The sequence below is a fragment of the Pseudomonas sp. Irchel s3a10 genome, from assembly GCF_900187525.1.
In the GTDB taxonomy this organism is placed as follows: Bacteria; Pseudomonadota; Gammaproteobacteria; order Pseudomonadales; family Pseudomonadaceae; genus Aquipseudomonas; species Aquipseudomonas koreensis_G.
Window position 1 is genome coordinate 1 of the sequence record NZ_FYDR01000007.1, and the last position, 54899, is coordinate 54899.

65 protein-coding genes (1 of these 65 running past the window's edge) are annotated in these 54899 nt (G+C 59.1%); 44 read left to right on the plus strand and 21 right to left on the minus strand.

What is annotated here, in order from left to right:
- The 31 genes from CKW11_RS20235 to bfr form a co-directional block, all read left to right on the plus strand.
- A partial coding sequence (locus CKW11_RS20235) for an EF-Tu/IF-2/RF-3 family GTPase (RefSeq protein ID WP_095139056.1) occupies positions 1-416 on the plus strand: 416 nt, incomplete at its 5' end.
- 158 nt (positions 417-574) lie between these two features.
- Positions 575-886, plus strand: coding sequence for a 30S ribosomal protein S10 (rpsJ, locus tag CKW11_RS20240; protein ID WP_003186070.1), 312 nt, complete (start codon positions 575-577; stop codon positions 884-886).
- An 80-nt stretch (positions 887-966) separates the two neighbouring features.
- A complete protein-coding gene (gene rplC / locus CKW11_RS20245) occupies positions 967-1602 on the plus strand; it encodes a 50S ribosomal protein L3 (RefSeq protein WP_003228738.1) in 636 nt (211 codons plus the stop codon).
- A 12-nt stretch (positions 1603-1614) separates the two neighbouring features.
- Entirely contained in the window at positions 1615-2217 is a 603-nt protein-coding gene (gene rplD, locus CKW11_RS20250; RefSeq protein ID WP_003228735.1) for a 50S ribosomal protein L4, read from the plus strand.
- Positions 2214-2513, plus strand: coding sequence for a 50S ribosomal protein L23 (gene rplW / locus CKW11_RS20255; protein WP_002555488.1), 300 nt, complete (start codon positions 2214-2216; stop codon positions 2511-2513). The genes rplD and rplW overlap by 4 nt, the downstream gene beginning before the upstream one ends.
- Positions 2514-2527: 14 nt before the next feature.
- Positions 2528-3352 (plus strand): 50S ribosomal protein L2, encoded by an 825-nt coding sequence (gene rplB, locus CKW11_RS20260; RefSeq protein WP_003228734.1) that lies wholly within the window; start codon positions 2528-2530, stop codon positions 3350-3352.
- A gap of 16 nt (positions 3353-3368) precedes the next feature.
- On the plus strand, positions 3369-3644 hold the full coding sequence (rpsS, locus tag CKW11_RS20265) for a 30S ribosomal protein S19 (RefSeq protein WP_003228731.1): 276 nt from the start codon (positions 3369-3371) through the stop codon (positions 3642-3644).
- Between the two features lie 11 nt (positions 3645-3655).
- Positions 3656-3988, plus strand: coding sequence for a 50S ribosomal protein L22 (gene rplV, locus CKW11_RS20270; protein WP_003103908.1), 333 nt, complete (start codon positions 3656-3658; stop codon positions 3986-3988).
- A 13-nt stretch (positions 3989-4001) separates the two neighbouring features.
- On the plus strand, positions 4002-4688 hold the full coding sequence (gene rpsC, locus CKW11_RS20275) for a 30S ribosomal protein S3 (RefSeq protein WP_003176422.1): 687 nt from the start codon (positions 4002-4004) through the stop codon (positions 4686-4688).
- A gap of 12 nt (positions 4689-4700) precedes the next feature.
- Complete coding sequence (gene rplP, locus CKW11_RS20280) at positions 4701-5114, plus strand: 50S ribosomal protein L16 (RefSeq protein ID WP_003228729.1); 414 nt, start codon at positions 4701-4703, stop codon at positions 5112-5114.
- Entirely contained in the window at positions 5114-5305 is a 192-nt protein-coding gene (gene rpmC / locus CKW11_RS20285; RefSeq protein WP_002555481.1) for a 50S ribosomal protein L29, read from the plus strand. Before rplP ends, rpmC begins: the two co-directional genes overlap by 1 nt.
- A 2-nt stretch (positions 5306-5307) precedes the next feature.
- On the plus strand, positions 5308-5574 hold the full coding sequence (gene rpsQ / locus CKW11_RS20290; RefSeq protein WP_003194644.1) for a 30S ribosomal protein S17: 267 nt from the start codon (positions 5308-5310) through the stop codon (positions 5572-5574).
- A gap of 23 nt (positions 5575-5597) precedes the next feature.
- Positions 5598-5966, plus strand: a complete 369-nt coding sequence (gene rplN / locus CKW11_RS20295) for a 50S ribosomal protein L14 (protein ID WP_002555479.1) — start codon at positions 5598-5600, stop codon at positions 5964-5966.
- Between the two features lie 11 nt (positions 5967-5977).
- Positions 5978-6292 carry a 50S ribosomal protein L24 gene (rplX, locus tag CKW11_RS20300; protein WP_003186046.1) on the plus strand — a complete coding sequence of 105 codons (315 nt, stop codon included), beginning with the start codon at positions 5978-5980 and terminating at the stop codon, positions 6290-6292.
- Between the two features lie 20 nt (positions 6293-6312).
- Positions 6313-6852 (plus strand): 50S ribosomal protein L5, encoded by a 540-nt coding sequence (gene rplE, locus CKW11_RS20305; protein ID WP_003210069.1) that lies wholly within the window; start codon positions 6313-6315, stop codon positions 6850-6852.
- A 13-nt stretch (positions 6853-6865) separates the two neighbouring features.
- On the plus strand, positions 6866-7171 hold the full coding sequence (gene rpsN / locus CKW11_RS20310; protein WP_003228726.1) for a 30S ribosomal protein S14: 306 nt from the start codon (positions 6866-6868) through the stop codon (positions 7169-7171).
- Positions 7172-7380: 209 nt separating this feature from the next.
- On the plus strand, positions 7381-7773 hold the full coding sequence (gene rpsH / locus CKW11_RS20315; RefSeq protein WP_007966178.1) for a 30S ribosomal protein S8: 393 nt from the start codon (positions 7381-7383) through the stop codon (positions 7771-7773).
- Between the two features lie 12 nt (positions 7774-7785).
- Positions 7786-8319, plus strand: a complete 534-nt coding sequence (rplF, locus tag CKW11_RS20320; protein ID WP_007966176.1) for a 50S ribosomal protein L6 — start codon at positions 7786-7788, stop codon at positions 8317-8319.
- Between the two features lie 10 nt (positions 8320-8329).
- The gene (rplR, locus tag CKW11_RS20325) at positions 8330-8680 is read left to right on the plus strand and encodes a 50S ribosomal protein L18 (RefSeq protein WP_003186037.1); all 351 of its coding nucleotides are present in this window, start codon (positions 8330-8332) and stop codon (positions 8678-8680) included.
- Between the two features lie 3 nt (positions 8681-8683).
- Positions 8684-9184, plus strand: a complete 501-nt coding sequence (gene rpsE, locus CKW11_RS20330; protein WP_003176409.1) for a 30S ribosomal protein S5 — start codon at positions 8684-8686, stop codon at positions 9182-9184.
- A gap of 2 nt (positions 9185-9186) precedes the next feature.
- Positions 9187-9363: a 50S ribosomal protein L30 gene (gene rpmD, locus CKW11_RS20335; RefSeq protein WP_003176408.1), complete on the plus strand. Its 177-nt coding sequence runs from the start codon at positions 9187-9189 to the stop codon at positions 9361-9363.
- A 3-nt stretch (positions 9364-9366) separates the two neighbouring features.
- Positions 9367-9804 (plus strand): 50S ribosomal protein L15, encoded by a 438-nt coding sequence (gene rplO / locus CKW11_RS20340; RefSeq protein WP_003228720.1) that lies wholly within the window; start codon positions 9367-9369, stop codon positions 9802-9804.
- Positions 9805-11133, plus strand: a complete 1329-nt coding sequence (gene secY, locus CKW11_RS20345) for a preprotein translocase subunit SecY (protein WP_003228718.1) — start codon at positions 9805-9807, stop codon at positions 11131-11133.
- A 27-nt stretch (positions 11134-11160) separates the two neighbouring features.
- Positions 11161-11277 (plus strand): 50S ribosomal protein L36, encoded by a 117-nt coding sequence (rpmJ, locus tag CKW11_RS20350; protein WP_002555468.1) that lies wholly within the window; start codon positions 11161-11163, stop codon positions 11275-11277.
- 130 nt (positions 11278-11407) lie between these two features.
- The gene (gene rpsM / locus CKW11_RS20355; protein WP_008374135.1) at positions 11408-11764 is read left to right on the plus strand and encodes a 30S ribosomal protein S13; all 357 of its coding nucleotides are present in this window, start codon (positions 11408-11410) and stop codon (positions 11762-11764) included.
- A gap of 30 nt (positions 11765-11794) precedes the next feature.
- Positions 11795-12184, plus strand: a complete 390-nt coding sequence (rpsK, locus tag CKW11_RS20360; protein ID WP_002555466.1) for a 30S ribosomal protein S11 — start codon at positions 11795-11797, stop codon at positions 12182-12184.
- A gap of 18 nt (positions 12185-12202) precedes the next feature.
- A complete protein-coding gene (gene rpsD, locus CKW11_RS20365; RefSeq protein WP_003176404.1) occupies positions 12203-12823 on the plus strand; it encodes a 30S ribosomal protein S4 in 621 nt (206 codons plus the stop codon).
- A 22-nt stretch (positions 12824-12845) separates the two neighbouring features.
- The gene (gene rpoA, locus CKW11_RS20370; protein ID WP_003186012.1) at positions 12846-13847 is read left to right on the plus strand and encodes a DNA-directed RNA polymerase subunit alpha; all 1002 of its coding nucleotides are present in this window, start codon (positions 12846-12848) and stop codon (positions 13845-13847) included.
- Between the two features lie 42 nt (positions 13848-13889).
- Positions 13890-14276, plus strand: a complete 387-nt coding sequence (gene rplQ, locus CKW11_RS20375) for a 50S ribosomal protein L17 (RefSeq protein ID WP_003176402.1) — start codon at positions 13890-13892, stop codon at positions 14274-14276.
- 239 nt (positions 14277-14515) lie between these two features.
- On the plus strand, positions 14516-15970 hold the full coding sequence (locus CKW11_RS20380) for a catalase (protein ID WP_095139058.1): 1455 nt from the start codon (positions 14516-14518) through the stop codon (positions 15968-15970).
- Between the two features lie 150 nt (positions 15971-16120).
- Positions 16121-16588: a bacterioferritin gene (gene bfr, locus CKW11_RS20385; RefSeq protein ID WP_016983567.1), complete on the plus strand. Its 468-nt coding sequence runs from the start codon at positions 16121-16123 to the stop codon at positions 16586-16588.
- A 65-nt stretch (positions 16589-16653) separates the two neighbouring features.
- Here bfr and uvrA read toward each other — a convergent pair whose 3' ends face one another.
- Positions 16654-19488 (minus strand): excinuclease ABC subunit UvrA, encoded by a 2835-nt coding sequence (gene uvrA / locus CKW11_RS20390; RefSeq protein ID WP_095139060.1) that lies wholly within the window; start codon positions 19486-19488, stop codon positions 16654-16656.
- A 191-nt stretch (positions 19489-19679) separates the two neighbouring features.
- Here uvrA and CKW11_RS20395 point away from each other — a divergent pair, with 191 nt between their 5' ends.
- A complete protein-coding gene (locus CKW11_RS20395) occupies positions 19680-21077 on the plus strand; it encodes an MFS transporter (protein ID WP_027614250.1) in 1398 nt (465 codons plus the stop codon).
- 9 nt (positions 21078-21086) lie between these two features.
- Entirely contained in the window at positions 21087-21605 is a 519-nt protein-coding gene (locus tag CKW11_RS20400; RefSeq protein ID WP_007966163.1) for a single-stranded DNA-binding protein, read from the plus strand.
- 200 nt (positions 21606-21805) lie between these two features.
- Here the strand turns inward: CKW11_RS20400 and CKW11_RS20410 are convergent, their stop codons facing one another.
- The 6 genes from CKW11_RS20410 to CKW11_RS20435 all read right to left on the minus strand — a co-directional run bounded on the left by CKW11_RS20410 (position 21806) and on the right by CKW11_RS20435 (position 26334).
- Positions 21806-22963 carry a glutathionylspermidine synthase family protein gene (locus tag CKW11_RS20410; protein ID WP_095139062.1) on the minus strand — a complete coding sequence of 386 codons (1158 nt, stop codon included), beginning with the start codon at positions 22961-22963 and terminating at the stop codon, positions 21806-21808.
- Positions 22964-22965: 2 nt separating this feature from the next.
- Positions 22966-23643, minus strand: a complete 678-nt coding sequence (locus CKW11_RS20415; protein ID WP_095139064.1) for a DUF1190 domain-containing protein — start codon at positions 23641-23643, stop codon at positions 22966-22968.
- Positions 23644-23660: 17 nt separating this feature from the next.
- Positions 23661-24086, minus strand: coding sequence for a DUF350 domain-containing protein (locus CKW11_RS20420; protein WP_095139066.1), 426 nt, complete (start codon positions 24084-24086; stop codon positions 23661-23663).
- 15 nt (positions 24087-24101) lie between these two features.
- Complete coding sequence (locus CKW11_RS20425; RefSeq protein ID WP_095139068.1) at positions 24102-24752, minus strand: DUF2491 family protein; 651 nt, start codon at positions 24750-24752, stop codon at positions 24102-24104.
- A 197-nt stretch (positions 24753-24949) separates the two neighbouring features.
- Positions 24950-25648, minus strand: coding sequence for a PspA/IM30 family protein (locus CKW11_RS20430; RefSeq protein WP_007966153.1), 699 nt, complete (start codon positions 25646-25648; stop codon positions 24950-24952).
- 17 nt (positions 25649-25665) lie between these two features.
- Positions 25666-26334, minus strand: a complete 669-nt coding sequence (locus CKW11_RS20435; protein WP_095139070.1) for a YjfI family protein — start codon at positions 26332-26334, stop codon at positions 25666-25668.
- Positions 26335-26906: 572 nt separating this feature from the next.
- Here CKW11_RS20435 and CKW11_RS20440 point away from each other — a divergent pair.
- From CKW11_RS20440 to CKW11_RS20460, 5 genes are all read left to right on the plus strand, one after another.
- A complete protein-coding gene (locus tag CKW11_RS20440) occupies positions 26907-28037 on the plus strand; it encodes a ThiF family adenylyltransferase (RefSeq protein WP_095139071.1) in 1131 nt (376 codons plus the stop codon).
- The gene (locus CKW11_RS20445) at positions 28038-29231 is read left to right on the plus strand and encodes an MFS transporter (RefSeq protein ID WP_095139073.1); all 1194 of its coding nucleotides are present in this window, start codon (positions 28038-28040) and stop codon (positions 29229-29231) included.
- Positions 29232-29321: 90 nt separating this feature from the next.
- Entirely contained in the window at positions 29322-30056 is a 735-nt protein-coding gene (locus CKW11_RS20450) for a TenA family transcriptional regulator (RefSeq protein WP_095139074.1), read from the plus strand.
- 181 nt (positions 30057-30237) lie between these two features.
- Positions 30238-31347: a DUF3182 family protein gene (locus CKW11_RS20455; RefSeq protein ID WP_095139076.1), complete on the plus strand. Its 1110-nt coding sequence runs from the start codon at positions 30238-30240 to the stop codon at positions 31345-31347.
- Entirely contained in the window at positions 31337-32095 is a 759-nt protein-coding gene (locus CKW11_RS20460; RefSeq protein WP_027614239.1) for a S9 family peptidase, read from the plus strand. The genes CKW11_RS20455 and CKW11_RS20460 overlap by 11 nt, the downstream gene beginning before the upstream one ends.
- Before the next feature lie 114 nt (positions 32096-32209).
- Here the strand turns inward: CKW11_RS20460 and CKW11_RS20465 are convergent, their stop codons facing one another.
- The 5 genes from CKW11_RS20465 to CKW11_RS20485 all read right to left on the minus strand — a co-directional run bounded on the left by CKW11_RS20465 (position 32210) and on the right by CKW11_RS20485 (position 37591).
- Positions 32210-33184: a lysylphosphatidylglycerol synthase domain-containing protein gene (locus CKW11_RS20465; RefSeq protein WP_095139078.1), complete on the minus strand. Its 975-nt coding sequence runs from the start codon at positions 33182-33184 to the stop codon at positions 32210-32212.
- Positions 33181-34455: a cardiolipin synthase ClsB gene (gene clsB, locus CKW11_RS20470; RefSeq protein WP_095139080.1), complete on the minus strand. Its 1275-nt coding sequence runs from the start codon at positions 34453-34455 to the stop codon at positions 33181-33183. Before clsB ends, CKW11_RS20465 begins: the two co-directional genes overlap by 4 nt.
- Entirely contained in the window at positions 34452-35249 is a 798-nt protein-coding gene (locus CKW11_RS20475) for an endonuclease/exonuclease/phosphatase family protein (RefSeq protein WP_095139081.1), read from the minus strand. The genes clsB and CKW11_RS20475 overlap by 4 nt, the downstream gene beginning before the upstream one ends.
- Entirely contained in the window at positions 35246-36172 is a 927-nt protein-coding gene (locus CKW11_RS20480; RefSeq protein ID WP_095139083.1) for a DUF72 domain-containing protein, read from the minus strand. Before CKW11_RS20480 ends, CKW11_RS20475 begins: the two co-directional genes overlap by 4 nt.
- A 213-nt stretch (positions 36173-36385) precedes the next feature.
- Positions 36386-37591 carry an MFS transporter gene (locus CKW11_RS20485; RefSeq protein WP_095139085.1) on the minus strand — a complete coding sequence of 402 codons (1206 nt, stop codon included), beginning with the start codon at positions 37589-37591 and terminating at the stop codon, positions 36386-36388.
- A 340-nt stretch (positions 37592-37931) separates the two neighbouring features.
- Here CKW11_RS20485 and CKW11_RS20490 point away from each other — a divergent pair, with 340 nt between their 5' ends.
- The gene (locus CKW11_RS20490; RefSeq protein ID WP_095139087.1) at positions 37932-40025 is read left to right on the plus strand and encodes a mechanosensitive ion channel family protein; all 2094 of its coding nucleotides are present in this window, start codon (positions 37932-37934) and stop codon (positions 40023-40025) included.
- 125 nt (positions 40026-40150) lie between these two features.
- Here CKW11_RS20490 and CKW11_RS20495 read toward each other — a convergent pair whose 3' ends face one another.
- A complete protein-coding gene (locus tag CKW11_RS20495) occupies positions 40151-44437 on the minus strand; it encodes a DEAD/DEAH box helicase (protein WP_095139089.1) in 4287 nt (1428 codons plus the stop codon).
- A gap of 298 nt (positions 44438-44735) precedes the next feature.
- On the opposite strand from CKW11_RS20495, the gene CKW11_RS20500 reads away from it, so the two are divergent.
- Positions 44736-45620 (plus strand): sugar nucleotide-binding protein, encoded by an 885-nt coding sequence (locus tag CKW11_RS20500; protein WP_095139091.1) that lies wholly within the window; start codon positions 44736-44738, stop codon positions 45618-45620.
- Positions 45613-46542, plus strand: coding sequence for an NAD-dependent epimerase/dehydratase family protein (locus CKW11_RS20505; RefSeq protein WP_095139093.1), 930 nt, complete (start codon positions 45613-45615; stop codon positions 46540-46542). The genes CKW11_RS20500 and CKW11_RS20505 overlap by 8 nt, the downstream gene beginning before the upstream one ends.
- Before the next feature lie 251 nt (positions 46543-46793).
- Here CKW11_RS20505 and CKW11_RS20510 read toward each other — a convergent pair whose 3' ends face one another.
- From CKW11_RS20510 to CKW11_RS20530, 5 genes are all read right to left on the minus strand, one after another.
- A complete protein-coding gene (locus CKW11_RS20510) occupies positions 46794-47492 on the minus strand; it encodes an OmpW family protein (protein WP_027612943.1) in 699 nt (232 codons plus the stop codon).
- Between the two features lie 224 nt (positions 47493-47716).
- Positions 47717-48235, minus strand: coding sequence for a DUF3299 domain-containing protein (locus tag CKW11_RS20515; protein ID WP_095139105.1), 519 nt, complete (start codon positions 48233-48235; stop codon positions 47717-47719).
- An 11-nt stretch (positions 48236-48246) separates the two neighbouring features.
- Positions 48247-49512 (minus strand): ABC transporter permease, encoded by a 1266-nt coding sequence (locus CKW11_RS20520; protein ID WP_095139107.1) that lies wholly within the window; start codon positions 49510-49512, stop codon positions 48247-48249.
- Position 49513: 1 nt separating this feature from the next.
- Positions 49514-50224, minus strand: coding sequence for an ABC transporter ATP-binding protein (locus CKW11_RS20525; protein ID WP_007966120.1), 711 nt, complete (start codon positions 50222-50224; stop codon positions 49514-49516).
- Between the two features lie 138 nt (positions 50225-50362).
- Positions 50363-50965 carry a DUF2796 domain-containing protein gene (locus CKW11_RS20530; protein ID WP_095139109.1) on the minus strand — a complete coding sequence of 201 codons (603 nt, stop codon included), beginning with the start codon at positions 50963-50965 and terminating at the stop codon, positions 50363-50365.
- Between the two features lie 135 nt (positions 50966-51100).
- On the opposite strand from CKW11_RS20530, the gene CKW11_RS20535 reads away from it, so the two are divergent.
- A complete protein-coding gene (locus tag CKW11_RS20535; protein ID WP_095139111.1) occupies positions 51101-51460 on the plus strand; it encodes a hypothetical protein in 360 nt (119 codons plus the stop codon).
- Between the two features lie 110 nt (positions 51461-51570).
- Here the strand turns inward: CKW11_RS20535 and trxA are convergent, their stop codons facing one another.
- The 3 genes from trxA to CKW11_RS20550 form a co-directional block, all read right to left on the minus strand.
- Positions 51571-52443: a thioredoxin gene (trxA, locus tag CKW11_RS20540; RefSeq protein WP_095139112.1), complete on the minus strand. Its 873-nt coding sequence runs from the start codon at positions 52441-52443 to the stop codon at positions 51571-51573.
- Between the two features lie 174 nt (positions 52444-52617).
- Positions 52618-53271: a methyltransferase gene (locus tag CKW11_RS20545; RefSeq protein WP_095139114.1), complete on the minus strand. Its 654-nt coding sequence runs from the start codon at positions 53269-53271 to the stop codon at positions 52618-52620.
- Positions 53268-53732: a YbaY family lipoprotein gene (locus CKW11_RS20550; protein ID WP_095139312.1), complete on the minus strand. Its 465-nt coding sequence runs from the start codon at positions 53730-53732 to the stop codon at positions 53268-53270. Before CKW11_RS20550 ends, CKW11_RS20545 begins: the two co-directional genes overlap by 4 nt.
- A gap of 128 nt (positions 53733-53860) precedes the next feature.
- Here CKW11_RS20550 and nrdR point away from each other — a divergent pair, with 128 nt between their 5' ends.
- Both nrdR and ribD read left to right on the plus strand, forming a co-directional pair.
- Complete coding sequence (gene nrdR / locus CKW11_RS20555; RefSeq protein WP_003228656.1) at positions 53861-54325, plus strand: transcriptional regulator NrdR; 465 nt, start codon at positions 53861-53863, stop codon at positions 54323-54325.
- Positions 54322-54899, plus strand: the 5' portion of a protein-coding gene (gene ribD / locus CKW11_RS20560) for a bifunctional diaminohydroxyphosphoribosylaminopyrimidine deaminase/5-amino-6-(5-phosphoribosylamino)uracil reductase RibD (RefSeq protein ID WP_095139115.1). Its footprint extends 556 nt past the window's final position; 578 of the gene's 1134 nt are visible here — the first part of the coding sequence; its start codon is at positions 54322-54324; its stop codon lies off the right edge, out of view. The genes nrdR and ribD overlap by 4 nt, the downstream gene beginning before the upstream one ends.

The window sequence follows — 54899 nt, forward strand, 5'->3', positions numbered from 1 at the left end:
CCGGTGTTGAGATGTTCCGCAAGCTGCTCGACGAAGGTCGTGCTGGCGAGAACTGCGGCGTTCTGCTGCGTGGTACCAAGCGTGACGACGTTGAGCGTGGTCAGGTTCTGGTTAAGCCAGGTTCGGTTAAGCCGCACACCAAGTTCACCGCAGAAGTTTACGTTCTGAGCAAGGAAGAAGGCGGTCGTCACACTCCGTTCTTCAAAGGCTACCGTCCACAGTTCTACTTCCGTACTACTGACGTGACTGGTAACTGCGAGCTGCCAGAAGGCGTTGAAATGGTAATGCCAGGTGACAACATTCAGATGACTGTTACCCTGATCAAAACCATCGCGATGGAAGACGGTCTGCGTTTCGCTATCCGTGAAGGCGGTCGTACCGTCGGCGCTGGCGTCGTAGCCAAAATCATCGAGTAATTCTCTTTTATAGAGTCTGCTTGATGAAGTGAAAAAGCCCCCGCTCAGCGGGGGCTTTTTTATTGGGTTGACACCTATCTGGGGCGTCTATAGAATTGCGCCTCCTTTTAACGGGCGTATTGCGCCCGGTGGGAATAGCAGCCGGAGTCTGAAATCCAATGCAAAATCAGCAAATCCGTATCAGGTTGAAGGCTTTCGACCATCGCCTGATCGACCAATCAACCCAGGAAATCGTGGAAACCGCGAAACGTACTGGTGCTCAAGTGCGTGGTCCAATTCCACTGCCTACCCGTAAAGAGCGGTTCACCGTTCTGGTTTCCCCGCACGTCAACAAAGACGCGCGTGACCAGTACGAAATCCGCACTCATAAGCGCGTTCTGGACATCGTCCAGCCAACGGATAAAACCGTTGATGCTCTTATGAAGCTTGATCTTGCGGCCGGTGTGGAAGTGCAGATCAGCCTCGGCTAAGACTCGGTCTTGGTCGTGTAACGCTCTGAAATGGGCGGCCATAGCGGGTGAAAGCCCCGTACACTCATGAGGTTTACAACATGACTATTGGTGTAGTCGGTCGTAAATGCGGTATGACCCGTATTTTCACCGAAGAAGGTGTCTCCATTCCGGTCACGGTCATTGAGATCGAGCCGAATCGCGTCACCCAGTTCAAAACTGAAGAGACCGATGGCTATCGTGCAGTGCAAGTCACTGTCGGCGAGCGTCGTGCTTCGCGTGTAACAGCAGCTCAAGCTGGTCACTTCGCCAAGGCGAACGTAGCCGCTGGTCGCACCACCATGGAATTCCGTCTTGAAGAAGGCGAGTACCAGGCTGGCGATCTGATCAACGCTGAAATCTTCGCCGCTGGTCAACTGGTTGATGTAACCGGTCAGTCCAAGGGTAAAGGCTTCCAGGGTACGATCAAGCGTTGGAATTTCCGCGGGCAAGATAACACCCACGGTAACTCCGTATCCCACCGCGTCCCAGGCTCTATCGGCCAGTGCCAGACTCCTGGTCGTGTATTCAAGGGCAAAAAAATGTCCGGTCATATGGGCGCTGAGCGCGTGACCGTGCAGTCCCTGGAAGTAGTGCGCGTGGACGCTGAACGCAATCTGTTGTTGGTCAAGGGCGCTGTTCCTGGCGCTACTGGCGGCAACCTGGTTGTACGTCCAGCAGCCAAGGCTCGCGGTTAAGGGGAAGCTGACATGCAATTAAATGTAAATGACGCTCAAGCGATCGAAGTTTCCGAACTGACATTTGGCGGCGAGTTCAACGAGACGCTGGTTCACCAAGCAGTCGTGGCCTACATGGCCGGCGGCCGTCAAGGTAGCAAGCAGCAAAAGACCCGTTCCGACGTTCGTGGTGGCGGCAAGCGCCCATGGCGTCAGAAAGGTACTGGCCGTGCTCGTGCCGGTACTATCCGTAGCCCAATCTGGCGTGGCGGCGGTACCACTTTCGCAGCTCGTCCACAGGATCACTCCCAGAAGCTGAACAAGAAGATGTATCGCGCAGCAATGCGTTCCATCCTTGCTGAGCTGGTGCGTACTGATCGTCTGGTCGTGGTTCAGGATTTCGCTGTTGAAACTCCGAAAACCAAAGATCTGCTGGGCAAGCTGAACAACATGAGCCTGACCGATGTTCTCATCGTGTCGGACGCTGTTGATCAGAACCTGTACCTGGCTGCTCGTAACCTGCCACACGTAGATGTACGTGACGTGCAAGGTTCCGATCCAGTTAGTCTGATCGCATACGACAAGGTGTTGATCACCGTGTCGGCCGTGAAGAAATTCGAGGAGCTGCTGGGATGAACCAGGAACGCGTATTTAAAGTTCTGCTTGGCCCGCACGTTTCCGAGAAGGCTACGGTTCTGGCAGACAAGAAAGGCCAGTTCGTTTTCAAGGTTGCTACTGATGCAACCAAGCTGGAAATCAAGAAGGCCGTCGAAAGCCTGTTCAGCGTGAAAGTAGAGCGCGTCACTACCCTGAACGTTCTGGGTAAGAGCAAGCGCACTGCTCGCGGTCTGGGCAAGCGTAATGACTGGAAGAAGGCAGTTATCTCCCTTCAGCCAGGCCAAGATCTCGATTTCAGCAGCAGTGCTGAGTAAGGAAGGGGTGCATCATGGCAATCGTTAAATGCAAACCGACTTCCCCTGGCCGCCGTTTTGTGGTCAAGGTGGTCAACCAGGAGCTGCATAAAGGCGCTCCTCACGCACCGCTGCTCGAGAAAAAATCGAAGACTGGTGGTCGTAACAACAATGGCCGTATTACCACTCGTCACATCGGTGGTGGTCATAAGCAGCATTACCGTATGGTCGATTTCCGTCGCAACGACAAAGATGGCATCGTCGCCACTGTCGAGCGTATCGAATACGATCCAAACCGTACTGCTCACATCGCACTGCTCTGCTACGCAGACGGCGAGCGTCGCTACATCATCGCCCCTAAAGGCGTGAGTGCTGGCGACCAGCTGATCGCAGGCGCTCTGGCTCCAATCAAGCCAGGCAACGCTCTGCAACTGCGCAACATTCCAGTCGGTTCTACCGTACACGGCATCGAACTGAAGCCAGGTAAAGGCGCACAGATCGCTCGTTCTGCTGGTGCTTCGGCTCAGCTGATCGCTCGTGAAGGCGTGTACGTTACCCTGCGTCTGCGTTCCGGTGAAATGCGTAAAGTCCTGGCTGAATGCCGTGCGACCCTGGGCGAAGTCTCGAACTCCGAGCATAGCCTGCGTTCGCTGGGTAAAGCTGGTGCCAAACGCTGGCGTGGCGTTCGCCCAACCGTTCGTGGTGTTGCCATGAACCCGGTTGACCACCCACATGGTGGTGGTGAAGGTCGTACCTCTGGTGGTCGTCATCCGGTATCGCCATGGGGCTTCCCGACTAAGGGCGCGAAGACTCGTGGTAATAAGCGTACCGACAAAATGATCGTCCGTCGTCGCAAGTAAATAGAGGGATACGACAGTGCCACGTTCTCTGAAAAAAGGTCCTTTTATTGATCTTCACCTACTGAAGAAGATCGAAGTGGCGGCGGAAAAGAACGATCGCAAACCAATTAAGACTTGGTCGCGTCGTTCGATGATCCTGCCACAAATGGTCGGTCTGACCATCGCAGTACACAACGGCCGTCAGCACGTCCCAGTTCTCGTGAACGAAGACATGGTTGGCCATAAACTGGGCGAGTTCGCCGGTACCCGCACTTATCGTGGGCACGTGGCTGACAAGAAAGCCAAGCGTTAAGGGGTAAGGAAATGGAAGTAGCCGCTAAGTTGTCGGGCGCTCGAATCTCCGCCCAGAAAGCCCGCTTGGTCGCCGACCAGATCCGCGGGAAGAAGGTGGGCGAAGCGCTCAACCTGTTGGCTTTCAGCAGTAAGAAAGCCGCCGAGATCATGAAGAAAGTGCTGGAGTCGGCCGTAGCCAACGCCGAGCATAACGAAGGCGCAGACGTTGATGACCTGAAGGTCAGCACCGTTTTCGTCAACGAAGGGCGTTCGCTGAAGCGCATCATGCCACGTGCCAAAGGCCGTGCTGATCGCATCGTCAAGCGGTCTTGCCATATCACTGTCAAGGTTGCTGACAAGTAACGGAGTCGAAGAGATGGGTCAGAAAGTACATCCCATTGGCATTCGCCTGGGAATCGTCAAGGAGCACACCTCCGTCTGGTACGCAGACGGTCGGACTTATGCGGACTACTTGTTCGCAGATCTGAAAGTGCGTGAGTATCTCCAAGACAAACTAAAAAGCGCGTCCGTAAGCCGTATCGATATCCATCGTCCGGCCCAAACTGCACGCATCACCATCCACACCGCTCGTCCAGGTATCGTTATCGGGAAGAAAGGTGAAGATGTTGAGAAGCTGCGTCAGGACCTGACCAAGCAAATGGGTGTGCCTGTGCACATCAATATCGAAGAGATCCGCAAGCCGGAGCTCGACGGTATGCTGGTTGCGCAGAGCGTAGCTCAGCAGCTGGAGCGTCGTGTAATGTTCCGTCGCGCGATGAAGCGCGCAGTACAGAACGCCATGCGCATTGGTGCCAAAGGCATCAAAATCCAAGTGAGCGGTCGTCTCGGCGGTGCTGAAATCGCACGTACTGAATGGTATCGCGAAGGACGTGTGCCACTGCACACCCTGCGTGCCGACATCGACTATGCCAACTACGAAGCTCACACCACTTACGGTGTGATCGGTGTAAAGGTTTGGATCTTCAAAGGCGAAGTAATTGGTGGTCGCCAAGAAGAGCTGAAGCCACAAGCACCAGCGCCTCGTAAAAAAGCTGCTAAGTAAGGGGTACGCCAAATGTTGCAACCAAAGCGTACGAAGTTCCGCAAGCAGATGACCGGCCACAACCGTGGTCTGGCACTGCGCGGTAGCAAAGTCAGCTTCGGCGAGTTCGCGCTGAAGTCTGTTGCTCGTGGTCGTCTCACCGCTCGTCAGATCGAGTCAGCACGTCGTGCTCTGACCCGTCACGTAAAACGTGGCGGCAAGATCTGGATCCGTGTATTCCCGGACAAGCCGATCTCCAAAAAGCCTCTCGAGGTTCGTATGGGTAAAGGTAAGGGTAACGTGGAGTACTGGGTTGCCCAGATTCAGCCAGGCAAAGTCCTGTATGAAATCGAGGGTGTTTCTGAAGAGCTGGCGCGTGAGGCTTTCGCCCTGGCTGCTGCAAAGCTGCCGCTCGCCACCTCCTTTGTTAAACGGACGGTGATGTGATGAAAGCGAATGAACTTCGTGAAAAATCCGCACAGCAGCTGAACGAGCAACTGCTCGGCTTGCTGCGCGACCAGTTCAATCTGCGCATGCAGAAAGCAACTGGCCAGTTGGGGCAGTCTCATCTGCTCTCGCAAGTTAAGCGTGACATCGCTCGCGTGAAGACTGTGCTCAACCAGCAGGCAGGTAAGTGATCATGGCTGAAGCCGAAAAAACTGTCCGTACGCTGACTGGCCGTGTTGTCAGCGACAAGATGGACAAAACCATCACCGTTCTGATCGAGCGTCGCGTTAAGCACCCGATCTACGGTAAATACGTTAAGCGTTCGACTAAGCTGCACGCGCACGACGAAACCAATCAGTGCCACATCGGCGACAAAGTCACTATTCGTGAAACTCGTCCGATGGCCAAGACCAAGTCTTGGGCGCTGGTTGATGTTCTCGAACGCGCTGTGGAAGTCTAAGGGCTAGGGGTCGGAGAAATTATATGATTCAGACTCAATCCATGCTCGATGTGGCCGATAACAGCGGCGCTCGCCGCGTTATGTGCATCAAGGTGCTGGGTGGCTCCCATCGTCGTTACGCTGGTATCGGTGACATCATCAAAGTTACCGTGAAGGAAGCAATTCCTCGCGGTAAAGTGAAAAAAGGCCAAGTGATGACTGCTGTTGTAGTCCGCACTCGTCACGGCGTACGTCGTGCTGATGGCTCCATTATCCGCTTTGATGGCAACGCTGCTGTTCTTCTGAACAACAAGCAAGAGCCGATCGGCACCCGTATCTTTGGGCCAGTGACCCGTGAACTTCGTACTGAGAAGTTCATGAAGATCGTCTCGCTCGCCCCAGAAGTGCTGTAAGGAGATCCGACATGCAAAAGATTCGTCGTGACGACGAGATCATCGTGATCGCCGGCAAAGACAAAGGTAAGCGCGGTAAGGTGCTGAAGGTTCTTGCTGACAACCGTCTGGTTGTTGGTGGTCTGAACCTGGTCAAGCGTCATACCAAGCCTAACCCGATGTCGGGCGTACAGGGCGGTATCGTCGAGAAAGAAGCGCCACTGCACGCTTCCAACGTCGCCATCTTCAACGGCGAAACCAACAAGGCTGACCGCGTTGGTTTCAAAGTAGAAGACGGTAAGAAAATTCGTGTCTTCAAGTCGACCCAAAAAGCGGTTGATGCTTGAACACTGCTAGGTAGAAGACCATGGCACGACTAAAAGAGATTTACCGGAAGGAAATCGCTCCGAAACTTAAGGAAGAACTTAAGCTTTCGAACGTGATGGAAGTTCCGCGCGTTACCAAAATCACCCTGAACATGGGTCTGGGCGAAGCGATCGGCGACAAAAAAGTCATCGAGCACGCTGTTGCTGACCTGGAAAAGATCACCGGCCAAAAAGTCGTTGTGACCTACGCTCGTAAATCCATCGCTGGCTTTAAAGTCCGTGAAGGATGGCCGATCGGCGTCAAAGTGACTCTGCGCCGTGAGCGTATGTACGAGTTCCTGGATCGTCTGCTGTCGATCTCCCTGCCTCGGGTTCGCGACTTCCGCGGCCTGAATGCCAAGTCCTTTGATGGTCGTGGCAACTACAGCATGGGCGTGAAAGAGCAGATCATTTTCCCGGAAATCGACTACGACAAGATCGATGCTCTCCGCGGTCTGGACATTACCCTGACCACCACTGCCAAGAACGATGATGAAGGCCGCGCTCTGCTGCGTGCTTTCAAATTCCCGTTCCGCAACTGATTGGAGTAGGAAAATGGCCAAGAAGAGCATGAAAAACCGTGAGCTGAAGCGTCAGCTTACTGTTGCCAAGTACGCCACCAAGCGTGCAGCGCTGAAAGCTATCATCGTTGATCTGAACGCAAGTCCAGAAGCGCGTTGGGAAGCTACCGTAGCTCTGCAGAAGCAACCACGTGACGCAAGCGCTTCGCGCATGCGTAACCGTTGCCGCCTGACTGGTCGTCCGCACGGCGTTTACCGCAAGTTCGGCCTGGGCCGTAACAAACTGCGTGAAGCGGCAATGCGTGGTGACGTTCCAGGTCTGGTTAAAGCCAGCTGGTAATCGCTGTCAAAGCCTTGATGGTCGGGGTCGCAAGAACCTGACCATCGGTGGCCTTGAATCTGAATCAAGCCCCTTTTGGGGCTTGATTCATTTCTGGGGTGTGTCTAGAATGACCGGCTCGCCTGAGCCCGTGTTTTTCATGCCCGGAGTTTCTCGGCGACATGTAGTAGCCGCAAGGCTAATTTTTCTGTATTAGGAGCGTCTAGCCCATGAGTATGCAGGACCCGTTAGCGGACATGCTAACTCGAATCCGTAATGCCCAGATGGCTGAAAAGTCTGTCGTAAGCATGCCGTCTTCCACGTTGAAGGTGGCTGTAGCAAAAGTCCTGAAGGACGAAGGTTACATCGCGGATTTTCAGATCACCACCGACGCTAAGCCGTCGTTGTCCATCTCGCTGAAATACTTCGAAGGCCGTCCGGTCATCGAGGAAGTGAAGCGCGTTAGTCGTCCAGGCCTGCGTCAGTACAAGTCCGTTGAAGATCTGCCGAAAGTTCGTGGCGGTCTTGGCGTGTCTATCGTCTCCACCAACAAAGGTGTGATGACGGATCGTGCTGCGCGCGCTGCCGGTGTCGGCGGCGAAGTTCTTTGCACTGTGTTCTAAGGGGGGATAAGCATGTCTCGCGTCGCTAAGAACCCCGTTAAGCTGCCAGCCGGTGTCGAAGTAAAATTCGCAGGCCAACAGCTTTCGGTGAAGGGTGCCAAGGGTACTCTTGAACTGAACATCCATTCGTCCGTTGAGATCGTTGAGGAAGCTGGTGAGCTGCGTTTCGCTGCTCGCAATGGCGATCAACAGACTCGCGCAATGGCCGGTACCACGCGTGCGTTGGTAAACAACATGGTCCAAGGCGTAAGCCAAGGCTTCGAGCGTAAGCTCCAGCTGGTCGGTGTTGGTTACAAGGCGCAAGCAAAAGGTCAGGTGCTGAACCTGGCTCTTGGCTTCTCGCACCCAGTGGATTACGAACTGCCGCAAGGCATCACCGCTGAGACTCCTAGCCAGACCGATATCCTGATCAAGGGCATCGATAAACAGCTGGTAGGTCAAGTGGCCGCTGAGATCCGCGACTTCCGTCCACCAGAGCCGTACAAAGGCAAAGGTGTGCGCTACGCGGACGAAGTCGTCCGTCGTAAAGAAGCCAAGAAGAAGTAGGGCATAGCAAATGACCGACAAAAAAGTTACTCGACTGCGTCGCGCTCGCAAAGCACGCCTGAAAATGCACGAACTCGAAGTCGTGCGTCTCTGCGTGTTCCGCTCGTCGCAGCACATCTACGCCCAGGTCATCTCGGCCGACGGCAACAAAGTCCTGGCAAGCGCCTCGACTTTGGATAAAGAACTGCGTGATGGCGCCACTGGCAACATCGACGCGGCCACAAAGGTTGGCCAGCTGGTCGCTACGCGTGCTAAGGCCGCTGGCGTCTCGCAAGTGGCTTTCGACCGCTCTGGCTTCAAGTACCATGGCCGCGTTAAAGCGCTGGCTGATGCTGCTCGTGAAGCTGGGCTGGAGTTCTAAGTTATGTCAAATAACGACCAAAAGCGCGACGAAGGCTACATTGAGAAGCTGGTTCAAGTTAACCGCGTAGCCAAAACCGTTAAAGGCGGCCGTATCTTCACTTTCACCGCGTTGACCGTGGTTGGTGATGGTAAAGGGCGTGTTGGCTTCGGCCGTGGCAAGTCGCGTGAAGTGCCTGCTGCGATCCAGAAGGCAATGGAAGCTGCTCGCCGCAACATGATTCAAGTTGACCTGAACGGCACTACCCTGCAGTACGCAATGAAGTCCGCTCACGGCGCTTCGAAGGTGTACATGCAGCCTGCTTCTGAAGGTACCGGTATCATCGCTGGCGGCGCTATGCGTGCTGTCCTCGAAGTTGCTGGCGTTCAGAACGTTCTGGCCAAGTGCTACGGCTCGACTAACCCGGTAAACGTGGTTCACGCCACTTTCAAAGGTCTGAAAGCCATGCAATCTCCTGAGTCCATCGCTGCCAAGCGTGGCCTGACTGTCAAGGAGATCTTCTGATCATGGCTACCGTTAAAGTTACGCTGATCAAAAGCATGACCGGCCGCATCCCTAACCACAAACTGTGTGTTAAGGGTCTGGGTCTGCGTCGCATCGGTCACACTGTAGAAGTCCAGGATACTCCCGAGAATCGCGGGATGATCAACAAGGCTTACTACATGCTGCGTGTCGAGGGTTAATCGATGAAACTCAATGATCTGAGTCCAGCGCCGGGTTCCCGTCGCGAAAAGCATCGTCCGGGCCGTGGTATCGGTAGCGGTTTGGGTAAGACTGGTGGCCGTGGTCACAAAGGTCAAACCTCCCGCTCCGGTGGCACTATTGCTCCAGGCTTTGAAGGCGGTCAACAGCCGCTGCATCGTCGCCTGCCGAAGTTCGGTTTCGTTTCCCTGAAAGCCATGGACCGCGCAGAAGTGCGTCTGTCCGAGCTGGCTAAAGTGGAAGGCGACATCGTCACCGTGCAGTCCCTGAAAGATGCCAACGTGATCAACGTCAACGTACAGCGTGTGAAAATCATGCTGTCCGGTGAAGTGACTCGCGCTGTCACTATCGGCAAGGGAATCGGCGCCACCAAAGGTGCGCGTGCGGCTATCGAAGCAGCTGGCGGCAAGTTCGAGGAATAAATGGCTAAGCAAGGTGCTCTCTCTGCGCTCGGCAAAGGCGGTATGTCTGAACTCTGGGCTCGTCTGCGTTTTCTGTTCCTGGCGATTATCGTCTACCGAATAGGCGCACACATCCCGGTTCCAGGTATCAACCCGGACCGACTCGCAGACCTGTTTCGACAGAATGAGGGGACCATTCTTAGCTTGTTCAACATGTTCTCCGGCGGGGCGCTGGAACGGATGAGCATCTTTGCATTGGGGATCATGCCGTACATTTCGGCATCGATCATCATGCAACTGATGACCGCCGTCAGCCCGCAGCTGGAGCAGTTGAAGAAGGAAGGTGAAGCTGGCCGTCGCAAGATCAGCCAGTACACCCGCTACGGCACCGTCGTCCTCGCTCTCGTTCAGGCTATTGGCATGTCCATTGGTCTGGCGGGGCAGGGCGTTGCGTTCACTGGTGACTTTGGCTTCCATTTCGTCGCGGTATCCACTTTTGTGGCTGGCGCGATGTTCATGATGTGGCTGGGTGAGCAGATTACTGAGCGTGGTGTAGGCAACGGTATCTCGATGTTGATTTTTTCGGGTATCGTCGCCGGTCTTCCGAGAGCAATCGGGCAGTCTTTCGAGTCTGCGCGTCAGGGTGATATCAATATTTTCGCCTTGGTTGCCATCGGTTTGCTGGCAGTAGCGATTATCGGTTTCGTGGTGTTCATTGAGCGTGGCCAGCGTCGTATCGCTGTTCACTACGCCAAGCGTCAGCAGGGCCGCAAGGTTTTTGCTGCGCAGACAAGCCACTTGCCGCTGAAGGTGAACATGGCCGGTGTTATTCCGGCTATTTTCGCGAGCAGCATTTTGCTGTTCCCGGCTTCGTTGGGTGCCTGGTTTGGTCAGTCTGAAGGTATGGGCTGGTTGCAGGACATCTCGCAGTCGATCGCTCCTGGTCAGCCGTTGAATATTCTGCTGTTTAGTGCAGGGATTATTTTCTTCTGCTTCTTCTATACGGCGTTGATGTTCAATCCGAAAGACGTAGCGGAAAACCTGAAGAAGTCCGGTGCCTTTATTCCGGGCATCCGTCCAGGTGAGCAGTCTGCACGCTATATTGATGGCGTTTTGACTCGCTTGACCATGTTCGGTGCTCTTTACATGACGGCCGTGTGCCTGTTGCCCCAGTTCCTGGTGGTTGCAGCCAACGTTCCGTTCTACCTTGGCGGGACCTCGTTGCTGATCGTGGTCGTGGTTGTGATGGACTTCATGTCCCAAGTACAATCGCACCTCGTTTCGCACCAGTACGAATCCCTGATGAAGAAAGCCAACCTGAAGGGTTACGGCAGCGGCATGTTGCGCTGAGTACCCATAAGGTTCGAGGAGTTGGTGATGAAAGTTCGTGCATCGGTGAAAAAGCTGTGCCGTAACTGCAAGATTATTCGCCGCGAAGGTGTTGTTCGAGTAATTTGCAGCGCGGAACCGCGTCACAAACAGCGCCAAGGCTGAGTGTGATTGTGCTTCAAGCCCGGCAGCTAGTGCGCTGCCGGGTTGATTATTTGTTATTACAGCGATATTATCTCGCGCCCTATTTCTTGGCTTCCGGGGCGTAGGTAGCTGTCAATTGGAGTCCCACTGAATGGCCCGTATTGCAGGCGTTAACATTCCAGATAACAAGCATACTGTTATCTCGCTGACCTACATCTATGGTGTCGGTCGCACTACTGCGCAGAAAATCTGTGCAGACACTGGGGTAAACCCAGCAGCAAAGATCAAAGATCTGAGCGACGAGCAAATTGAACAGCTGCGTGGCGAAGTGGCGAAGTTCACCACTGAAGGTGACCTGCGTCGCGAAATCAACATGAAAATCAAGCGCTTGATGGACCTCGGTTGCTATCGCGGTCTGCGTCATCGTCGCGGTCTTCCAGTGCGCGGTCAGCGTACCAAGACCAACGCGCGTACCCGTAAAGGTCCGCGTAAGCCGATCCGCAAGTAATCGCCCCAGCGAATCGACAGGAATTTAATCATGGCAAAACCTGCTGCTCGTCCTCGTAAAAAAGTTAAAAAGACAGTGGTTGATGGCATCGCCCACATCCATGCTTCTTTTAACAACACCATCGTGACCATTACCGACCGTCAAGGTAACGCTCTTTCCTGGGCTACCTCCGGTGGTTCGGGTTTCCGCGGTTCCCGCAAGTCCACCCCGTTCGCTGCTCAAGTAGCTGCTGAGCGTGCTGGTCAAGCTGCGCTGGAATACGGCCTGAAAAACCTCGACGTTAACGTCAAGGGTCCAGGTCCAGGTCGTGAATCCGCAGTCCGCGCTTTGAACGGCTGTGGCTACAAGATCGCCAGCATCACCGACGTGACGCCAATCCCGCACAACGGGTGCCGTCCGCCGAAGAAGCGCCGCGTGTAATCCAGGAGATTGTAAAGAATGGCTCGTTACATTGGTCCAAAATGCAAACTCGCTCGTCGCGAAGGCACCGATCTCTTCCTGAAGAGCGGCGTGCGCGCGATCGAATCGAAGTGCAACATTGAAGCAGCACCTGGTATCCACGGCCAACGCCGCGGTCGCCAGTCCGATTACGGCACCCAACTGCGTGAAAAGCAGAAGGTCCGTCGTATCTACGGCGTTCTCGAGCGTCAGTTCAGCGGCTACTACAAAGAAGCTGCTGGCAAGAAAGGTGCAACCGGTGAAAACCTGCTGCAACTGCTCGAATGCCGTCTGGACAACGTTGTATACCGTATGGGCTTTGGTTCGACTCGTGCCGAATCCCGTCAGCTGGTATCGCACAAGTCGATCAGCGTTAACGGTCAGACCGTAAACGTTCCGTCGTATCAGGTTCGTGCTGGTGACGTGGTCGCAGTTCGCGAGAAAGCAAAAAACCAACTTCGCATTGTCCAAGCTCTCGATCTGTGTGCCCAACGTGGCCGCGTAGAATGGGTAGAAGTAGACACTGAGAAGAAGTCGGGCGTTTTCAAGAACGTTCCTGCTCGCAGTGATCTGTCCGCCGACATCAACGAAAGCCTGATTGTCGAGCTCTACTCCAAGTAAGGGCTAGAAAATAGGTGCATCCATGCAGATTTCGGTAAATGAGTTCCTGACACCCCGCCACATTGATGTGCAGGTTGTCAGTCCAACCCGCGCCAAGATCACTCTCGAGCCTCTCGAGCGTGGTTTTGGCCACACCCTGGGCAACGCGCTGCGCCGCATCCTGTTGTCCTCAATGCCCGGCTGCGCAGTAGTCGAGGCCGAGATTGACGGTGTGCTCCACGAGTACAGCGCCATCGAAGGTGTACAGGAAGACGTAATTGAAATCCTGTTGAACCTTAAAGGTCTGGCCATCAAGCTGCACGGTCGTGACGAAGTTACGCTGACCTTGTCGAAGAAGGGTTCGGGGGTGGTTACCGCTGCCGATATTCAGCTGGATCATGATGTCGAGATCGTTAACCCCGATCACGTAATCGCTAACCTGGCGTCTAACGGCGCCCTGAACATGAAGCTCACCGTAGCTCGTGGTCGTGGTTATGAACCAGCCGACTCGCGTCAGAGCGATGAAGACGAAAGCCGCAGCATTGGTCGCTTGCAGCTCGACTCTTCGTTCAGCCCGGTTCGCCGTATCGCATACGTGGTGGAAAACGCCCGTGTCGAGCAGCGTACCAACCTGGACAAGCTGGTTATTGATCTGGAAACCAACGGTACCCTGGATCCTGAAGAGGCTATCCGCCGCGCTGCAACCATCCTGCAACAGCAGTTGGCTGCGTTCGTCGACCTCAAAGGTGACAGTGAGCCAGTGGTTGTCGAGCAGGAAGACGAGATCGATCCGATCCTGCTTCGCCCGGTTGACGATCTGGAACTGACTGTACGTTCGGCTAACTGCCTTAAGGCGGAAAACATCTACTACATCGGCGACCTGATTCAGCGTACCGAAGTAGAGCTGTTGAAGACTCCGAACCTGGGCAAGAAATCCTTGACTGAAATCAAGGACGTTCTGGCCTCCCGCGGTCTGTCCCTCGGCATGCGCCTCGACAACTGGCCGCCTGCAAGTCTTAAGAAGGACGACAAGGCGACTGCCTGATCGTCGTAATCACCGAACGTAGTGTTTGGTAAGGAATGAACCATGCGTCATCGTAAAAGTGGGCGTCACCTGAGCCGCACCAGCTCGCACCGCAAGGCCATGTTCCAGAACATGGCGGTGTCGTTGTTCGAGCACGAGCTGATCAAGACTACTCTGCCAAAAGCCAAAGAACTGCGCCGCGTTGCCGAGCCGCTGATCACTCTGGCCAAGACAGACAGCCTGGCTAACCGCCGTCTGGCTTTCGACCGTACTCGTTCGAAAGCTATCGTTGGTAAGCTCTTCAACGACCTGGGCAAGCGTTACGCTACCCGTGAGGGTGGCTACCTGCGCATCCTCAAGTGCGGTTTCCGCGCTGGCGACAACGCGCCTATGGCGTACGTCGAGTTGGTTGATCGTGCTACTGCTGGCGAAGCTGTATCCGCCGAGTAAGACGTCAGTCTGAAACGAAAAACCGGGCCTAGTGCCCGGTTTTTTGTGCCCGCAAGAAATGCGCTGTTCGTACAAGCTTCTGACATTGTTCTGTTGTCACTATGTGCCGGGAAGCATAATTAGTAATTATCTATCGGTGACTACAAGTTAATGAATTTGTAGATGTAACATCGATGATCAATACTTCCCAGCAAGCCGATTAGCCGGCAGTTTCAAGACTGACAGAGGAAGAAGACCGTATGAGCCAGATCAAAACGCTTACGACCGCCAGTGGCGCACCTGTCGCCGATAACCAGAATTCTCGCTCCGCCGGTCCTCGTGGGCCGCTGTTGCTCGACGATTTTCATCTGATCGAGAAGCTTGCCCATTTCAACCGTGAAAACATTCCTGAGCGCCGTGTGCACGCCAAAGGCTCGGGTGCTTACGGTACGTTCACCGTGACCCGCGATATCACCGAGTACACCAGCGCCAAACTGTTTGAGGCCGTCGGCAAACAAACCCCGACGTTCCTGCGCTTCTCCACTGTAGGCGGCGAACGTGGCTCGGCTGACACCGAACGTGATCCACGTGGTTTCGCTCTGAAGTTCTACACCGAGGAAGGCAACTGGGACATCGTTGGTAACAACACTCCTGTGTTCTTCATCCGTGATCCGCTGAAGTTTCCCGACTTTATCCACACCCAGAAACGTCTGCCGCAGAGCAACCTGAAAAGCGCCCAGATGATGTGGGACTTCTGGTCGCATTCGCCGGAAGCACTGCACCAGGTGACCATTCTGTTTTCGGATCGCGGCATTCCCGATGGCTACCGACACATGCACGGCTTCGGCAGCCACACCTACAGTCTGATCAATGCCAAAGGTGAGCGTCACTGGGTGAAGTGGCACTACAAAACCAAGCAGGGCATCAAGAACCTGGCACCGTCCGATGCTGCGCGCCTGGCGGGTACCGATCCGGATTACGCCCAGCGCGACCTGTTCGAGGCGATTGAGCGTGGCGACTTCCCGAAATGGCGTGTGTGCATTCAGATCATGACCGAGGCGCAAGCCGCAGCGCATTACGAAAATCCGTTCGATGTGACCAAGACCTGGTCGCAGAAGGAGTTCCCGCTGATCGAGGTCGGTGAGCTGGAGTTGAACCGCAACCCGCTGAACTACTTTGCTGAAGTTGAGCAAGCGGCGTTCGGTCCGAGCAACATGGTGCCTGGTGTTGGTCTGTCGCCGGATCGCATGCTGCAAGGCCGGGTTTTCGCCTATGCGGATGCGCACCGCTACCGTGTTGGCACCAACCACCAGCAATTGCCGGTGAACGCTCCACGCAGCCCGGTGAACACTTACCAGCGCGACGGTTCGATGGCTTTCGGCAGCAATGGTGGTGCAGCACCTAACTACGAACCGAACAGCTACATCGAATCGCCGAAGCAAGCGCCGCACTACGCCGAGCCTGCGCTGGCCTTGAGCGGTGCTGCTGACCGTTACGATCATCGCGAAGACACCGATTACTACAGCCACGCCGGTGCGCTGTTCCGTCTGATGAGCGATGAGCAGAAAGCCTTGCTGGTCAGCAATATCGCTGGCGCCATGAGCGGTGTTTCACCTGATGTGGTTGATCGTCAGTTGCAGCATTTCTACAAGGCCGATCCGGCGTATGGAGAAGCAATCGCAAAGCTGCTCGACGTACAGCTTAACGAAGTCTAAACGAGAAGCAGAACCGCCCTCATTAGGGCGGTTTTTGCGTTATTTAGGCCGCTTTTCTCAGAATATCTTCGCTTTTATTGCGCGAAACGGGGTGACCTTCTGGTCAGCTTGGTTCAAACTACAGACTTTCAAGCAGGGAGATGTAGGGCGATGCAAGGCCACCCAGACGTAATCGATTACCTCAACACGTTGCTGACCGGCGAACTGGCCGCGCGTGACCAATATTTTGTTCACTCGCGGATGTATGAGGACTGGGGTTTCACCAAGCTCTACGAACGAATCAACCACGAGATGGAAGAAGAAGCCGGCCACGCCGATGCACTGATGCGTCGGATCCTTATGCTTGAAGGCACTCCGCGTATGCGTCCGGATGATCTGGATGTCGGCACCACCGTGCCGGAGATGCTCGAAGCCGATCTGCGTCTCGAGTACAAAGTCCGCGCCGCACTGTGCAAAGGCATTGAGCTGTGCGAGCAGCACAAGGATTACGTCAGCCGCGAGATCCTGCGGGTTCAGCTCAACGATACCGAAGAAGATCACACCTACTGGCTAGAGAAGCAGTTAGGCCTGATCAAGCTGATCGGTCTCGAAAACTACCTGCAGTCCCACGCGTCCTGATTGCAGAAGATATAAAAAAGCCCCTGTCACTGATGAAGTGACAGGGGCTTTTTCATGCCCGGCGATTAAGCACGATCGCGAATCAGCAACGGCTTGAGGTAGTGACCGGTGTGAGACTGCTTCATCTCGGCTACTTCCTCCGGGGTACCGGTGGCGATGATCTGCCCACCCTTGGAGCCGCCCTCCGGCCCCAGATCCACCAGCCAGTCGGCAGTCTTGATCACGTCCAGATTGTGCTCAATCACCACCACCGTGTTGCCGTGGTCGCGCAGGCGATGCAGCACGTCGAGCAGTTGCTGAATATCCGCGAAGTGCAGGCCGGTGGTCGGCTCATCGAGGATATACAGAGTTTTGCCGGTGTCGCGCTTAGACAGCTCGCGTGACAGTTTGACCCGCTGCGCTTCACCACCGGACAGCGTGGTTGCCGATTGCCCGAGCTTGATATACGAGAGGCCCACATCCATTAACGTTTGCAGCTTGCGCGCCAGCGCCGGTACCGCGTCGAAGAATTCCCGGGCTTCCTCAATGGTCATCTCGAGGGTTTCATGGATGCTCTTGCCCTTGTATTTGATCTCAAGGGTTTCGCGGTTGTAGCGCTTGCTCTTGCACACATCGCACGGCACGTAGATGTCCGGCAGGAAGTGCATTTCGACCTTGATCAGACCGTCGCCCTGACACGCCTCACAGCGCCCGCCCTTGACGTTGAACGAAAAGCGCCCCGGGCCGTAACCACGGGAGCGCGACTCAGGCACGCCGGCAAACAGTTCGCGGATCGGTGTGAACAGCCCGGTGTAGGTCGCCGGGTTGGAGCGCGGCGTACGGCCGATCGGGCTCTGGTCGATATCGACAACCTTGTCGAGATGCTCCAGGCCCTTGATGCTGTCATGTGCGGCCGCTTCCAGCGTGGTCGCACCATTGAGTGCAGTAGCGCTCAACGGGAACAGCGTGTTGTTGATCAGCGTCGATTTGCCCGAGCCGGAAACACCAGTCACGCAGGTCAGCAGGCCGATCGGGATTTCCAGATCGACGTTGCGCAGGTTGTTGCCGCGCGCACCTTTGAGCGACAGCGTCAGCTTCTTGTTGCGTGGTGTGCGTTTGGCCGGCACTTCGATCTTCACCCGGCCCGACAGGTATTTGCCGGTCAGTGAGTCCGGGTGCGCCATGACTTCGGCCGGCGTACCTTCAGCCACGATCTGCCCGCCGTGCACCCCGGCGCCCGGCCCGATATCCACCACATAGTCGGCCAGACGGATCGCGTCTTCGTCGTGCTCGACCACGATCACAGTGTTGCCGATGTCGCGCAGGTGCTTGAGGGTGCCGAGCAAACGGTCGTTATCGCGCTGATGCAGTCCAATGGACGGCTCGTCGAGGATGTACAGCACCCCGACCAGGCCGGCGCCGATCTGGCTCGCCAGACGAATGCGCTGTGCTTCGCCACCGGACAGGGTGTCGGCGCTGCGATCCAGCGACAGATAGTCGAGGCCGACGTTGACCAGGAATTGCAGACGCTCGCGGATTTCCTTGAGGATCTTGTCGGCGATTTCGCCACGCCGCCCGGTCATCTTCAGTTCGCCGAAGTACACGCAGGCATCGCCGATCGGCAGGTTGGTCACCGCCGGCAGGGTTTTCTCGCCAACCCACACGTGCCGCGCCTCACGACGCAGACGAGTGCCGCGGCAATCCGGGCAAGCCTGGGTGCTGAGGAACTTGGCCAGCTCTTCGCGCACGCTGGCCGATTCGGTTTCGCGGTAGCGACGCTCAAGGTTCGGCACGATGCCTTCGAACGGGTGCGAACGTTTGACGATATCGCCGCGGTCGTTGAGGTACTTGAAGTCGACATTCTGTGAGCCGCTGCCGTGCAGGATCTGCTTCTGCTGTTCGGCGGTCAGTTCGTTGAATGGCTTCTCCAGGCTGAACTTGTAGTGCGACGCCAGTGAGCCGAGCATCTGGAAGTAATAGACGTTGCGCCGGTCCCAGCCGCGAATCGCGCCTTCGGCCAGGGTCAGTTCACCATTGACCAGACGCTTGATGTCGAAGAACTGCTTCACACCCAGACCATCACAAGTCGGGCAGGCACCGGCCGGGTTGTTGAAGGAGAACAGCTTGGGTTCCAGCTCGCTGATCGCGTGGCCGCAGATCGGGCAGGCGAAGCGCGCGGAGAAGATCATCTCTTCACCCGGCTCATCATCCATCGGCGCGACCAGGGCAATGCCGTCCGCCAGTTTCAACGCGGTCTCGAAAGATTCGGCCAGACGTTGCTGCAGATCGGCGCGAACCTTGAAGCGGTCGACGATGACATCGATCGAATGCTTCTTCTGTTTATCCAGTTTCGGCAGTTCATCGAGTTCGCAGATCCGCCCGTTGACCCGGGCGCGGACGAAGCCTTGGGCGCGCAGCTCTTCGAACACTGACAAGTGCTCGCCTTTGCGCTCGCGGATCACCGGCGCCAGCAGCATCAGTTTGCTGCCCTCCGGTTGCGCCAGCACCAGGTCGACCATCTGGCTGACGGTCTGCGCTTCCAGCGGGATGTCGTGATCCGGGCAGCGCGGCGTACCGACGCGTGCATAAAGCAGACGCAGGTAGTCGTAGATTTCGGTGATGGTGCCGACCGTGGAGCGCGGGTTGTGCGAGGTCGACTTCTGTTCGATGGAGATCGCCGGCGACAAGCCTTCAATGGTGTCGACGTCGGGCTTTTCCATCATCGACAGGAACTGTCGGGCGTAGGCCGACAGGGATTCGACATAGCGGCGCTGACCTTCGGCGTACAACGTGTCGAAGGCCAGGGACGACTTGCCGGATCCGGACAGGCCGGTGATGACGATCAGTTTGTCCCGTGGCAGGGTCAGGTCGATGTTCTTCAGGTTGTGGGTACGGGCCCCACGTATCAGGATCTTGTCCAAAGTGGCCTCGCTCGGCGGGCGTCGAAAACGTAGGAGTATACGGGCAAATACTGGATGGATGCACACTATCAAACGAAGGGTTTTTTACCTTGCATGAAGAGAGTTTCATCTATACGCGTCATAGCGTCGCGATATACCCCGTCTTTCGATGGGACTGGTAGAATCGCCGCCGGTTCACACGAGGTTTTTCCATGCACGATCCCCACAGCGAACGCATGAGTGGCAGCGAGACCCGCGCAGCGAGCGGTCTGGCCCTGGTGTTCGCCTTCCGTATGCTTGGCATGTTCATGGTGTTGCCGGTACTGGCGACCTACGGCATGGACCTGGCGGGAGCGACCCCGGCCCTGATCGGGCTGGCGATTGGCGCTTACGGCCTGACCCAGGCGATTTTCCAGATTCCGTTCGGGATCATTTCCGACCGTATCGGCCGGCGGCCGGTGATTTTCCTCGGGCTGGTGGTCTTCGCCCTTGGCAGTGTGCTGGCGGCTCAGGCCGATTCGATCTGGGGCGTGATTGCCGGACGCATCCTGCAGGGCGCCGGGGCGATTTCCGCTGCGGTCATGGCACTGCTTTCCGACCTGACCCGTGAACAACACCGTACCAAAGCCATGGCCATGATCGGCATGACCATCGGTCTGTCGTTCGCCGTGGCCATGGTGGTCGGGCCGTTGCTGACCCGCGCGTTTGGCCTGTCCGGGCTGTTCCTCGCCACTGGCGGTATGGCCCTGTTCGGGATCGTCATCGTGATGTTCATGGTGCCGAAATCCACCGGGCCGTTGAGCCATCGAGAATCCGGCGTGGCGCGTCAGGCCCTGATGCCGACACTCAAACACCCGGATCTGCTGCGCCTGGATCTGGGCATTTTCGTGCTGCACGCGATGCTGATGTCGAGCTTCGTCGCCCTGCCGTTGGCCCTTGTGGAAAAGGCCGGTTTGCCCAAGGAGCAGCACTGGTGGGTTTACCTGACCGCACTGCTGATTTCGTTCTTCGCCATGATCCCGTTCATCATCTACGGCGAGAAGAAACGCAAAATGAAACGAATTTTGCTCGGCGCCGTCCTGACGCTGATGCTCACTGAGCTATTCTTCTGGCAGTTCGGTGACAGCTTGCGGGCTCTGGTGATCGGTACGGTGGTGTTCTTCACCGCGTTCAATCTGCTGGAAGCTTCGTTGCCGTCGCTGATCAGCAAGGTTTCACCGGCAGGCGGGAAGGGCACGGCGATGGGCGTGTATTCCACCAGCCAGTTCCTCGGTTCGGCACTTGGCGGGATACTCGGCGGCTGGCTGTTTCAGCATGGCGGTCTGTCGGTTGTGTTCCTTGGATGTGCGGGTCTGGCTGCCATCTGGCTGGCCTTTGCTGTTACCATGCGCGAACCTCCCTACGTGACGAGCCTGCGCTTGCCGTTGTCGCCCGAGGCGATCCGCGAAGCGGGTCTGGTCGAGCGCCTCAAGGCCCTCGTAGGGGTAACAGATGCAGTGATAGTTGCTGATGAAGCGGCTGTTTACATCAAACTGGACAAAGAATTAGTGGATCGCGACACCCTCGAACGCCTGGTGAACAACCCGGCCGGGGCTGCTTGCGAAGCCTAGGAGAACGTTATGGCCCGTGGGGTTAACAAAGTCATATTGGTCGGCACTTGCGGCCAGGATCCCGAAGTTCGCTACCTGCCTAACGGTAACGCCGTGACCAACCTGAGTCTGGCAACCAGCGAACAGTGGACCGACAAGCAAACCGGTCAGAAGGTCGAGAAGACTGAATGGCACCGTGTTTCGATGTTCGGCAAGGTTGCCGAAATCGCCGGCGAATACCTGCGTAAGGGTTCGCAGGTGTACATCGAAGGCAAGCTGCAGACCCGCGAGTGGGAAAAAGACGGTATCAAGCGTTACACCACCGAAATCGTGGTCGACATGCAAGGCACCATGCAACTGCTCGGCGGCCGTCCTCAACAGGGCGATCAACAAGGCGGTGGCAATAACTACCAGCAGCAGGCGCCACGTCAACAGGCTCCGCGTCCGCAACAGTCGGCTCCGCAACAGCGTCCGGCCCCGGCTCCACAGCAGGCTGCACCGCAACCGGCTCCGGATTTCGACAGCTTCGATGACGACATTCCGTTCTGATTCGTTGCTGCATCCGCGCTGAATAAAAAAGGCCCGTCGTTCAAAACGACGGGCCTTTTTTGTGGCGCAAGGTCCGCGATTACCACTGATCTCCTGTGGGAGCGGGCTTGCTCGCGAAGGCGTCGGGTCAGTCAAAGCATTTGTTGAATGGCAGTCCGCTTTCGCGAGCAAGCCCGCTCCCACAAATGCGGGTGTGTGGTTCAGTCGAGGATCAGGTGCGGCAGAAACCGGCTCGAATCCTTGGTGATCAGACTGTTGTCTTCCCGCACGCCGATCCCTGCGGCCTGATCACCAATCACCCACGAGCCGACCAGCGTGTAGCTGTCGTCGAACTTCGGCAATGGCGCAAATTCCTGCAGGATGAACGGCGCATCGGTATAGGGCCCGTCCTCTTTGACGATCAGACCTTCTGCCGTTTGCAGCTCGATATTCGCGCCTTCGCGGGAAAAGTACGGTTTGCGTACCCAGCCCTTGGGCACTGCACTTGCCGGGTTCGGATCAAGATGCGCTGCCAGCAGATTCGGATGGCCCTTGTGCAATTCCCACAGCAGCGGCAGCGCGCCTTTGTTCGACAGGATCGACTTCCACGCCGGTTCGAAAAACTGCGTATCGCTTTCGGCAATCGCTGCGCCGAACGGCTCGTGGAAAACAAATTCCCAGGCATGCAGCTTGAACAGGTGCGGGATCCAGCGATCCTGCAGATCGACGAAGCGACCTTCGGCGGTCAAGCCGATGTCTTCGATGTCGATGTGCCTAGATTCGATCCCGACCTTTTCCGCGATCAGGCGCAGGTAGTCGGTGGTGCCCTTGTCTTCGACCGAGTCTTTCATCGAAGCAAAGTAGAACGGCCGCTTGAGCTGCAACTCGGCAAACGCCTGGTGCAGCTTGGTATCGATGCTGTTGAACTGGTCGGCATGGCGCGGCAGCATCCCGCGCTCGATGCACTGCTCCAGCCAACCCCACTGAAACGCCGCCGCCTCATAGAGGCTGGTCGGCGTGTCGTAGTTGAGCTCCAGCAGCTTGGCCGGGCCGTTGCCGTTGTAGGAAAAGTCCATACGCCCATACAGATGCGGATGACCTTCCAGCCAGGACGTGCGGATCATGTCGTAGTACGGCGCCGGGATGCTCAGGCGATCCAGCAGCTCTTCGCTGTGCACCACGCGGTCGACCAGGTCCATGCACATCTCGTGCAGTTCGGTGGTCGGATCCTCCAGATCATTTTCAATCTGCGCGAGCGTGAACTGGTAGTAGGCGCTTTCGTCCCAGTACGGCTCGTCGTCGATGGTGTGGAACAGAAAGCCGAGGCTTTCGGCAGTCTGTTTCCAGTCGGGGCGCTCGGCGCAGTGGATCTTCTTCATGGTCAGCTGCTCGAACTGCCCCAGCCGCCCCAACCGCTGCGCGCGGAAGACTGGCTGCCGAAGCCGCCGCGGGACGTCGACGAAGCGACGTTGACCGGTTTGCTCCGGGTGCTGTCGTAGCGGGTGTCGGTGCGGGTAGCCGGTGCCGATTCGATTTTGCGGTACTGCGTCGAGGTGTTGTAGGTCTGGCGCGTATCGCGATCGCGATAGACTGTGCGATTGGCGTTGTTGCTCATCGCATTGCCGATCAGCCAGCCCGTCAGCCAACCGTTGCCGCCGCCGGACGAGTGAGATGTACTTTGTGCGTTCTGCGCGGCGGAGGCTTCACCGGCAGGCATCTGCGCATTGGCAAGCGCATTCAGGTCCTGTGGCGCCTCGCCGTTCTGCGGCACCTTGAAACCGCCGAGCTTCGGCACGAAGCGGCCATCGGAGTTTTTCTGGCACCAGTCGGCGGCAAAGTCGGCGTCGCACTTGGCCTTGTCATCGTAGGCCGGGGCAATGCGTCGGTGTTCGGTCAATGCCGCGACATAGGCGTTGGAGCAGACATCGGCGGCCACCTCGGCGCCGACGCACTCCTCGACAGATTGGAAGCGTTGCTGCTCCTGCGCGGTAACCTCGCCGGAAATCGCCAGCGCCACCGAAGCGGCGAGGGACAGTTGAACGTACTTGCTGCGTTTCATCGAAGGCTTCCTGCCGATCAGTTGGACGGGGTCATGCACGCGGCGTTGAGCATGCCGACGCTGATGGCCACTGCGGCCACGTAGATTCCCGAGGCGATTTCACCGTTGGCGATACGCTGCGACGTGCCCTTGAGCACCAGGCTTGTGGCGAGGAATGCCAGCAATTGCACCACGGCAGCAATCACCGCCCACAGCACGAAATCGAGGACGTTGACCGAAAACGCGATGACATTGCTGGCCGGAATCGCGAAGCCGATGATCGCGCCCGCCAGAGCGATGGCGGCAGCGATGTTGCCGGAGCGAATCAGCTCGAACTCTTTGTGTGGCGTGATACGGGTGTAGACGAACTGGAACAGCATGAACAGCAGCACGGCGCCGATCAGGTAGACGACGAAACCGACCAGTGCGGTCTTGTTCAGGGAAACGGCCAGCACTTCCAGCATGGAAAACTTCCTTATTTAAATGGTGCTCAAATCAGTCGTGTACAGCGAAATGCCCAGCGAGGTGCTCAGGCTGACGGTGCCTTCCTCGTCCTGTTCGACGGAGAACAGCAGCAATTCGCGGCGATCGGTCAGGCCGGTCTCGCGCGCGTAAAGCATGGAGTGGTGTTCGATGGTGTAGCTCTCGTCCGGGTTGACCACGTGTTCGGTCATCGGAACGAGTTCGGTCTGGCCCTGCTCGGTGCCCCATTCGCGGCTGTACTGGACGCCGTCGTGGGTGTAGATCGGCAGGCCGATCGGGCTTGCGGGGCCGGCGAGGCGCTGCAGCTCGGCGTCACTGTTGACGGTCACGTAGCTGAGGTAGTTGAACAGGGTGACCGACTCGATCTGGTCGTCACCGGTGACGTGGATCTGCAGCCAGAAGTCTTCGTTATTGAGGTAGTAGCGATGCAGCTTGTTGGATTGGCCGAGGTCGATCCAGCCGGCGCTCCAGATTGCCTCTGCAGCCGGAACCTGTACCGAGGTGCTGCCATCAAGCAGCAAGGCCAGGGTCGAATCGAATCGCACGCCTTTGCCTTGTGCCATCCCGAGTGGGCCACTGGCAACGGTTGGCGTTGGCGCAGCGGTCTGCCAGTTGCTGGTGCCCAGCAAGTCTTTGAACCATCCCATGGGTACATTCCTTGAGGCGGGTGGAGGTGTTCGTCGTAAAAAACGCCGCCAGTGTACCGGGCCGGGCGACGAACGACACGCCGTAAACCATGTGGGAGCGGGCTTGCTCGCGAAGGCGGAGTGTCAGGCAGCTAAAGTAATGACTGACAAATCGCTTTCGCGAGCAAGCCCGCTCCCCCAGGTTTTTGTGCAAACGCTTACTGAGCGGACTTCTGCTTCAGACGCTCGAGAATCGCATTGGCGCTGCCTTCGTTAGGCGTGATGCCGGCGTCGCGCAGTTTGCGTTCCAGGTCATTGCCGGTCGAAGCGTCAGCCAGTTCATCGGCGGCACTCAGCTCGGCAGCGCGTTGCTGCTGCTTGGCCTGCAGACGATTCAGCGTGCCGACAGCGGTTTCCAGCTTGCCGTTGGCACCGCCGCTGGCGATGGACGCGCTGACCTGCGCCTTTTGCACGCTTTCACGGGCCTTGGCCATGTCCACTTGCTGGCGCAGGCTCTTGATCCGCGACTCGGCCTTGCTGATGTCCTTGCGCATGTTTTCGGCGTAGGTGCCGAACTCGTCGCTCTGGGCTTTCTCGGCGGTCAGGTCGTTGGTCAGGGTCGAAATCGCTTCGGCCACTTCCATGGCCAGGTCTTCGCGGCCGGCGTTCAGTGCGGAAACCGCCTTGGCTTCCAGATCCTTGATCTTGGCGTCGTACTCGCTCACGCGATCGGCGGCCAGCTTGTGCTTGGCCATGATGGTGACCAGCTCACGGCGGGCATTCGACAGCGCGGTGTCGGCGTCGCGGATTTCCTGATCGAGGATGCGCAGGGCCTGTTGGTCGACGATCGCTTCGCCGACTTCATTGGCGCCGCCGCGCAGAGCGGTGAACAACTTGCTCCAGATGGACTGAGTCATTGGATATTCCCTGTTGATTACTTGAAGAAGTGTTCGAAGGCTTCGCTCGCGCGCTGCACGTTGTCGACCAGGGTTTTCACCTCGGTGACGACGTTGGTCAGGCTCGAGTCGGCGCTGAGGGCGCCAAACATGTTGTAAACGGTCTGGCCGTTGGGCATCGACTCGATGCCGATCGACGACAGCGGGAACATTTCCCGGCTGCGCAGCACGGCGTCGTTGAAGGCGTGCACGTCAGTGATCGAATCGATATCCACCAGCACGGTGTCAACGATGATCTGCTGACCAGCCAAGGCGATGTGAATCGGCAGACCGCCGAATTCGTTCATTTCCAGCTTGATGCTGGGTTCGGAGCTCTGGATCAGAGACAGCGTGATCTCCTGCGAAGCCACCTCGTCCAGTGCCTTGAGGGCGTTGAAGAGGCTATCGATGTTCCAGTTGTTGCCTGCGCTCATGTAATTCTCCGACATGAATGAGCCAGCCAGAATCGGTTGGCGTAGCTGTTGCTCCATCTGCTTGAGCAAGCTTCGGTTTTCCGGAAGTACCCAAGTTTCGTGTTTCACATAACCGGCGGCAGCCAGGCCCGCGCGCATCTGCTTCATGTAGAAGCTCGACGGTTTTTTCGCGGACGGTTTCGAGCGCTCTCCCTGTGGGCTCTCTGATGCAACGGTGGGGGAGCGACTTTTCATGGCAATGACTCCGTTATGAACATCTCACGCGTGAGCCACACTACAACCAATTCAAAATGCCATCAATGGCTCACGCGTGAGATTTTTTCAGCCTGTCGAATTCGCTGAGAGGTGGTGGTTGCGAGCGTTGATCTTGGGTGAAGAGGGGATTCCGATCAATTACTGATGTTTATTGTCTGGAAGGCGAATCTATTTTCAATTCTCCCGATATGATTTTTTGCTGTTTAAATATTGAAGATAATTCCTACGCTGTTTTTGTATGTTTCCGTAAGAGGTAATTGCGACACTTGGCAAGAGTGTAGGAAGTGTGTTTGGTGTGAGTAATATTAAGAAACAAGCTCGGTTCGCAACCACTGAAAACATATTCTAGTTTTGGGGTGTGCACACCTTCATCCCGGTGGAAAAACAGCTTGGACCACCGGCCCTTCAACTTTTGAGGAAAACATTATGACTTTCGAAAAAGCATCTTCCGCTGGCGATTCTCAGATCGGCTGATCTGATCAGTAAGAACCGGGGCCTTCGCGGCCCTGGTTCTTTTACTAACTTGTTTTAATAGCGATCGAGGCTCGAATATGAAACTTTGTCTTAAACCGACGATTATTCCGTTCAAACTTGATGGTCAGGTAGTTCTGCGTTTTAACGGTCAATACGCAAAAGTCCCCGACCTACACGGTGCTGTCTGGGAGTTCATCAAGGCACTTGATGGCCGTACACCCTATGAGGAGTTGATTACCCAGGTGGCAGACCGTTATCCCGGGGTGGGTCAGGACGAAATCCGTAGCGTTGCGCAAGATCTGATCAAATACCGGCTGGTCGAAAGTCCGGATGCCTTTGAAACGACTTCACTTTCGGATCATGATCGCATCAGATTTTCCCGCAACATCGACTTTTTCGGGTCGATGGCGGCTGTGGGCGAGAACAAGTTCACCCCCCAGGAAAAACTGCGCGCGGCCAGGGTCTGCGTACTGGGCTGCGGTGGTCTGGGCACCCATATCCTGTTCGACCTGGTGGCGCTGGGCGTCCACCACTTGACGATCCTCGATTTTGACACGATCGAGATGAGCAATTTGAACCGGCAGATCCTTTACAAGGAAACCGACGTTGGCATGCCGAAGGTTGCAACGGCCAGGCGCAGGTTGCTTGAATTCAACAGTCACCTCGACATTACTGCTCACGAAACCCGCCTGCAGTCGGCGCAAGACGTCGCCGGCATCGTACGCGGTCACGATATTGTGATTTGTGTCGCCGATAAACCCGCGAACTACATGGCCGACTGGCTGAATGAGGCCTGTGTTGAACAGGGCGTACCCTTCATTTCAGGCGGGCTTGATGTACGCCGCTCGGTGTTTTATTCGGTGGTGCCTGGCTCCTCGGGCTGCGGTGCTTGCTGGCTGACGTCGGCGCGGAACAAGAGCAGCCTGGTGAACAGCGTTTCGACCATGGCCAAACAGCACGACATCACTTATGAGCATCCCGGCCCGGCTCTTGTGACTTTGGTGGCCGTCACCGCTGGGATGATGGTCAGCGAAACGGTCAAGATCATCACCGGCTGCCAACCGCCACAATTGACCAACAAGCTCAAGGAATTCACATTCGACGACCTGGACGTCAGCGTTGCTGAAGTCTGGCAACAGAATCCGGACTGCACGGTGTGTGGACATCTCGCGAACGCGCAACGGTCGCGTCAGGCGGAGATCGTCTAGATGTTCAAACTCCTGGCGTCCTATGCCATCACGTCCATCTGTTCATGGGCCATCGCGTTTCTGATCCCGCTTTATGTTTATGAGCAGACAGGCTCCCCAGTCTGGACGTCGCTGGCTTTTTTCGCCGCGATGGCGCCCTACATACTGGTCACGCCCTTCGCCGGTGTATGGAGTGATCGCTACAGCAAACGGCGTTTTCTGATCGGTGGTGATCTGATCAACATCGTCACCGGCTGCCTTATATATGCTGCCGTGAATACGCTGTCCGGGAACAGCTTGAGTATCACCCTGTTACTGCTGAGCTTTCTGTTGGCAAGCGTCGGCGCCACCCACCACCCGGTCTTCCAGAGTATTGCGCCCGCACTGATCGAAGGGCCCAAGCTCCACCGGTTCAATGCAATCGTCAATGCCAGTGACAACATCATTCGCATCGTTGCACCAATCGGCGTTGCAGCCTTGCTGGCCTTCAGTACCAAGGAGCAGTTGCTGATTGGCAGCATTGTCGGATTTGCGCTATCCCTGCCGCTTTGCTTCTTGCTGAAAGAGCAGGGTAAGCCTGCGCCTGCCACCACGCGGGTATTCACGGAAATCAAAGCCGGACTGCTCTATGTCATCCAGCAGCGAGAACTGTGTTCGTTTGTCATGCTGTTCTTTTTCTGCAATTTCGGTTTTGCCTTGATCGGTGCCAGCCTTGTTTATGTCTACACCACGCTACTGGCCGTGCCATTGAGTGATGTCGGCTATTACTACGGGCTCATTGGTGCAGGTGCCGTCGCCGGGTCAGCCGTGGGTGCGTTTCTGGTGAAGAGATATCCGGCCGGCATTCTTATCCGTCGAAGCTGTTTGCTGGCCGGAGTGTTTACGCTGATGGGGGCGATGGCCAACGATCCGTGGTCACTTTCGGCACTGTGGGCGCTTTCTACCGGTTGCCAATCCGTGGTGGTCATCGCTTTTTTCACCTATCGCCAGCAAGTGGTTCCGCAAACCATTCTTGGGCGAACGGTAGGAGTTACACGGCTCATTGCCTACCTCGCGATTCCGCCGGCGAGCCTGCTGAGTGGATGGCTGTTACTGCATTTCTCAAGCAGCGCTGTGATTCTTGCGTCAGGCGGTCTGTGCATCATTTTCGCCTCTCTATGTGCTTACTTTCTGGCCAGGTTTGAGCGCCCGGTCATTTACAGCGACGCACAATGAATACGGTTTTGTAAGTTTTTCGGTCTTTCGGAATAACTGGAAAGTTTCGATCGGCTGGATGGCTGATAAAGAATTAAAAGGAATTTAAAGTTGGATGAAGACAAAGAGTTGAATGGCGGCGATAGGGCGAAGGTCATTAAATTCATAACCGGAGGCACATTATGGGACGAATGGCTGGACGCTGATGCGTTAGATGAATTGGTTAATCATGAACTGTTGCTGGCAATGCAAGACGGTCATGTTTCGCTGCAGGGGATGCGTTACTTTCTGATCCAGCATCATTACTACTCGCGAAACTTTACCCGCTTTCTGTGTGCGATCATCAATCGCCTCGAATCCCTTGACGACATCAAATTGCTGATGGAAAACATGCAGGAGGAAATGGGCATTGATGGTGACAACAAGCTCACACATGCCGAGCTGTTTCAAAGGTCGCTACGGATCCTGGGCACCCATCCCTTGGCTGAATTGCCTTTACCTCAGACCGTGGATTTCACTCAATGCATCATGCAGCTTTGCCGCAGTGAAAATCCTGTCGAGGGCCTCGCGGCGCTCTGCCTGGGAGCCGAAGCCATTGTGCCGCTGATTTACCGACCGATTCTGCTGGCGCTGGAGGGACTGAACATCAGTGAGGAAGGCCTGGAGTTCTTTCGCTTGCACATCGAAGAGGATGAGGATCATGCGATTACCATGTTGGGAATTCTGCAGCGACTGACTCACCAGATTCCTGAGACCAAGCGGCTTGCGATTCAAACCGGGCGTCAGGCTATGCTCAAACGTTGTGTCATGTTCGATGCCATCTGGAAGGAAGTCAGTCAGCGGTAGCTGGCGACCCGTTTCGTGCAAATTGCCGCGGATTCGCTGGCAGTCGTGCAGATTGAAACAGGCCTGATGCCACCACCCTATGCTCAAGCGATTGATTCATCGGGTATTTCTGGCCCCAGGCGATTGGCCTGATCTCTGCACTTCTCTCATTACATTCATCAAGTGGCTTGAAGGGGGGCGCATGACCCCGATGTCGAGCAGGAAAGTGGTCGTCGCCCATTCGGTTCGTGCCGGGGCGCCGCAACATGAAGTGCAGACCAACGAGGCGCTGGCCCGCTGGCTGGCGCAAATTCTGGGGCTCAGCTTCGGCGGGAGTTTTGATCCGCAGAAGCATCGCGGTCGCGATTTGTATTGGCTGCCGACCCAGACCATTGTCGGCGCGGCCAGCGCGCGCAATCTGGGTATCAAGGGCCCCGGCGATTTGTGGGGCGGGTACGTCGAACACGATTTCATTTGCACCAAAGCCATCAGTCACGGTTTGCGCAGTCATTTGGCTCACGCGCCACAGGGCTGGGCGCCGCAATTCTCCGAGCGCGTGCGCGATGTGGTGCTCGACGGCTTGACGGTGTTTGCCGTGGAAGATGCGCGGCCCGCCGCCGAGCATCTGCTGTACGGCGGGCCGATCCGCCTGAAGCCGATTCACGCCTGCGCCGGTCGTGGCCAAGAAGTAATCAACAGCCTCGACGCGTTCGATGAAGTGCTCGCCCGTGCGGAGGCTGCCGAGCTGTTTCGCGATGGCGTGGTGCTCGAACAGGACTTGAGCAAGGTCTTCACCCACAGCGTCGGCCAGTCATTCATCGGCGACAAAGTGCTGAGCTACTGCGGTGATCAATACTTGACCAAGGATGCCCATGGCGAAGATGTCTATGGCGGTTCGAATCTGCTGGTAGTGCAGGGCGGCTACGAAAATCTGCTGGCGCTGGATTTGCCGGACGATGTGCGACTGGCCATCCAGCAGGCACAGATCTTCGATCGGGCGGCAGACGAGGCATACCCGGGTTTCTACGCCTCACGTCGCAACTACGACATTGCCCAAGGGCTGGACAGCAATGGCAAACCCCGCAGCGGGGTGCTCGAACAATCCTGGCGCATGGGCGGTGCCAGCAGCGCTGAATTGGCCGCGTTGCAGAGCTTTGTCAATGATCCGCAGATGCCGGCGATCCGAGTGTCGACCGTAGAAACCTATAGCGATCAAAGCCTGCCGGCGGACGCCATCGAAATCTATCGCGGGCCAGCGGAGAACAGTGAATTCCTTCTCAAATACGTAACGGTCAAATCCTATGACGGCTAGAAGCGAAAGCATTCAGATCGACATTGATGACGAACAGATGAGCGGGACGTTTCTCAGTCCAAAATCGAAAGTCCCCGGCGTGTTGTTTGTGCACGGTTGGGGCGGTAGCCAAGAACGTGATCTTGAACGCGCCAAGGGCATCGCCGGTCTCGGTTGTGTATGCCTGACCTTCGACCTGCGCGGCCACACCGGCGGCACCGGCATTCCGCTGACCCGGGTCACGCGCGAAGACAACCTGCGTGACCTGCTCGCAGCCTACGACCGCCTGCTGGCGCATCCGGCGCTCGATACCTCGGCGATTGCGGTGGTTGGCACCAGCTACGGCGGTTACCTCGCTTCGATCCTCACCTCGTTGCGTCCGGTGCGCTGGCTGGCGCTGCGGGTACCGGCGCTGTATCGCGACGAGCAATGGCACACGCCCAAGCGTGAACTGGACAAGGCTGACCTGCGCGACTATCGGGCGACGTTGGTCCGTGCAGACAGCAACCGTGCGCTGCACGCCTGTTCGCAGTTCACCGGGGATGTGTTGCTGGTGGAATCGGAAACCGATGACTACGTGCCCCACGCGACGATCATGAGTTACCGCGCCGCCTGTCAGCAGACGCATTCGCTGACGCACCGGATCATCGACGGCGCCGACCATGCCTTGAGCGAGCCGGTTTCGCAGCAGGCTTACACCTCGATTCTGGTGGACTGGATTACCGAGATGGTGGTCGGGGAGCGGTTGAGCATTATTCAGTCCACATGAGTTGTGGTGTCTCTTCGGACGCCTTCGCGAGCAAGCCCGCTCCCACATTTGGAATGCTTTCTACCTGTGGGAGCGGGCTTGCTCGCGAAGGGGCCATCAGCCATAACCAAAAACTCAGGAGGGCGTCTTCTCGATTCGCAACGCCTTGGCCTTGGCCTCGACCAGCAGATACATCACCACCGTAATCAACAACGGCAGCAGAAAATAAATCGCCCGATACGCCAGTAACCCCGCCACCAGACTGCCCCGCGAAGCCTCGTGCTGCAGCAGCGCGACGAACACCGCTTCCAGCACCCCGAGCCCCGCCGGAATGTGGGTGATGACCCCGGCAATCGCGCTGATCAGCAGCACGCCGAGCACCAGCGGGTAATCCAGTTTGCTCGGCAGCAGAGTGAAAATCACCGCCGCCATCAACGACCAGTTCAGCGCACCGAGCAGCAATTGCAGGGCGGCCATGCGCAGGGATGGCAGGTTGATTTCCACCCCGCGAATCGACCACTCGCGGCGCTTGGAAAACTGGCAAGCGGCGAGGTAACCGGCACTCACCAGCAACAGCAACACACCGATTCCCTGCAATGCGCCACTGCTGATTTTCCAGCCCGGCGGCATGCTCACCAGGCCGCTGCTGAACACCACGCCGGCAATCGTCATGTAGCCGAACCAGTTGGTGGCCAGGCTCAGGCCGAGAATCTTGGCGATGTTGCTTTTGCTCACCCCCAGGCGCGAATACAGCCGATAGCGCATGGCAATCCCGCCGACCCAGGCGCTGAGATTGAGGTTGAACGCATAGCTGATGATCCCCACCGGAAGGATCTGTTTCCAGGTCAGGTCCTGGCGAATGTAGGTGCGGCCGATCAGGTCGAAACTGGCGTACGTGAGAAAGCTCAACAAGGTCAGGCTGGCGGCGATGATCAGGGTGCGCACCTTGAAGTCGGCCAGGGTTTGCAGGACTTCCGCCCATTCGATACGAGTGGCGAACATCGTCAGCAACACGATCAACGCAAGGAAAAACAGCAGCGTCAGCGGACGTTTCCAGCGACTCCATCGAGAGTGAGTCGCTGGCGCCGAGTGTGCGTGGGAGTGGCTCATGACGTGCGCCCTCGAAACGGCTTGAGCCGCGGTTTATGCGCCGGCAGCCAACCGGCCATCGCCGGAAAATGCCGCAGGAAGTGGAACACCAGAAACCCTACGGTCATGTGCCAGATCCGTCCACGCGGCGAAAGGCTGGCGTCCATCGCCTTGCAGTGGTTCTGGCTCAGGTCTTCGAGGCGCTGGAACAGATGCTGATTGAACGCGCGATCACGGATCAGCACGTTGGCTTCCAGATTCAGTGACAGGCTCAACGGGTCAAGATTGCTCGAGCCGACGGTGCTCCATTCCTCATCCACCAATGCGACTTTACCGTGCAGCGGGCGCTGGCAATATTCGTGGATCTGCACGCCGGCCTTGAGCAGGTAGTCGTAGGTCATGCGCGCGGCCAGTTTCGCCACCAGCATGTCCGGCTGGCCTTGCAGGATCAGTCGCACCTCGACGCCACGGCGCGCGGCATTGCGGATCTCGCGCAGCAGGCGGTAGCCGGGGAAGAAGTAGGCGTTGGCGATTACCACCCGGTGTTTGGCCCGGCGCAATGCGTGCAAGTACACGTCCTCGATATCGGTGTGGTGCTGATCGTTGTCACGAAACACCAGACGCACCTGACCGTCGTGGTCGCTGAAAGCCATGTCTGCCCGGCGCTGGCGCCGACGCTGCCACCAGAAGCGTGCGCGCCCCGGGCGACCACTTTGCAGCAGGGCGAAGTGATGAATGTCAGCGACCGCCGGCCCTTGAACCTGCACCGCGTAATCCTGTTTTGCTTCAGGGCCGAAATCGGCCAGGTGATCGCCGGAGAAATTGATCCCGCCAATGAACGCGATCAGTCCGTCGACCACCACGATCTTGCGGTGCAGACGGCGGAACCAGTTGGTGCGAAAACCCAAGTGTTTGGGCGCCGGGTCAAATATCTGCAGGTGCACGCCGGCGTCGCTCAGTGCCGCGAGATAAGCGGTGGTCAACTCACCACAACCAAAACCGTCAAGGCTGACGGTGGTGCGCACGCCACGCCGAGCGGCGTCGATCAAAATCTGCTGCAACTCTGCGCCGACCTTGTCTTCGAAAACGATGAAGGTCTCCAGCAGAATTTCACTCTTCGCCGCACGCATGGCGTCGAACACCCGGGGGAAATACTCCTCGCCGTTTTCCAGTAACTCGACGCGGTTATTACCTTGCCAGCCGTACTCGACATCGACATGCCCGGGCTCGCGTACCGGCGGGTTGATGCTGATCGGTTCCACGGCGGATTTCTCCAGCGGTGCGCTGCTCATAGTTCGATCTCCACCGATAACGGGACGTGGTCGGAAAGGTGTGACCAGGGTCGGTTGGCCAGGACTTTCGGTTGGCTGGCCTTGAGGTTGCGTACATAAATACGATCGAGCCGCAGCGTCGGCAGACGCGCCGGAAAGCTGCGCGCCGGTTTGCCGTGATGCTCGGCGAACACCTCGCGCAGGCCGCAGGGTTCAAGCAACGCGTCGGCGCGCTGGCGCCAGTCGTTGAAGTCACCGGCGACGATCACCGGCGCGTTATCCGGCAGCTCCGCCAAACGCTCGCCGAGCAGTTTCAATTGCGCATTGCGATGGCTTTCGCGCAGGCCCAGATGTACGCAGATCGCATGCACTTCGACGCCATCGCCCGGCATGCGCAGCACGCAATGCAGCAGGCCACGGTTCTCGTGGCCGCTGATCGAAACGTCGAGGTTGTCGTGGCGGATGATCTGGAATTTCGACAGCAACGCGTTGCCGTGATCGCCCTCCGGGTACACCGCGTTGCGTCCGTAGGCGAATTGCGGCCACAGGCTGTCGGCGAGGAACTCGTACTGCGGCATCGTCGGCCAGTTGCTGTAGCGCTTGGGATGATGTTCGTGGGTGCCGTGAACTTCCTGCAGGAACACCACGTCGGCGGCCACGCTGCGCACCGCTTCGCGCAACTCCGGGAGGATGAAACGTCGATTGAGGGCGGTGAAGCCTTTGTGCGTGTTGACCGTCAGTACGGTGAAACGGCGCACCGACACTTCAACGCTGGTCTGCTCGTCGGTGAACCCGACCGGCTCTGGAATACTCATGCCAGCACCCCTTCGGCAGCCGGTTCGCCGGGGGTGGTGGCGAGCGTTTTATCCAGCTCGAATCGGTGAAGCAAACTGCGCGCGTCGTAGGGCGCGCGGACTTTGATGTCGTTGTCGAAGTAGCAGAACACTTCGCGGGATTTACGTGCCCGAGGCTTGAGGCGCGGCGCGATCAGGTGCGCATCGCCGGGTTGCCGGCCGTGATGCCAGGCGTCTATGCGTTCGGCCCAGTTGTTCAACGCGGCGTCGGTGTAACCGCTGGCATAAAGCTCCTCGGCACCGTGCAGGCGCAGGTAGACAAATTCACTGGTGAGGTCTTCACGGTACGGCCATTTGCCGGCGGTGTCGGCGATCACCAGAGCGGTGTTGTAGCGTTTCAACAGCCGCACAAAGTCGGGATCGATGAAGGTGTCATTGCGCACTTCCACGGCATGGCGCAGCGGTTTTTTGCGCCAGGCTTTGAGGCTGGCGTGGCCGTGCAGATGCGAGTCGTGCTGGCGGGCGAGGGCGGCGGCCGCTTCAGTGTCGTGGGGTAATTGAGCGAGAAAGTGCTCGAAACGCTCGGGGTTGAATTTGAAGTTCGGCGGAAACTGCCAGAGGATTGGCCCGAGCTTTCCCTTGAGCTCCAACACCCCGGAGGCGAAGAAATTCGCCAGCGGCTTTTCGATCTCGCGCAAGCGCCGGACGTGGGTGATGAAGCGTGGCGCCTTGACGCTGAACACGAAGTCGTCGGGCGTTTCGCTGTACCACTGGGCATAACGTTCGGGCCGTTGCAGGGCGTAGAACGATCCATTGATTTCGATACTGTTGACCGCCCGCGAAGCGAACTGCAATTCGCGTTTCTGCGCCAGTCCTTTCGGGTAGAAATCCCCGCGCCACGGAGCGTAGCGCCAGCCGGAAATACCGATGTGAATCGTTGCCATGCCGCCCTCCCGTTGTCAGTCCTCGTACAGCCTGTGTCTGTTGATGACTGTGGGTGGTTCGGGAAAGTTTCGGTGGCGTTACGGACGGTACATCCCTGAGAGCAACACAAAGCTAATGTGGGAGGGGGCTTGCTCCCGAAGGCGGTCGTTCAGTCAACATCAATGGCGACTGATACACCGACTTCGGGAGCAAGCCCCCTCCCACAGGGTTACTCAGTGGCCCGTGAATACTCGGCCTTGAGCCGGTTCGGCATAGGCCGGACCGAGGCGATCCAGTCGCCCGCTCCACGCGGTCAGCGCCAGCGCCAGCAACACCACCAACCCACCGATCCACGCCGTGTGAATCAGGCCCAGATGTTCGACGATCAACCCGCCGCCCCACGCACCACCGGCAATCCCGAGGTTGAACGCAGCAATGTTCAGCCCCGATGCCACATCCACCGCCTGTGGCGTGTGATGTTCAGCCTGGCGCACCACATACACCTGCAACCCCGGCACGTTGCCGAACGCCACCGCGCCCCACACCAGTACCGTGGCCAGCGCCAGCCATGGATTGGCGGCGGTGAAGGTCAGCACGAACAACACGGCCGCGAGCAGGGCGAAGATGATTTTCAGGGCGCTGATCGGCCCGCGTTTGTCCGCCAGTTTGCCGCCCCAGATGTTGCCGACCGCCACCGACACGCCGTACACCAGCAACACCAGGCTGACGGTGCCGGCGCTGAAACCGGAGAGGTCCTGCAGGATCGGCGCGAGGAAGGTGAAGGCAATGAACGAGCCGCCGTAACCGATTGCGGTCATCGCGTACACCAGCAGCAGACGCGGTTGTTTCAGCACTTGCAGTTGCTGCAGCAAGGACGCCGGTTTGCTGTGGGCGATGTTGTTCGGCACATACAGCAGGCTGCCGATGAAGGCGATCACACCCAGCGCCGAGACGGCGAGGAAGGTTTCGCGCCAGCCGAAATGCTGACCGATGAACGTGCCCAGCGGCACGCCTGTGACCAAGGCCACGGTGAGGCCGGTGAACATGATCGCGATCGCGCTGGCGGCTTTTTCCTTGGGCACCAGACTGGTGGCGATGGTCGAGCCGATGGAGAAGAACACCCCATGTGCCAGACCGGTGACGATCCGCGCCAGCACCAGCGATTCATAACTCGGCGCCATCCAGGCCAACAGGTTGCCCAGGGTGAACAGCACCATCAGCGACAGCAGCAACAGTTTGCGCGGGACTTTGCCGGTGAGGGCGGTCAGCACCGGCGCGCCAATGGCAACGCCCAGTGCATACAGACTGACCAGCAGCCCGGCGGACGGCAGGCTGACGCCGAGATCGGCGCCGATGGTGGGCAACAGGCCAACGATGACGAACTCGGTCGTCCCGATGGCGAATGCGCTGAGGGTCAGCGCGAGCAAGGCGATGGGCATGACTGCACTCCGGTAGAGGTTGAATGGAGCGCAGTGTCGGGGTTTGGGTTTTGCGGAAAAATACAGGGTTGGGCATTTGATATTTGCTGCTGACGCAAATATCCACGGAGTGCTGTGAATTCTGTGGTGAGGGGATTTATCCCCGATGGGTTGCGAAGCAACCCCAAACGGTTCCAAAGGGAATGAAAGCAGATGTCTACGACTGCTGCGCAGCCGATCGGGGATGAATCCCCTCACCACAAGGAATGCGGTGAGCACTCGGGTTATTCAGGCAAAAACCGAACTTGTCCGCCATTCACCGATCAGTTCCTTACAGGTTCAGCCAACGGAGAACGGAGTTTTGATCAAGTTCAGGATCGCCATTGTGCTGGGAGCGCTGCTGTTTCTCGGCACCAGCGAACTCGAAGCCGCCACGCTGCCGGGCGTTCCGGCCGCTGCTGAAGAGGCGGCCAAACCCGAGCCCATCGTGCAGGGCGGTCTGCTCGGTGCAATCAGTTCGAGTATCGACGATGTACAAGACAAACTCGATCTCAACGAGCATCTGGTCGACGCCTGGCGTCTGCGTGCCGACCGTGCGGCGGACGAAGTCGACAAACTGGTCAACCAGCCGTCGAACCGATCCGGCTGGAGCGTCGCCGGAGATTTCCTGATGCTGTCCGGCGTGTGGCTTGGCGCCTTCGCGTTGCTTACGGTGCTCGGCAGCCTGCTGGCCAAGCGGCTGAGTCAGGGCCGTTGGCTGCGTACACGCCAACGCAGTCAGGATCTGGCGGGTTACCTGCTGCCGTACACCGTGCCGGCGCTGATCTGCCTGCCGCTGACGCTGTACGTCAGCCACTTTCTGCAAGCCTCGGTGGGTCGGGCGCTGGCGTTGTGTCTGGCGTATGCCACCAGCAGCGGGATTTTCTCCACCTCGATGCTGTTGTGCGTGGTGGTGATGTTCAACGTCGGCCACAAACGACCGGCCGCTCGGATCATCCGCGACTACTGCCCGAAACCGCTGTTCCTGATCGGCTTTCTCGCCGCCCTCAGTGATGCGTTGACCAGCCCACAGATCGCCCGTCAGTTGGGCGGCAATATCACCAGCAGCGTCGCGGTGTTTACCGGGCTGATCGCCTCGATCATCTTCGGTCTGCTGGTGATTCGCCTGCGTCGGCCAGTGGCGCATCTGATTCGTAACCGACCGCTGGCGCAACGTCTGAAACAGCCGTCGCTGCAGGAGTCGCTGCGGATTTTTTCCGGGCTCTGGTACTGGCCGATCGTGCTGATGGTGCTGGTTTCGGCGGTCAATCTGATCGGCATCGGCGAGGACAATCAAAAGGCCCTGCGCTGTGCGCTGTTCACCACGGTGCTGCTGATCGGCACGGTGTTCCTCAGCACCATCCTCCAGCACCTGTTCAAGTCGCGAAAGGCCGAAGCGATCCAGCGCAGCAGCGCCTACAAGGAACGCTTTCTCAGCCTGTTGCACGCGTTGCTGCGGATTGTCATTGCGATTGCCTTCATCGATATTCTCGGGCGGATCTGGGGCGTTTCACTGCTCGATTTCGCCCAGAGCAGCACGATCGGCCGGGCGATCAGCAACGCGTTGAGCAGCATCGGTCTGATCTTCCTCGTCACGTGGCTGTTGTGGGTGGTGCTCGACACGGCGATTCAGGAAGCGTTGAAGCCACCGGTCAGCAAACGCTCGTCGCGCCAGCCCAGCACCCGGGTGAAAACCATCCTGCCGCTGCTGCGCAACGCGATCAAAATCATCCTGGTGGTGATCTGCGCGATCACCACCATGGCCAACCTCGGCATCAACGTTGCGCCACTCTTGGCCGGTGCCGGGGTGGTCGGTCTCGCGATCGGTTTCGGTTCGCAGCAACTGGTGCAGGACGTGATCACCGGTTTGTTCATCATCATCGAAGACACCCTGTCGATCGGCGACTGGGTGGTGCTCGACTCCGGGCACGCCGGCACCGTAGAAGGCCTGACCATACGCACCCTGCGTCTGCGTGACGGCAAAGGGTTTGTGCATTCGGTGCCGTTCGGCCAGATCAAGGCAGTGACCAATCAATCACGCCAGTTTGCCTACGCGTTTTTCTCGGTGCAGTTCACCTACGACACCGATGTCGACAAGGCCATCGAGCTGATCCGCGAGACTGGCGATTCGATCCGCGAAGACCCGTTCCTCAAGTACAACCTGCAAGGGCCGCTGGATGTGTTCGGGGTGGACCGGATGGACTTGAACGGCGTGGTGCTGACCGCGCAATTCCGGACCGTGTCGGGCGGGCAATATGCGGTGAGCCGGGCGTTCAACCAGCGTTTGAAAAAGCTTGTGGATAACAGTCCCGAGGTGCATTTCGCGCAGACTTATCCACAGCAGGTTTTGTTGCCCAAGCGGCAGGGTGAGGGGGAGTTGGTGGCGAGCGAGGTGCCGCATAAGTCGAGTACTTGATTGCCGATTTTGCAGCGGGATTGCCGGCCTCTTCGCGAGCAAGCCCGCTCCCACATTGAATGTGTGAACGCCGCAGATCCCCTGTGGGAGCGAGCTTGCTCGCGAAAGGGCCGGAACTGTCGATATCAATGCCGGATCAGCTTGCTACGCACCTGCTCCATGGCCACCTGATCCAGCTCAGTCCAGAAAACCTGCTTGCCAGCAATCTCGGCAGCAACCGGCACCCCATCGCGATATACCAGCCGATTACTCGCCAACGCCGGCACTTTTGCCCCTGGCAACAACGTTCCGGCCAGATTCAGCGGATCCACCCCGCACACCGCGATCAAATTGCCGTCATGCGCCCGCCGCCGAACCTCCCGCAACAAAGGAATCGCCTCCGGCAAGGCAAACTGTTCCCCCGCCAGACCACTGACAAACCGTCCGCCGCGAATCTCGCCACGGGCCTCCAGCCGATGAAATGTGCGCAGCAATTCGCGCCAGCTCGGCAGCCAATCCGCCTCGCGCTCCAGCAGACGCCAGAACACCACGCCGTAGCGGCGCAGCAACGTCATCGCAATGTGTTCCAGCGTCTCGCTGTTGTCCACAGCCGCCCCGCGCCGCAACAATGCCCAGCGCCCGGCATCGTCCATGCCGCCGATAAACGCTCCACGTCCGCGACGACTGCTGCGTTGCTGGCGCTTGCTCGCCGGGGTAATCAGGGCGCGCAAACCGGCGAAGCTGTCAGCGTTCACCAGGCCAGCGCCAACCAGTTCCTGCAAGGCGATTTCCAGCTCGGTGCGCAGCAGGTGCGCCTCGTGAATCAACTCATCGAAAAACAGCGCGCCCTGCTGACTCAGCGCCTCATGGACCTTTTGCGTTTTTGGCGACAGTTCACAGACCGGCGTCTGTTCGGCCAGCGCACTCCACAACCCGACCTGACTGCGCGGCAACAGCACAATCGGCGTACTGCGCAACGCTGTGCCGCTGACTTTCTGCCGGGCACTGAGCCGCGTCCACACCAGTTTGCCGTTGCGGCACAGGTCATCCAGCCAGCTCGGCGAGTAGTCTTTCAGGCGCGCCGGGAGAATGTCGCTGTCCCACGCCGAAGCCGCTGCCGGGTAACCTTCGAACTGGCCGACAATTGCCGGCAACACCGCGCTGCCCTGACCGCGCGTAGCGGGGGACAGGTGCTGCCAGTCGAACAGAAAACGCATGAAATCCTGCAACGCCACCGGCTCGATTTCCCGGCGCAGACGTTTGACCGTATAGCGATGAATGCGCGCCAGCAGATGCCGCTCGCACCATTCCTCAACAGCTAGACCCGGGGTGAAATGACCGCGCAACACATAGCCTTCGCGCTCCAGTTGCGCGAGGGCTTGTGCGACTTGTGCAGTGGGCAAGGCCAGCGGTTCGACAATCGCCGGTAGCGGCAGCGGGCCGAACGCACCGAGCCGTGCTCGGATCACTTCGACCAACGCTTGCTCGAACGTCCACGACTCGTTGAAACCGGGCAAGGCTTGCTGCTGCGGTTGCAGCGTGGCATGTGGATAAAGCGCCACCAGGCACGTCAAGCGTTCACGTGGCAACCACAACGAATGTTGAGGATTAATCATCAGGCGGCAGGCGCGACCGCTCGCAGTCAGCGCGTCAAGCCATTCGCGCCAGTGTTCGCCAGCCTGAACTTCAAGGTCGCTGATGCACGCCAGGCTCATCAGCGCCTCGTGCATTTCATCGACGTTGGCCGGCGTCGGCCACGCTTCCTCGCGCACCGCGTTGATGGCGTCGGCGTCCAGCGCTCCGAGATCGTCGGTGGACTGCGGATCGCTCCAGCGCCGGTTGAGCACCGCTTGGGTGCGGCGTTCCTCCAACGGTGCATCGTCGAGAAAGGCGTACGGCCGCGCGCTGAGAATTTCTGCCGCCAGCGGTGACGGAGCCGGCAGATCGCGGCTGATCAACCGCACCTCGCCGCGCTCCATGCGCCGCAGCAGGTTGAGCCAGCCGTCGCTGTCCATGGCCTCGTGCAGGCAGTCGTCGAGGGTTTGTTCCACCAGCGGATGTTCAGGGACTTCCCGCTCGCCGGCGAGGTTTTCCAGGCAGGCAATCTGATCGGGGAACACGCTGGCAATCAGGTCTTCGCTTTTCATCCGCTGCAACTGCGGCGCAACTTTGCGCCCGCCGGTAAAACGCGGCAACGCCAGCGCCACCCCGGCATTCCAGCGCCAGCGCACGCCGAACAACGGCGCGTCGAGAATTGCCTGAATCAGGATGTGCTCGGCGCTGTTGCTGTGCAGGTACCGCCAGACATCATCCAGTTCGAAACTGTGGCTGGTGGACAGCGACAACACGATCGCATCCTCACTGGCGGCAGCCTGCAGTTCGAAGTTGAAGGTGCGGCAGAAACGCTTGCGCAGGGCCAGGCCCCAGGCGCGGTTGATGCGGCTGCCGAACGGTGAATGGATGATCAACTGGGTGCCGCCGGACTCGTCGAAAAACCGTTCCATCAACAGCGTGTCCTGCGAGGGCAGGGCGCCGAGGGTCAGGCGAGCGCGGGCGAGATAGTCCACCAGTTGTTCGGCGCTGGCGCGGTTCAGGCCGAGGGTTGCGGTCAGCCAGTCGAGCGCCGGTTGCAGATCGCCGGGGCTGGCTGCGAGCAGTTCGTCGAGGGTCGCTTGCAGGCGCGCCACCGCCGCAGACAATTCATCGCTGCGCCCCGGGGCTTCGCCGAGCCAGAACGGAATGGTCGGCGGCTGGCCTTGTGCATCTTCGACCCGCACCTTGCCGGTTTCCACCCGCAGGATTCGGTAGGAGGTGTTGCCGAGCTGGAACACATCACCCGCGATGCTCTCCACGGCAAAGTCTTCGTTGACGCTGCCGATGCTTAGACCCTGCGGTTCCAGCAGCACGCTGTAGTCGGCGTTGTCGGGGATGGTGCCGCCGCTGGTCACGGCGGTCAGTTGCGCGCCGCGACGGCCGCGCAGAGTGCGGCTGACGGCGTCGCGGTGCAGGTAAGCGCTGCGGATGCCCTGACGACCGTTATAGCCTTCAGCGAGCATCGCCAGCAGCGCCTGATAGTGTTTTTCGTCGAGATCGCGGTAGGGCGAGGCTTTGCGGAACAGTGCCAGCAGCGCATCTTCCGCCCATTCCCGGCAACTGACTTCGGCGATGATCTGCTGCGCCAGTACATCCAGCGGCGCTTGGGGAATGTGCAGGGTGTCGAGTTCGCCACGGCGCACGCAGTCGAGCAGGGCGGTGCATTCGATCAGGTCGTCGCGAGTAGTGGCGAACAAGCGGCCCTTGGGCGTACCGCCGACCTGGTGCCCGGAGCGCCCGACTCTTTGCAGAAACCCGGCAATCGAACGCGGCGAGGCGATCTGACAGACCAGATCGACTTCACCGATATCGATGCCCAATTCCAGTGAGGCCGTGGCGATCAGCACTTGCAGTTCGCCGCGCTTGAGCCGCTGTTCGGCGTCGAGGCGGAATTCCTTGGCCAGACTGCCGTGGTGCGCGGCCACTGCGTGCTTGCCGAGGCGCTCGCTGAGGTGGCGGCTAAGGCGTTCGGCCAGGCGTCGGGTATTGACGAAAATCAGCGTGGTGCGGTGCTCGCGGGCCAGTTCGGCGAGGCGGTCGTAGACCAGTTCCCAGACATCGTTGGCCATCACTGCCGACAACGGCACCGGAGGCACTTCGATGCCCAGATCCCGTGGCCGGGCGTGGCCGATGTCGATGATCTCGCACGGGCGATCAGTGCCGACCAGAAACCGCGCCACGGCGTCGATCGGCTTTTGTGTGGCGGACAAGCCGATGCGGGTCAAGGGTCCGGCACACAGCGCCTGCAGGCGTTCGAGGCTCAGCGCCAGGTGACTGCCGCGTTTGCCGGCAGCGATGGCGTGGATCTCGTCGATGATCACCGTGCGTGTGTTGCCGAGCATTTTGCGCCCGGACTCGGAGCCGAGCAGCACGTACAGCGATTCCGGGGTGGTCACCAGAATGTGCGGCGCACTTTTGCGCATGGCAGCACGGTCTTTTTGCGGGGTGTCGCCGGTGCGCACTGCCGTGGTGATCTGCAATTCGGGCAGGCCCATCTGGCGCAGCTGCTCGGTGATTCCGGCCAGCGGAGTTTGCAGGTTGATGCGGATGTCGTTGGACAGCGCCTTGAGCGGCGAAACGTAAACCACCAGGGTTTCGTCGGGCAGGCCTGCGGGGTTTTCCAGGCCACGGTGGACGAGGTCGTCAAGCACGGCGAGGAATGCGGTGAGGGTTTTGCCGGAGCCGGTGGGCGCGGCGATCAGCGTCGAGCGGCGCTGGCGGATCAACGGCCATGCGCGGGCCTGGGCGGCGGTGACCGTCGGGAAGGTGCTGCTGAACCAGGCGCTGACGGCGGGGTGAAAGCCTGCCAGGGCGGCGTCCTTGGGGATGGGCAGATTCATGGCTCAAGTTATGCGGGTGGGGGCGGCAAGATGCAAGTACCGCTCGGGATCTCCAGTGGTTGACAGGGCTTCATCGCGAGCAGGCTCACTCCTACAGGGGAATGCGGTCAACTGTAGGAGTGAGCCTGCTCGCGATGGAGCCCGTTGATTCAGCACAATTCCCGGCGATCTATACTTTACGGGTGACGGTTGCGCACTAAACCCGCAAAATGCAACGATTCCGGCAATTATCGACGACGGGTGTCACAAGCACCGTCGCTAAAGCCATCGTTCCAATCAGACTGGGCCTGCTGACTCTATGCGAATGCGCCTTATGTTACTGGGCGGCGGAAATGCCCTTGGGCAGGCGCTGATTCGCCTCGGTGCGGAGGAAGACATCGGTTTCCTCGCCCCCCGCCCGCCAGAAGACGGCTGGGATGCCGCGAGCCTGACGCAACTGCTCGACGATACCCGTCCGGATGCGTTGATCAACCTCGCCTACTATTTCGACTGGTTCCAGGCCGAGACCGTCAGCGAAACCCGACTGGCCGGGCAAGAACGCGCCATCGAGCGGTTGGCCGAGCTGTGCCAGCACCACAACATCATCCTCGTGCAGCCTTCCAGCTATCGGGTGTTCGACGGTTCGCGGGCGACCGCCTACAGCGAAAAGGACGAGCCGGTGCCGCTGGGACTGCGCGGGCAGGCGCTGTGGCGCATCGAACAAAGTGTCCGCGCCACTTGCCCGCAACACGTGTTGTTGCGCTTCGGCTGGCTGCTCGATGACAGCCCTGAAGGCACCCTCGGGCGCTTCCTCGCCCGCGCCGAACAACCGGACGAATTGCTCATGGCCGATGACCGCCGGGGCAATCCGACTCCGGTCGATGACGCGGCACGGGTGATCATTTCGGTGCTCAAGCAGCTCGATTGCGCGGCGCCGCTGTGGGGCACTTACCATTACGCCGGCCACGAGGCGACCACGCCGCTGGCGCTCGGTCAGGCGATTCTGACCGAGGCGCGCGGCCTGCATCAGTTGGCAATCGAAGCACCGACCGCTCAGGCCCACGCCGCGCGGCCGGACGCCGCCGAGGAACCACAACACACGGTGCTCGCCTGCAAGAAAATTCTGCACACTTTCGGGATCAAGCCCCGCGCCTGGCGCGCCGCACTCCCGGCTTTACTGGATAGGTTTTATCGTCATGGCTGAAGGCCCTGTTTTAATCACCGGCGGCGCCGGTTTCATCGGCTCGCACCTGACGGATGCGTTGCTCACTACGGGCCACTCGGTGCGGATTCTCGATGATCTGTCGACCGGCAAACGTGCCAACCTGCCGCTGGACAACCCGCAGGTCGAACTGATCGTCGGTGACGTCGCCGATGCCGCGCTGGTCGCGCAGGCCATGCACGGCTGCAGCGCCGTCGCCCACCTGGCCGCGGTGGCCTCGGTGCAGGCGTCGGTGGACGATCCGGTGAAGACGCATCAAAGCAATTTCATCGGCACCCTGAATGTCTGCGAAGCCATGCGCCAGGCCGGGGTCAAGCGTGTGCTCTACGCGTCGAGCGCAGCGGTGTACGGCAACAACGGTGAAGGCGAGTCGATCGACGAAGACACACCAAAAGCCCCGCTGACCCCGTATGCCTCGGACAAACTGGCCGGCGAGCACTACTTCGATTTCTACCGTCGCCAGCATGGCCTGGAGCCGGTGATCTTCCGCTTCTTCAACATCTTCGGCCCACGCCAGGATCCGTCCTCGCCGTACTCCGGGGTCATCAGCATTTTCAGCGAGCGGGCGCAGAAAGGCCTGCCGATCACCGTGTTCGGCGATGGCGAGCAAACCCGAGATTTCCTCTATGTCGAGGATCTGGTCGATGTGCTGGTGCAGGCAATCGACAAGCCAGAAGTGGAGGTCGGCGCGATGAACGTCGGCTGGAACCAGGCGATGAACCTCAAGCAGATGCTGCAAGCGCTGGAGGAAGTGGTCGGCGAGCTGCCGCCGGTCAGCTACGGCCCGGCGCGCTCCGGCGACATCCGTCATTCGCGGGCGAACAACGCGCGTTTGCTGCAACGCTTCAAGCTGCCAGAGCCGACGCCGATGCGCGTGGGGCTGGCGCGGTTGCTGGGACGCTAAATCGAAAAAACAAAAAAGGCGCCTTTGCAGGCGCCTTTTTTGTGGGCGGGGTATCGCTTTGACGCTCGGTGCAATCCCTGTGGCGAGGGAGCTTGCTCCCGCTCGACTGCGCAGCAGTCGCAAATTCAGTCAACGCGGTTTTTCTGAAGCACCGCTTTTGCCTTGTTCAGGGCTGCTTCGCAGCCCAGCGGGAGCAAGCTCCCTCGCCACATTAGCCCGCATTCACCACCACGCGAATGTTCGAATGTTGCTTAGAACTTGTAGCCCAGACCCACCATGTACACAAACGGATCGACATCAACATTCACCTTGGCACGAGTGCCCGGTGCCACCGCGTTGTTCTCGACGGTGGCGCGGGTGTCGATGTCGATGTAGCGCACCTGGGCGTTGAGCATGATGTTGTCGGTCAGCATGTAGTCAGCACCGACCTGCCAGGCCAGGCCCCAGGAGTTTTTCGCCTTGAAGTTGCTGAAGCCGTTGGACTGGGCTTCGCTGCCGACGTGCTCGTCGTAGATCCAGGTGTAGTTGATGCCGCCGCCGATGTAGGGCTGGAACGGCGATTTCGCATCCAGCGGGTAGTACACGACGCTGAGGGTGGGCGGTAGGTGTTTCAGGGTGCCGAGTTTGCCGTTGGCGGCTGGCAGCGCGGTGCCTTTGATTTTCACGTCATGTTCGAACGGCGAGGCCGCCAGCAACTCGATCCCGATGTTGTTGGTCAGCATGTAGGCGAAGTTCAGACCCAATTGGGTGTCGCTGCTCATGGTCGCCTTGCCGCCCAGGTTGGTGCCGCTCAACGGACCCTGATCGACCTTGACATTGGAGCTGTCGGCCTTCGGGTTGACGGTGATCGCACCGGCGCGAACGATGATGTCGCCGGCTTCGTGGGCGTGGGCGAGCGGGGCTGCGAGCGCGAGGGCAAACAGCGAGGCGCTGAGCAAGGACTTGTTCATGGGGGCTCCAAGAGGACGTTAAAAGTTTCTGATGTCCTATGGTATGAAGCCAACTGATACGGTCTTTTGACTCAGCTCAATGAAACAGTGATGCCGCGGTTTTTTGTGGAACCCTGGCCGGCCCCTTCGCGAGCAAGCCCGCTCCCACTTTGGAACGCGGTCACCTGTGGGAGCGGGCTTGCTCGCGAAGAGGACGGATCAAACAATACAAAAACTACCTGGGTTCACTCCGGCAGCTCATACACATAAATCTTGTCCGCCGCCATCTGATACCCGGCATCGGCCAGTTCGCTGCTGGACGCCTTGACCTGCAACGGTCCCTCGACCCAGTACGGCTGATACAGCTCGTCGAGCTTCACGCCCAGCTCGCTTTTCACATGCACGATCTGGTTCGACGGCGGTGGCGGCACGTGGATACAGGCGCCGAAGTACGGCACCAGCAGGAAGTCGGTGGTGCGTCCCTCTTCGTTGACCTCCAGCGGCACGATGTAGCCCGGCAGGCGGATGTTCTGCCCGTCGAGACTCTGCACTACCGGTGCATTGGGCATGTCCTGTTTGGCGGCTGGCGCCGACTCGGCGGACAGCGCATCACTCATCTTCGACAAATCGTGCAACGGCGTCATGTTCGGCACTTCCGGCGCGGCGTCCGGCGGGATCATCTCCGACCAGGTCAGGTCTTTCGGCGCCGCTGCCCACACAGGCAGGGCAACCAGCAACAGCAGCGCGAGCACGGCGCGGGGCATGGTGAATATCCTCATAAACGGATCGACAGGCCATCGGCCAGGGATTGGCGATACGCGCGCCAGGCCGGCACGCTGCCCATCAGCAGCGCGGCCGCCAGAATGCCACCGAGCAGCGTCCATTCATACTCGCTCGGCCACGCCAGCGGCAGATACAAACCGTAATTGGCCTGCACATAGCCCTGCGCGGCGGCGATGCCGATGTACAGCAACGCCACCCCCGCGATCACTCCGGTCAGCGCCAGGGCGAAGGCCTCCAGCACCAGCAGACTCGCGATGTGCCACGGCCGCGCACCGACCGAACGCAGAATCGCCATTTCGCGGCGACGCTCGTTAAGGCTGGTAAGAATCGCCGTGAGCATGCCGATCAACCCGGTCAGCACCACGAACAGCGAGACCACGAACAGCGCCTTTTCAGCGGTGCTCATCAGGCTCCACAACTCCTGCAAGGCCACGCCCGGCAGGATCGCCAGCATCGGCTCACCGCGGTATTCGTTGATCTCGCGTTGCAGGGCGAAGGTGGAAATCTTGCTGTTGAGGCCAAGCATGAACGCGGTGATCGCCTGTGGCGTCAGATCCATGTTGCGCGCTTGATCTGCCGTGATCCGACCGTTGCCGCGCGCCGGCACGCCGTTGTGCCAGTCGATGTGAATCGCCTCCATGCCGCCGAGGCTGATGTGCAACGTGCGATCCACCGGCGTGCCGGTGCGCTTGAGAATGCCGACCACGGTGAACGGTTTGTCATCGTGCTTGACCAGACTGATCGCCGCCACGCCGTGGGCCAGCACCAGTTGGTCGCCGAGCTTGTAATGCAGCGCTTCGGCGACTTCGGCGCCGAGCACCACTTCGAACGGATCGGTGGCAAACGCCCGGCCGTCAGCCAGTTGCAGATGCTGCTGGCGCCCGTACTGGTAATGTTCGAAATAGGCTTCAGTGGTGCCCATCACCCGGTAGCCGCGATGGGAGTCGCCGAGGGACATCGGGATCGCCCACTTCACTTTCGGGTTACTGGCGAAATGTTCGAAGCTGTCCCAGCGGATGTTGTTGGTGGCGTTGCCAATGCGGAACACCGAGTACAGCAGCAGGTTCACCGAACCGGAGCGGGCGCCGACGATCAGGTCGGTGCCGCTGATGGTGCTGGCGAAACTGGCCTTGGCCTCGGTGCGCACGCGCTCGACGGCGAGCAACAGGCACACCGACAGAGCGATGGCGAACGCGGTGAGCAGGGCGGTATAGCGGCGGTTGGCCAGACTGGCCATGGCCAGACGAAACAGATACATCTCAGACCTCGGCAGACGTGGCGGCGCGATTCAGCTCGGCCAGGGACAGGTGACGGTCGAACAGCGGCGCCAGGCTCTGGTCGTGACTGACGAACAACAGGCTCGATCCGGCTTCGCGGCATTCGGCGAACAGCAGACGAATGAAGTTTTCCCGAGCGTCGTAATCCAGCGCCGAGGTCGGTTCGTCGGCGATCACCAGTTCCGGTTGGCCGATCAACGCACGAGCCGCGGCGACCCGTTGCTGTTGACCGATCGACAGCGAATCGGCGCGACGGCCGAGGATGCTTTCATCTTTCAAGCCCAAGTGGGCGAGCAGGGTGGCGGCGGCCTGATCGACGCTGCCGTGACGCTGTTTCGCCCGTTCGGCACGCAGTTTGGAGAAGTGGCAGGGCAACTCGACGTTTTCGCGCACTGAGAGAAACGGCAGCAGGTTGAACTGCTGGAAGATGTAGCCGGTGTGATCGACACGAAAGCGGTCGCGGGCGCCGGCACCGAGTTCGGTCAGTTCCTGGCCGAGCAGACGAATGCTGCCGCGCCCGGGTTTCTGCACGCCACCGAGCAGGCCGAGCAGGGTGGTCTTGCCACTGCCGCTGGGGCCTTTGAGGAACAGGGTTTCGCCCGGCTCCAGGCGAAACGCCGGGATGTCCAGCAGCGGCGGGTGACCGGGCCAGTTGAAGCCCAGGTCGGACAGTTCGATGAGTGCTTGGGTCATGGCACCAGATTCATGGAGTGAACACATAACCCTGTGGGAGCGGGCTTGCTCGCGAATGCGGTGTGTCAGTCAACATAGATTTGGCTGACCCACCGCATTCGCGAGCAAGCCCGCTCCCACAGGGGATTATCGGTGTGATCAGAAATTCAAGGCAGCCGCCTTGGCCGTCACTTCGGTACCTTGCTGGCCGCTCGGGCCGATCAGTTGTACCTGAATTTTCTGAGTGGCCGGGAAGGTATTGAAGAGGTTCGCCAGATCCAGGGTCTTCAGAGCACCTGGTGCGGCGCAGCTGAATTGATAGTGCGCGTGGATTTCGCTGTGATCGTGGTGATGCGCTTCACCGCCCTTGGCATCTTCGTCGTGGTCATCATCGTCATGCTCGTCGGGAGCGGGCTTGTCGCCGAACAGCGGGCTTTCCAGTTCCTGGCTGGTGACTTTGCAACCGGCGGCGGCCGGCAGGCTGAACAGTACCAACGGGTTTTCCAGTTTCGTACGTGCGGCGGCGACCTTGGCCTTGTCGGCGTCGCTGGTGGCGGCGTGTTCGAAGCCCACCATGTTCATCGCCGGGCTTTCCAGTTCCAGCTCCAGGGTCTGGCCGTCGAGTGCAGCGTTCAGTCGGCCGACGCCATGTTCGTGGGCACCGAGACTGCCGTGCTCGTGATCATGATCGTGCTCATCGGCAGCGTGGGCGATGGCCAGCGGCAACAGGGCAAACGGCAAAGCGAGCAGCAGACGACGCATGGCGGTCTCCGGGAAGTAAAGTGAAGAGTTTGTTATGTAATCTTATAACGAAAGTCCGCAGAGTTTGCCCGTGCGCTTGGCGATGCACAAGTCCCGTGGGAGCATGCAGGTCAGAAATGTGCAGGAGCGAAGCAGATGTTGCGGATACGCGGAACCGTCGGCGCGATGCCGGTGGATTTGACGGTGGAACTGGATGACAGCGATTGGGCGAAGCTTGGTGCAGCCCTTGGCGCGCAGCCGCAGGGCGATCAGCCTGAAGCAGCATTGAGCACGCCGGCAGCGAAACCATTGAACCAGGATGATGCGTTGTGGCAGGTCGCGCAGGATCTGTTGCGCAAGGCCGGGCAGCTCAGCGGGCCGGATTTGCTGGAGCAGCTTGAGGGATTGACCGGCAGCGCGGCGGCGGGCAAGCGCCTGCTGGTGCGCCTGCGCCACAGTTCACAGGTGAAAGTGGCGAGCGGCGGGGATACGCCGCTTTACAGCTGGATCGAGTGAAACGCAAAAGATCGCTGCCTGCGGCATCTCCTACAGTTTCAGCGTTCGTCCGCAAACACGGGTGAACACGATCAAATGTAGGAGCTGCGGCAGGCTGCGATCTTTTGATCTTAATAAAGCGCAGCGAACACCTTGCGCCGGTAAGCGGTCACCAGCGGGTGATCATTGCCCAGCAGTTCGAACACCTGCAGCAAGGTCTTGTGCGGCAACCCTTCGCCGTAGCTGCGGTTGCGGATGAACAGCTTGAGCAAGGCCTCCAGCGCCGCCTCGTATTGCTGACGCGCCAATTGCTGGATCGCCAGTTGATACACCGCTTCGTCGTCCTGCGGATCTTTGGCCAGACGCGCCTTGAGGTCGGCGGCATCCGGCAGATCGCGGGCCAGCCCGAGGAACTTGATCTGCGCCTTGGCCCCGGCCAGTGCAGCCTTGTGCTCATCGCTCTTGACTGCGTCGAGCACGGTTTGCGCTTCGCCCAGTTCGCCGCGCTCGGTCAGGCAGCGGGCGTAGAGGATCAGCGCCTTGGCGTTGCTGTTGTCTTCGTTGAGCATCACCACCAGCGCCGCTTCGGCATCGGCGTAACGGCCATCGTCAAACAGCGCTTGCGCCTGTTCGAACGGGTCGACGGCGGCCGGTGGCGGCATCTGCACATGCGGTTCGAGCAGGGCGCGCACCGCGGATTCCGGCTGCGCACCGGCAAAGCCGTCCACTGGCTGACCGTCCTTGAACAGCACCACGGTCGGCAGGCTGCGGATACCGAAGCGGGCGACGATGTCCTGTTCGATGTCGCAGTTGACCTTGGCCAGCAGCAGTTCGCCCTGATAGCTCTCGGCAATGCCTTGCAGCATCGGCATCAACGCCTTGCACGGCGCACACCATTCGGCCCAGAAATCCACCAGCACTGGTTTGTTGAAGGAGGCTTCGATCACCGACTGGTCGAAATCGGCAGTCGTGGCGTCGAAGATGTACGGCGTTTGCTGACTCATGGGGGATCTCGTAAAAGCGTGGATGGGGCAACTATACGGCTTGGCGGGGTGTGGCCGGAAGCGGGACAGGTTTTAGAGTTGTGTCGCCCGGCAGGACGCTTTCGCGAGCAAGCCCGCTCCCACATTTGGAATGCGTTACCCCTGTGGGAGCGGGCTTGCTCGCGAAGCTTTTAACTAGCGACGCGCGTGGTACAGGCTCACATGCCGAAATTCTTCCGGCTCCGCCAGATCGGGCAAGGTCATCGCCTCAAGCATTTCGATCCGCTCATACAACGGATGACGAAAATCCCGAACCCGCGAATCTGCTACCAGCGCCTCGCGGCCACGGCTTAGAAACGCGTCGAGCAGCGGCAGGTTCTCGCGGTCGTAGAGCACGTCCGCCACCAGAATCAGATCGAAGCGATCAGCCTCGGCGAAGAAGTCCGTCGAATAGCTCATCTGCACGTCATTGAGTTCAGCATTGGCCCGGCACGCGGCAATCGCCAGCGGATCGAGGTCGCAGGCCACCACTTCCAGCGCCCCGGCCTTCACGGCGGCGATCCCGGCAATGCCCGAGCCGGCGCCGAAATCCAGCACGCGCTTGCCGCGCACCCATTCCGGGAACTCGGCCAGATAGCGCGCCACCGCCAGACCGCTGGCCCAGCAGAAGCTCCAGTAGGGCGGTTCGTGGAGGATGCGCCGGGTTTCATCCGGGCTGAACTCGCGGTGCATGTTGTCACCGTCGATCAGCCACAGCTGCAAATCGGTATCCGGTAATGCGCAGGCCTTGAGCCGCGCATCACCGAGCAATTCCCCCAGCGCCTGTTGCAGGTCGAGCGGTGCCGTCATGGTGCTTTGACAAATTGCAGCTGGCCCATTGCCTGAGTGGTCGGCTGGGTGATGGTTTGCGACGGCAGGTGCAGGATCAACTGGCCCGACTGCGTGGCACGACCGCGCAGCTCAACCCGTGCGCCGGCCGGAAAGGACTCCGGATTGAAACGCAGGCGAAACGGCAGGATCTGGTTGTTGCCGATCAGGCTGGAACTGGCGAGCAATTGTTGCGGGCGCGATTTTTCATCGATCACCAGCAGCGCCAGCTCGACTTCGGCCCCGGCCGGCACGCCTTGCAGGGTGCCGCTCAGTTCCCGTTGATAGGCCGGCAGCGGGCCGAGGTCGGCGGCCTCTTTGGCTTTTTTCTGCGCCTGTTGCGGCGCAGGGCCTGGTGTCGGCGGCTGCGGCTTGGGTTTATCGCTGCCGCAGGCCACCAGCAGGGCGAAAAGACTGAGCAAAACGAGCGGTCGTAGCGGCATTGGCAGCTCCAGCAAAATGAAATCCATGGATCAAACGATCATGCCAGTCTGTATACCGCAAACCCTATGGCTTGTCTTGCCACGGGGATGCGCTACCATGGCCCTCCCTTTTTTTGTTGCCAGCCACCATGCACTGTCCCTTCTGCGGTGCCAACGACACCAAGGTCATCGACTCGCGTCTGGTCGCCGAGGGCGAACAGGTGCGCCGCCGGCGTGAATGCCTGGCCTGCGGCGAACGTTTCACGACATTCGAGACGGCCGAACTGGTGTTGCCGCGCCTGATCAAAACCGACGGCAGCCGCCAACCGTTCGACGAAGAAAAACTCCGCGCCGGCATGCAACGCGCGCTGGAGAAACGTCCAGTGAGCGTCGAGCGCCTTGAATCCTCTCTGGTCCACATCAAACACAAGCTGCGCGCCACCGGCGAGCGCGAGGTCAAATCCCTCGTGGTCGGCGAACTGGTGATGGCCGAGCTGCAAAAGCTCGATGAAGTGGCCTACATCCGTTTCGCTTCGGTCTACCGGCGTTTCCAGGACCTCAACGAGTTCCGCGAAGAGATCGACCGCCTCGCCCGCGAACCGGTGAAAGAATGACCAGCGCCGCCGAGCAGGCGATCCTCGACGCCCACTTCATGGCACGCGCGCTGGAGCTGGCGCGCAAGGGCCACTACACCACCCATCCCAATCCCCGGGTTGGCTGTGTGATCGTGCGTGACGGGCAGATTGTCGGCGAAGGCTTTCATGAGCGCGCCGGCGAACCCCACGCCGAGGTCCACGCCCTGCGCGCTGCCGGTGAACTGGCCCGGGGCGCCACGGCTTACGTGACCCTTGAGCCGTGCAGCCACCATGGCCGCACGCCGCCTTGCGCCGATGCGTTGGTGACTGCCGGGGTCGCTCGGGTGGTCGCCGCGATGCGCGATCCGAATCCGCAGGTCGCCGGGCGTGGCTTGCAGCGTCTGGCTGATGCCGGCATCGCCACCGAAAGCGGCGTGCTGGAAGCCGAGGCGCGCCAGCTCAATCAAGGTTTCCTCAAACGCATGGAACACGGCTTGCCGTTCGTCCGGGTCAAGCTGGCGATGAGTCTGGACGGTCGCACGGCGATGGAAAGCGGCGAGAGCCAGTGGATCACCGGCCCGGCCGCGCGTTCCGCCGTGCAGCGTTTGCGCGC

Coding starts and splice junctions, on each gene's coding strand:
- rpsJ (WP_003186070.1), top strand. CDS start 575: ATGCAAAATCAGCAAATCCGTATCAGGTTGAAGGCTTTCGACCATCGC.
- rplC (WP_003228738.1), top strand. CDS start 967: ATGACTATTGGTGTAGTCGGTCGTAAATGCGGTATGACCCGTATTTTC.
- rplD (WP_003228735.1), top strand. CDS start 1,615: ATGCAATTAAATGTAAATGACGCTCAAGCGATCGAAGTTTCCGAACTG.
- rplW (WP_002555488.1), top strand. CDS start 2,214: ATGAACCAGGAACGCGTATTTAAAGTTCTGCTTGGCCCGCACGTTTCC.
- rplB (WP_003228734.1), top strand. CDS start 2,528: ATGGCAATCGTTAAATGCAAACCGACTTCCCCTGGCCGCCGTTTTGTG.
- rplV (WP_003103908.1), top strand. CDS start 3,656: ATGGAAGTAGCCGCTAAGTTGTCGGGCGCTCGAATCTCCGCCCAGAAA.
- rpsC (WP_003176422.1), top strand. CDS start 4,002: ATGGGTCAGAAAGTACATCCCATTGGCATTCGCCTGGGAATCGTCAAG.
- rplP (WP_003228729.1), top strand. CDS start 4,701: ATGTTGCAACCAAAGCGTACGAAGTTCCGCAAGCAGATGACCGGCCAC.
- rpmC (WP_002555481.1), top strand. CDS start 5,114: ATGAAAGCGAATGAACTTCGTGAAAAATCCGCACAGCAGCTGAACGAG.
- rpsQ (WP_003194644.1), top strand. CDS start 5,308: ATGGCTGAAGCCGAAAAAACTGTCCGTACGCTGACTGGCCGTGTTGTC.
- rplN (WP_002555479.1), top strand. CDS start 5,598: ATGATTCAGACTCAATCCATGCTCGATGTGGCCGATAACAGCGGCGCT.
- rplX (WP_003186046.1), top strand. CDS start 5,978: ATGCAAAAGATTCGTCGTGACGACGAGATCATCGTGATCGCCGGCAAA.
- rplE (WP_003210069.1), top strand. CDS start 6,313: ATGGCACGACTAAAAGAGATTTACCGGAAGGAAATCGCTCCGAAACTT.
- rpsN (WP_003228726.1), top strand. CDS start 6,866: ATGGCCAAGAAGAGCATGAAAAACCGTGAGCTGAAGCGTCAGCTTACT.
- rpsH (WP_007966178.1), top strand. CDS start 7,381: ATGAGTATGCAGGACCCGTTAGCGGACATGCTAACTCGAATCCGTAAT.
- rplF (WP_007966176.1), top strand. CDS start 7,786: ATGTCTCGCGTCGCTAAGAACCCCGTTAAGCTGCCAGCCGGTGTCGAA.
- rplR (WP_003186037.1), top strand. CDS start 8,330: ATGACCGACAAAAAAGTTACTCGACTGCGTCGCGCTCGCAAAGCACGC.
- rpsE (WP_003176409.1), top strand. CDS start 8,684: ATGTCAAATAACGACCAAAAGCGCGACGAAGGCTACATTGAGAAGCTG.
- rpmD (WP_003176408.1), top strand. CDS start 9,187: ATGGCTACCGTTAAAGTTACGCTGATCAAAAGCATGACCGGCCGCATC.
- rplO (WP_003228720.1), top strand. CDS start 9,367: ATGAAACTCAATGATCTGAGTCCAGCGCCGGGTTCCCGTCGCGAAAAG.
- secY (WP_003228718.1), top strand. CDS start 9,805: ATGGCTAAGCAAGGTGCTCTCTCTGCGCTCGGCAAAGGCGGTATGTCT.
- rpmJ (WP_002555468.1), top strand. CDS start 11,161: ATGAAAGTTCGTGCATCGGTGAAAAAGCTGTGCCGTAACTGCAAGATT.
- rpsM (WP_008374135.1), top strand. CDS start 11,408: ATGGCCCGTATTGCAGGCGTTAACATTCCAGATAACAAGCATACTGTT.
- rpsK (WP_002555466.1), top strand. CDS start 11,795: ATGGCAAAACCTGCTGCTCGTCCTCGTAAAAAAGTTAAAAAGACAGTG.
- rpsD (WP_003176404.1), top strand. CDS start 12,203: ATGGCTCGTTACATTGGTCCAAAATGCAAACTCGCTCGTCGCGAAGGC.
- rpoA (WP_003186012.1), top strand. CDS start 12,846: ATGCAGATTTCGGTAAATGAGTTCCTGACACCCCGCCACATTGATGTG.
- rplQ (WP_003176402.1), top strand. CDS start 13,890: ATGCGTCATCGTAAAAGTGGGCGTCACCTGAGCCGCACCAGCTCGCAC.
- CKW11_RS20380 (WP_095139058.1), top strand. CDS start 14,516: ATGAGCCAGATCAAAACGCTTACGACCGCCAGTGGCGCACCTGTCGCC.
- bfr (WP_016983567.1), top strand. CDS start 16,121: ATGCAAGGCCACCCAGACGTAATCGATTACCTCAACACGTTGCTGACC.
- CKW11_RS20395 (WP_027614250.1), top strand. CDS start 19,680: ATGCACGATCCCCACAGCGAACGCATGAGTGGCAGCGAGACCCGCGCA.
- CKW11_RS20400 (WP_007966163.1), top strand. CDS start 21,087: ATGGCCCGTGGGGTTAACAAAGTCATATTGGTCGGCACTTGCGGCCAG.
- CKW11_RS20410 (WP_095139062.1), bottom strand. CDS start 22,963: ATGAAGAAGATCCACTGCGCCGAGCGCCCCGACTGGAAACAGACTGCC.
- CKW11_RS20415 (WP_095139064.1), bottom strand. CDS start 23,643: ATGAAACGCAGCAAGTACGTTCAACTGTCCCTCGCCGCTTCGGTGGCG.
- CKW11_RS20420 (WP_095139066.1), bottom strand. CDS start 24,086: ATGCTGGAAGTGCTGGCCGTTTCCCTGAACAAGACCGCACTGGTCGGT.
- CKW11_RS20425 (WP_095139068.1), bottom strand. CDS start 24,752: ATGGGATGGTTCAAAGACTTGCTGGGCACCAGCAACTGGCAGACCGCT.
- CKW11_RS20430 (WP_007966153.1), bottom strand. CDS start 25,648: ATGACTCAGTCCATCTGGAGCAAGTTGTTCACCGCTCTGCGCGGCGGC.
- CKW11_RS20435 (WP_095139070.1), bottom strand. CDS start 26,334: ATGAAAAGTCGCTCCCCCACCGTTGCATCAGAGAGCCCACAGGGAGAG.
- CKW11_RS20440 (WP_095139071.1), top strand. CDS start 26,907: ATGAAACTTTGTCTTAAACCGACGATTATTCCGTTCAAACTTGATGGT.
- CKW11_RS20445 (WP_095139073.1), top strand. CDS start 28,038: ATGTTCAAACTCCTGGCGTCCTATGCCATCACGTCCATCTGTTCATGG.
- CKW11_RS20455 (WP_095139076.1), top strand. CDS start 30,238: ATGACCCCGATGTCGAGCAGGAAAGTGGTCGTCGCCCATTCGGTTCGT.
- CKW11_RS20460 (WP_027614239.1), top strand. CDS start 31,337: ATGACGGCTAGAAGCGAAAGCATTCAGATCGACATTGATGACGAACAG.
- CKW11_RS20465 (WP_095139078.1), bottom strand. CDS start 33,184: ATGAGCCACTCCCACGCACACTCGGCGCCAGCGACTCACTCTCGATGG.
- clsB (WP_095139080.1), bottom strand. CDS start 34,455: ATGAGCAGCGCACCGCTGGAGAAATCCGCCGTGGAACCGATCAGCATC.
- CKW11_RS20475 (WP_095139081.1), bottom strand. CDS start 35,249: ATGAGTATTCCAGAGCCGGTCGGGTTCACCGACGAGCAGACCAGCGTT.
- CKW11_RS20480 (WP_095139083.1), bottom strand. CDS start 36,172: ATGGCAACGATTCACATCGGTATTTCCGGCTGGCGCTACGCTCCGTGG.
- CKW11_RS20485 (WP_095139085.1), bottom strand. CDS start 37,591: ATGCCCATCGCCTTGCTCGCGCTGACCCTCAGCGCATTCGCCATCGGG.
- CKW11_RS20495 (WP_095139089.1), bottom strand. CDS start 44,437: ATGAATCTGCCCATCCCCAAGGACGCCGCCCTGGCAGGCTTTCACCCC.
- CKW11_RS20500 (WP_095139091.1), top strand. CDS start 44,736: ATGCGAATGCGCCTTATGTTACTGGGCGGCGGAAATGCCCTTGGGCAG.
- CKW11_RS20505 (WP_095139093.1), top strand. CDS start 45,613: ATGGCTGAAGGCCCTGTTTTAATCACCGGCGGCGCCGGTTTCATCGGC.
- CKW11_RS20510 (WP_027612943.1), bottom strand. CDS start 47,492: ATGAACAAGTCCTTGCTCAGCGCCTCGCTGTTTGCCCTCGCGCTCGCA.
- CKW11_RS20515 (WP_095139105.1), bottom strand. CDS start 48,235: ATGCCCCGCGCCGTGCTCGCGCTGCTGTTGCTGGTTGCCCTGCCTGTG.
- CKW11_RS20520 (WP_095139107.1), bottom strand. CDS start 49,512: ATGTATCTGTTTCGTCTGGCCATGGCCAGTCTGGCCAACCGCCGCTAT.
- CKW11_RS20525 (WP_007966120.1), bottom strand. CDS start 50,224: ATGACCCAAGCACTCATCGAACTGTCCGACCTGGGCTTCAACTGGCCC.
- CKW11_RS20530 (WP_095139109.1), bottom strand. CDS start 50,965: ATGCGTCGTCTGCTGCTCGCTTTGCCGTTTGCCCTGTTGCCGCTGGCC.
- CKW11_RS20535 (WP_095139111.1), top strand. CDS start 51,101: ATGTTGCGGATACGCGGAACCGTCGGCGCGATGCCGGTGGATTTGACG.
- trxA (WP_095139112.1), bottom strand. CDS start 52,443: ATGAGTCAGCAAACGCCGTACATCTTCGACGCCACGACTGCCGATTTC.
- CKW11_RS20545 (WP_095139114.1), bottom strand. CDS start 53,271: ATGACGGCACCGCTCGACCTGCAACAGGCGCTGGGGGAATTGCTCGGT.
- CKW11_RS20550 (WP_095139312.1), bottom strand. CDS start 53,732: ATGCCGCTACGACCGCTCGTTTTGCTCAGTCTTTTCGCCCTGCTGGTG.
- nrdR (WP_003228656.1), top strand. CDS start 53,861: ATGCACTGTCCCTTCTGCGGTGCCAACGACACCAAGGTCATCGACTCG.